General features: G+C 50.3%; 46 protein-coding genes and 1 other RNA gene (1 of these 47 running past the window's edge). 17 read left to right on the forward strand and 30 right to left on the reverse strand.

What is annotated here, in order from left to right; all coding sequences use genetic code 11:
- Nucleotides 1-117: 117 nt before the first annotated feature.
- The 3 genes from RBH76_07660 to RBH76_07670 form a co-directional block, all read right to left on the reverse strand.
- On the reverse strand, nucleotides 118-528 hold the full coding sequence (locus RBH76_07660; protein ID WMJ82617.1) for an ATP-binding protein: 411 nt from the start codon (nucleotides 526-528) through the stop codon (nucleotides 118-120).
- 82 nt (nucleotides 529-610) lie between these two features.
- Nucleotides 611-1,918 carry a glucose-6-phosphate isomerase gene (locus RBH76_07665; GenBank protein ID WMJ85217.1) on the reverse strand — a complete coding sequence of 436 codons (1,308 nt, stop codon included), beginning with the start codon at nucleotides 1,916-1,918 and terminating at the stop codon, nucleotides 611-613.
- Between the two features lie 272 nt (nucleotides 1,919-2,190).
- Nucleotides 2,191-3,387, reverse strand: coding sequence for a D-alanyl-D-alanine carboxypeptidase family protein (locus tag RBH76_07670; GenBank protein ID WMJ82618.1), 1,197 nt, complete (start codon nucleotides 3,385-3,387; stop codon nucleotides 2,191-2,193).
- Nucleotides 3,388-3,663: 276 nt separating this feature from the next.
- Between RBH76_07670 and mtaB the strand changes: the two genes are divergently transcribed.
- From mtaB to RBH76_07685, 3 genes are all read left to right on the forward strand, one after another.
- On the forward strand, nucleotides 3,664-4,947 hold the full coding sequence (gene mtaB / locus RBH76_07675) for a tRNA (N(6)-L-threonylcarbamoyladenosine(37)-C(2))-methylthiotransferase MtaB (protein ID WMJ82619.1): 1,284 nt from the start codon (nucleotides 3,664-3,666) through the stop codon (nucleotides 4,945-4,947).
- Between the two features lie 15 nt (nucleotides 4,948-4,962).
- On the forward strand, nucleotides 4,963-8,667 hold the full coding sequence (locus tag RBH76_07680; protein WMJ82620.1) for a phosphoribosylformylglycinamidine synthase: 3,705 nt from the start codon (nucleotides 4,963-4,965) through the stop codon (nucleotides 8,665-8,667).
- Between the two features lie 172 nt (nucleotides 8,668-8,839).
- Entirely contained in the window at nucleotides 8,840-9,166 is a 327-nt protein-coding gene (locus RBH76_07685) for a DUF4339 domain-containing protein (GenBank protein WMJ82621.1), read from the forward strand.
- A gap of 574 nt (nucleotides 9,167-9,740) precedes the next feature.
- Here the strand turns inward: RBH76_07685 and RBH76_07690 are convergent.
- Nucleotides 9,741-10,415, reverse strand: a complete 675-nt coding sequence (locus RBH76_07690) for a metallophosphoesterase (GenBank protein WMJ82622.1) — start codon at nucleotides 10,413-10,415, stop codon at nucleotides 9,741-9,743.
- Between the two features lie 20 nt (nucleotides 10,416-10,435).
- Entirely contained in the window at nucleotides 10,436-11,731 is a 1,296-nt protein-coding gene (locus RBH76_07695; GenBank protein WMJ82623.1) for an O-acetylhomoserine aminocarboxypropyltransferase/cysteine synthase, read from the reverse strand.
- A 92-nt stretch (nucleotides 11,732-11,823) separates the two neighbouring features.
- On the opposite strand from RBH76_07695, the gene RBH76_07700 reads away from it, so the two are divergent.
- The 4 genes from RBH76_07700 to RBH76_07715 all read left to right on the forward strand — a co-directional run bounded on the left by RBH76_07700 (nucleotide 11,824) and on the right by RBH76_07715 (nucleotide 15,921).
- Nucleotides 11,824-13,158, forward strand: coding sequence for a serine hydrolase (locus RBH76_07700; protein WMJ82624.1), 1,335 nt, complete (start codon nucleotides 11,824-11,826; stop codon nucleotides 13,156-13,158).
- A gap of 22 nt (nucleotides 13,159-13,180) precedes the next feature.
- Nucleotides 13,181-14,101: a 50S ribosomal protein L11 methyltransferase gene (gene prmA / locus RBH76_07705; GenBank protein WMJ82625.1), complete on the forward strand. Its 921-nt coding sequence runs from the start codon at nucleotides 13,181-13,183 to the stop codon at nucleotides 14,099-14,101.
- Between the two features lie 3 nt (nucleotides 14,102-14,104).
- A complete protein-coding gene (locus RBH76_07710; protein WMJ82626.1) occupies nucleotides 14,105-14,827 on the forward strand; it encodes a 16S rRNA (uracil(1498)-N(3))-methyltransferase in 723 nt (240 codons plus the stop codon).
- A gap of 101 nt (nucleotides 14,828-14,928) precedes the next feature.
- A complete protein-coding gene (locus tag RBH76_07715; GenBank protein ID WMJ82627.1) occupies nucleotides 14,929-15,921 on the forward strand; it encodes a polysaccharide deacetylase family protein in 993 nt (330 codons plus the stop codon).
- A gap of 59 nt (nucleotides 15,922-15,980) precedes the next feature.
- On the opposite strand, the gene RBH76_07720 is transcribed toward RBH76_07715, so the two are convergent.
- From RBH76_07720 to RBH76_07765, 10 genes are all read right to left on the reverse strand, one after another.
- Nucleotides 15,981-16,394 (reverse strand): hypothetical protein, encoded by a 414-nt coding sequence (locus RBH76_07720; protein ID WMJ82628.1) that lies wholly within the window; start codon nucleotides 16,392-16,394, stop codon nucleotides 15,981-15,983.
- Nucleotides 16,395-16,493: 99 nt separating this feature from the next.
- A complete protein-coding gene (locus RBH76_07725; GenBank protein ID WMJ82629.1) occupies nucleotides 16,494-17,357 on the reverse strand; it encodes a polysaccharide deacetylase family protein in 864 nt (287 codons plus the stop codon).
- A gap of 7 nt (nucleotides 17,358-17,364) precedes the next feature.
- Nucleotides 17,365-19,398 (reverse strand): catalase, encoded by a 2,034-nt coding sequence (locus tag RBH76_07730; protein ID WMJ82630.1) that lies wholly within the window; start codon nucleotides 19,396-19,398, stop codon nucleotides 17,365-17,367.
- Nucleotides 19,399-19,589: 191 nt separating this feature from the next.
- Nucleotides 19,590-20,354, reverse strand: a complete 765-nt coding sequence (locus RBH76_07735; protein WMJ82631.1) for a M23 family metallopeptidase — start codon at nucleotides 20,352-20,354, stop codon at nucleotides 19,590-19,592.
- A gap of 410 nt (nucleotides 20,355-20,764) precedes the next feature.
- Nucleotides 20,765-20,972: non-coding RNA, 6S RNA (gene ssrS, locus RBH76_07740), on the reverse strand.
- A gap of 30 nt (nucleotides 20,973-21,002) precedes the next feature.
- Nucleotides 21,003-21,356 (reverse strand): DUF1292 domain-containing protein, encoded by a 354-nt coding sequence (locus RBH76_07745; GenBank protein WMJ82632.1) that lies wholly within the window; start codon nucleotides 21,354-21,356, stop codon nucleotides 21,003-21,005.
- 595 nt (nucleotides 21,357-21,951) lie between these two features.
- A complete protein-coding gene (gene nrdG / locus RBH76_07750; GenBank protein WMJ82633.1) occupies nucleotides 21,952-22,476 on the reverse strand; it encodes an anaerobic ribonucleoside-triphosphate reductase activating protein in 525 nt (174 codons plus the stop codon).
- Nucleotides 22,473-22,646: an anaerobic ribonucleoside-triphosphate reductase gene (gene nrdD / locus RBH76_07755; GenBank protein WMJ82634.1), complete on the reverse strand. Its 174-nt coding sequence runs from the start codon at nucleotides 22,644-22,646 to the stop codon at nucleotides 22,473-22,475. Before nrdD ends, nrdG begins: the two co-directional genes overlap by 4 nt.
- Entirely contained in the window at nucleotides 22,636-24,978 is a 2,343-nt protein-coding gene (locus tag RBH76_07760) for an anaerobic ribonucleoside triphosphate reductase (GenBank protein ID WMJ82635.1), read from the reverse strand. The genes nrdD and RBH76_07760 overlap by 11 nt, the downstream gene beginning before the upstream one ends.
- 170 nt (nucleotides 24,979-25,148) lie before the next feature.
- A complete protein-coding gene (locus RBH76_07765) occupies nucleotides 25,149-26,357 on the reverse strand; it encodes an MFS transporter (protein ID WMJ82636.1) in 1,209 nt (402 codons plus the stop codon).
- Between the two features lie 128 nt (nucleotides 26,358-26,485).
- Here RBH76_07765 and RBH76_07770 point away from each other — a divergent pair, with 128 nt between their 5' ends.
- Both RBH76_07770 and RBH76_07775 read left to right on the forward strand, forming a co-directional pair.
- On the forward strand, nucleotides 26,486-26,812 hold the full coding sequence (locus tag RBH76_07770) for a metalloregulator ArsR/SmtB family transcription factor (protein ID WMJ82637.1): 327 nt from the start codon (nucleotides 26,486-26,488) through the stop codon (nucleotides 26,810-26,812).
- 4 nt (nucleotides 26,813-26,816) lie between these two features.
- Nucleotides 26,817-29,006, forward strand: a complete 2,190-nt coding sequence (locus RBH76_07775; protein WMJ82638.1) for a heavy metal translocating P-type ATPase — start codon at nucleotides 26,817-26,819, stop codon at nucleotides 29,004-29,006.
- 277 nt (nucleotides 29,007-29,283) lie between these two features.
- Here RBH76_07775 and RBH76_07780 read toward each other — a convergent pair whose 3' ends face one another.
- Together RBH76_07780 and rlmB are read right to left on the reverse strand one after the other, a co-directional pair.
- Nucleotides 29,284-31,734, reverse strand: a complete 2,451-nt coding sequence (locus RBH76_07780; protein WMJ82639.1) for a hypothetical protein — start codon at nucleotides 31,732-31,734, stop codon at nucleotides 29,284-29,286.
- An 11-nt stretch (nucleotides 31,735-31,745) separates the two neighbouring features.
- Nucleotides 31,746-32,501, reverse strand: coding sequence for a 23S rRNA (guanosine(2251)-2'-O)-methyltransferase RlmB (gene rlmB, locus RBH76_07785; protein WMJ82640.1), 756 nt, complete (start codon nucleotides 32,499-32,501; stop codon nucleotides 31,746-31,748).
- 523 nt (nucleotides 32,502-33,024) lie between these two features.
- On the opposite strand from rlmB, the gene RBH76_07790 reads away from it, so the two are divergent.
- On the forward strand, nucleotides 33,025-33,843 hold the full coding sequence (locus tag RBH76_07790) for a DNA glycosylase (GenBank protein ID WMJ82641.1): 819 nt from the start codon (nucleotides 33,025-33,027) through the stop codon (nucleotides 33,841-33,843).
- A gap of 276 nt (nucleotides 33,844-34,119) precedes the next feature.
- Here the strand turns inward: RBH76_07790 and carB are convergent, their stop codons facing one another.
- The 8 genes from carB to RBH76_07830 all read right to left on the reverse strand — a co-directional run bounded on the left by carB (nucleotide 34,120) and on the right by RBH76_07830 (nucleotide 45,014).
- Entirely contained in the window at nucleotides 34,120-37,320 is a 3,201-nt protein-coding gene (gene carB / locus RBH76_07795; protein WMJ82642.1) for a carbamoyl-phosphate synthase large subunit, read from the reverse strand.
- A gap of 2 nt (nucleotides 37,321-37,322) precedes the next feature.
- Complete coding sequence (locus tag RBH76_07800; protein ID WMJ82643.1) at nucleotides 37,323-38,438, reverse strand: carbamoyl phosphate synthase small subunit; 1,116 nt, start codon at nucleotides 38,436-38,438, stop codon at nucleotides 37,323-37,325.
- A 432-nt stretch (nucleotides 38,439-38,870) separates the two neighbouring features.
- Nucleotides 38,871-39,350, reverse strand: a complete 480-nt coding sequence (gene greA / locus RBH76_07805) for a transcription elongation factor GreA (protein ID WMJ82644.1) — start codon at nucleotides 39,348-39,350, stop codon at nucleotides 38,871-38,873.
- 265 nt (nucleotides 39,351-39,615) lie between these two features.
- Nucleotides 39,616-40,998: a S41 family peptidase gene (locus RBH76_07810; GenBank protein ID WMJ82645.1), complete on the reverse strand. Its 1,383-nt coding sequence runs from the start codon at nucleotides 40,996-40,998 to the stop codon at nucleotides 39,616-39,618.
- A gap of 69 nt (nucleotides 40,999-41,067) precedes the next feature.
- Nucleotides 41,068-42,252, reverse strand: a complete 1,185-nt coding sequence (locus RBH76_07815; GenBank protein ID WMJ82646.1) for a peptidoglycan DD-metalloendopeptidase family protein — start codon at nucleotides 42,250-42,252, stop codon at nucleotides 41,068-41,070.
- A 91-nt stretch (nucleotides 42,253-42,343) separates the two neighbouring features.
- Nucleotides 42,344-43,276, reverse strand: a complete 933-nt coding sequence (ftsX, locus tag RBH76_07820) for a permease-like cell division protein FtsX (GenBank protein ID WMJ82647.1) — start codon at nucleotides 43,274-43,276, stop codon at nucleotides 42,344-42,346.
- The gene (gene ftsE / locus RBH76_07825) at nucleotides 43,236-43,922 is read right to left on the reverse strand and encodes a cell division ATP-binding protein FtsE (protein WMJ82648.1); all 687 of its coding nucleotides are present in this window, start codon (nucleotides 43,920-43,922) and stop codon (nucleotides 43,236-43,238) included. The genes ftsX and ftsE overlap by 41 nt, the downstream gene beginning before the upstream one ends.
- Before the next feature lie 9 nt (nucleotides 43,923-43,931).
- Nucleotides 43,932-45,014: a helix-turn-helix domain-containing protein gene (locus RBH76_07830; GenBank protein WMJ82649.1), complete on the reverse strand. Its 1,083-nt coding sequence runs from the start codon at nucleotides 45,012-45,014 to the stop codon at nucleotides 43,932-43,934.
- 333 nt (nucleotides 45,015-45,347) lie between these two features.
- Between RBH76_07830 and metG the strand changes: the two genes are divergently transcribed.
- From metG to gdhA, 3 genes are all read left to right on the forward strand, one after another.
- Nucleotides 45,348-47,312, forward strand: a complete 1,965-nt coding sequence (metG, locus tag RBH76_07835; GenBank protein WMJ82650.1) for a methionine--tRNA ligase — start codon at nucleotides 45,348-45,350, stop codon at nucleotides 47,310-47,312.
- Nucleotides 47,313-48,095: a TatD family hydrolase gene (locus RBH76_07840; GenBank protein ID WMJ82651.1), complete on the forward strand. Its 783-nt coding sequence runs from the start codon at nucleotides 47,313-47,315 to the stop codon at nucleotides 48,093-48,095.
- Between the two features lie 444 nt (nucleotides 48,096-48,539).
- Entirely contained in the window at nucleotides 48,540-49,889 is a 1,350-nt protein-coding gene (gdhA, locus tag RBH76_07845) for an NADP-specific glutamate dehydrogenase (GenBank protein WMJ82652.1), read from the forward strand.
- A 156-nt stretch (nucleotides 49,890-50,045) separates the two neighbouring features.
- Here the strand turns inward: gdhA and RBH76_07850 are convergent, their stop codons facing one another.
- Entirely contained in the window at nucleotides 50,046-51,389 is a 1,344-nt protein-coding gene (locus RBH76_07850) for an HD domain-containing protein (GenBank protein WMJ82653.1), read from the reverse strand.
- 126 nt (nucleotides 51,390-51,515) lie between these two features.
- Between RBH76_07850 and RBH76_07855 the strand changes: the two genes are divergently transcribed.
- On the forward strand, nucleotides 51,516-52,346 hold the full coding sequence (locus RBH76_07855; GenBank protein ID WMJ82654.1) for an Mrp/NBP35 family ATP-binding protein: 831 nt from the start codon (nucleotides 51,516-51,518) through the stop codon (nucleotides 52,344-52,346).
- 133 nt (nucleotides 52,347-52,479) lie between these two features.
- Here the strand turns inward: RBH76_07855 and rpsT are convergent, their stop codons facing one another.
- Complete coding sequence (rpsT, locus tag RBH76_07860) at nucleotides 52,480-52,740, reverse strand: 30S ribosomal protein S20 (protein ID WMJ82655.1); 261 nt, start codon at nucleotides 52,738-52,740, stop codon at nucleotides 52,480-52,482.
- A 102-nt stretch (nucleotides 52,741-52,842) separates the two neighbouring features.
- Between rpsT and gpr the strand changes: the two genes are divergently transcribed.
- The 3 genes from gpr (at nucleotide 52,843) to RBH76_07875 (ending at nucleotide 55,339) form a co-directional block, all read left to right on the forward strand.
- On the forward strand, nucleotides 52,843-53,700 hold the full coding sequence (gene gpr / locus RBH76_07865) for a GPR endopeptidase (protein ID WMJ82656.1): 858 nt from the start codon (nucleotides 52,843-52,845) through the stop codon (nucleotides 53,698-53,700).
- Nucleotides 53,701-53,777: 77 nt separating this feature from the next.
- On the forward strand, nucleotides 53,778-54,953 hold the full coding sequence (locus RBH76_07870; protein WMJ82657.1) for a stage II sporulation protein P: 1,176 nt from the start codon (nucleotides 53,778-53,780) through the stop codon (nucleotides 54,951-54,953).
- Between the two features lie 11 nt (nucleotides 54,954-54,964).
- Nucleotides 54,965-55,339, forward strand: a complete 375-nt coding sequence (locus tag RBH76_07875; protein WMJ82658.1) for a hypothetical protein — start codon at nucleotides 54,965-54,967, stop codon at nucleotides 55,337-55,339.
- Here RBH76_07875 and RBH76_07880 read toward each other — a convergent pair.
- The 3 genes from RBH76_07880 to RBH76_07890 form a co-directional block, all read right to left on the reverse strand.
- Entirely contained in the window at nucleotides 55,336-55,818 is a 483-nt protein-coding gene (locus tag RBH76_07880; protein ID WMJ82659.1) for a SprT-like domain-containing protein, read from the reverse strand. The two genes, RBH76_07875 and RBH76_07880, sit on opposite strands and share 4 nt — an antisense overlap.
- A gap of 211 nt (nucleotides 55,819-56,029) precedes the next feature.
- Nucleotides 56,030-56,977 (reverse strand): transketolase family protein, encoded by a 948-nt coding sequence (locus tag RBH76_07885; protein WMJ82660.1) that lies wholly within the window; start codon nucleotides 56,975-56,977, stop codon nucleotides 56,030-56,032.
- A 4-nt stretch (nucleotides 56,978-56,981) separates the two neighbouring features.
- On the reverse strand, nucleotides 56,982-57,671 hold the 3' portion of the coding sequence (locus tag RBH76_07890) for a transketolase (protein ID WMJ82661.1). 153 nt of this gene lie beyond the right edge of the window; 690 of the gene's 843 nt are visible here — the last part of the coding sequence; the start codon falls outside the window, past its right edge; it ends in the stop codon at nucleotides 56,982-56,984.

Here is a 57,671-nt window from a genome sequence, read left to right on the forward strand (position 1 = left end):
CAAAAAATATAATTGTAACGCGGGCGTTACCTGATTATTATAGTGTCCAGATTTTTGTTTGTCAATAATTTTTGCGCCGAAAACCTTCGTTTCCGACGCAAAAATCGCACAAAGTGTTTAAATCTGGTATTGGCGGATTCTTTCGGCAAGCTCTTCCGGCTCGCAGGAAACTGTAAAGACAATGGTCAATCCGTTGGCGGAGGTCAATTTATACAGCTTATCAATCATGTCAGCGAACCGCTCCTGGTTCTTACCGCAGATCCTAAAGGTTGCGTCGCAGAAAATATCGGTAATGTCATAGTTGCCGGCCATCAGTCCGCAAAGGAAGCCATAAAGCGCATCATAATCGCTGATTCCGTACTGCTCAACATCCACCAGACGGACCTGATAGTTGAGGTCATAGGTCAGCTGAATACCCTTTTCTACGCAGACTACGTTTCCGTTTGAGGTTTTGACCGCATCGTTCGCCATCTGGATCATGGCCTTGGTTTTTCCGGAGCCTTTGTGTCCAACGATAAGCTTTATCATGATGTATTCCTCCCAGATTTTGGTTACTCATCCTTTTGGATCAGCTTCCACGTTTATTTTTGTAATGCCGGCTCACCGGTTTTTAATAGCCCGGCTTACCCAGCAACGCAAACATATTTTTTTTATAATCCTCAACCCCCGGCTGATTAAATGGGTTTACATTCAAAGTATAGCCGCTGACACCACATGCGTATTCAAAGAAGTAGAGCAACCAGCCATATTCATAGGGCGTTCTTGCGTCGAGCGACATCATAATCGAGGCAACGCCGCCTTTGTGGTGCGCCATGGCAACAGCTTGCCGTGCCTTCTCCTGAATTTCTGTCAGCGTCATGCCAGCAAGATAATTCAAGCCGTCTAAATCGCTCGCTTCACTTTGCATGGTGGCTGACGCGCTATCCTCTTTAAAGAACAGCACCGTTTCAAACAGATTGCGGCTGCCATCCTGGACGAACTGGCCCAATGAATGCAGGTCTGTGGTATAGGTTGCCGAGGCTGGAAATAGCCCTTTGTGATCTTTTCCTTCACTTTCACCAAAGAGCTGTTTAAGCCACTCAGCCGTCATGGTTAGGCAGGGGTCCCACCCGCAAAACAGCTCAATTGCACAGCCCTGACGATATAAAATGTTTCTGGCTGCCACATACTGCAGGCAGGGGTTTTGCCAAAAGTCTGAACCATTGCAGACCTGTCTTGCATCGGCAGCACCTTCGATCAGACGACTAATGGAAATGCCCGCCACCGCCGCAGGCAGCAACCCAACGGGCGTCAACACCGAGTATCTACCGCCTATGTTGTCGGGAATGACAAAAGTCTCAAACCCCTCTTGATCGGCCATGGTACGCAAGGCGCCATGTGCCTTATCGGTAATCGCTACTATGCGATGAGCCGCTTGCTCACCATAGCGCTTGAGCATTTCTTGCTTAATGAGGCGAAAAGCCACTGCCGACTCGGTCGTAGTGCCGGATTTTGAAATAACAATAACCGACAGCCGTTTGCCCTTACATATCCTTAACACCTCGACAATATGAGAGGCCGAAAGATCGTTGCCCAAAAACCAAATATTGGGGGATTCGTTAGGGAGGCTGTTGTATAACGGAGAAATCAGATATTCAATGGCGGCGCGTGCCCCGAGATAGGAGCCACCGATACCCACCACCAGCACAGCGTCACTGGTTTCACGCAGCCGCTCTGCGCAGCGAGTCAGCCGAAGTAGATCATCATCAGTGTTGATTGCCCGTGGATCCATCCAACCAAGAAAATCATTTCCAGCTCCGTTTTCTTGCCGCAGCGTCTGCTGTGCCGCTAAAATCTCGGGCGCTATTGCTTCAAAATTTTTTCGAGTCACAAAGGGCTCAATGAAATTAAAATTAAGTTCAATCGGCAATGCTGTCACCCCTTGTTGATTTTTAAACAACCGATCATTTAAATTAACACGTCTTAGTTAATTTAAGTTTATTTTACACGAAATCTCGCCCGTTTTCAACCGCAAATCTATTAAATTTATGATAATATTAAAAACCAGGACTATTTTTTAATTATATCCATTTGGAGGGATTATCGTATTTTCCAGGATGTTACCCGCAGGGACTATACGAGTAGCAAATGGCACCCTCTATGTAACACCAAGCGCTAAACCGCGAAAATATTTTCTTCAGAAAGTATGTTTTAACGCATGCGGGTCAGCTCCGTCCAAATTAACCCGAGCGCTGAACGCAGGTCCATTTTATCGACTGGTTCGGCTGTAACCACATCATATTCACAGATGATAACCCCGTCAAGCATCACCCGTATCGTTCCCGCATGGGTGCCCTCGGCAACAGGCGCTTCAAATTCTTCCACCATGCTCTGCTGCTGTGTCAGCGCAGTTCCGCGCCCTTTTTCGACCAGCATTTGTTTGGGCGCACAGCTTTTTAGGTTCACCTGCTGGCGCACACCCCCTCTGACCTTGAGTGGCGTAATAGGGGGTTCAGGTTCCGGCACAGGTTTCGCTTCATAATTGGCAAATCCGTATTCCAGCAGACCACGCGCCGAGCCAAAGCGCTGGTCGCTAGTGTCGGAGCCGAGCACCACTGCGATGAGCGAAAGATTATCCCGTGTGGCAGAGGCTGCCAGACAGGAACCTGCGCCATCGGTTGTGCCGGTCTTTAGTCCTGTTGCCCCCTTAAAAAAGCGCACAAGCTTGTTGGTGTTTACCAGCTGTGTCTCTCCGTTGCGCAAGCTGTCCATCCAGATGGTGGTATATTCGATAATTTTCGGGTGCTTTAAAAGCTCTGCGGACATGGCTGCAATGTCACGTGCTGTGGTTAGATGCCCGTCGGCATCTAGCCCTGTGGCGTTTTTAAAGGTGGAGTTGGTCATCCCTAGTTCCTGTGCTCGCGTATTCATCAGGTTGACAAAGGCTTCCTCACTGCCTGATACATGTTCGCCGAGCGCCACAGCAGCGTCGTTAGCACTGGCGATAGCCGTCGCTTTTAGAAGCTCGTGTACTGTCATCTGCTCACCCGGTTCAAACCAAATCTGTGTGCCACCCATCGAGCTGGCATGCGGTGAACAGGTCACGGTGTCGTCAAGGCTTATTTTGCCCGAGTCAATCGCCTCCATAACCAGCAGCATGGTCATTATTTTTGTAATAGACGCCGGTGGCATAAGGGTGTCCGGTTCCTTTTCAAACAAAATTTTACCGCTTTCTGGCTCGATTAATATCGCTGAGCGGCAAGGAATATTTGTGTTTACCAGCGCTGCCGCAGGCAGGGCCTCTTCTTCCTGTACGCCCATCGCGCCTAGTGGCAGGGCGAACAACAACATGGCAGCGCAAAGCAATACCGCCACCGCTTTCCTTTGTCTTTTTATTAGTAATTTCACCTTAAAAAGCACCTCACATCTCTTTCCGAACGGCTTATTTACGCACCTTTTGCTGTTTGGATTATATGCGTTTGAACGGGGCAAATATGCGGTGGGCCACCGCAAAGACGGCGTAAATCGCCTCTTGCCGCAAGAACAGGCAGTCGAAACAATTTCGGCCGCCTGTTTTTATTCCCAAATACGGTACAACGCCTTGCCTTTTGTGGTCATGTTGTATATAATGATTACGAATTATTTGTACGTTTTATTTGTATGTTGTGCGATTAGGAGGCCATGATGCGCGCTAGATTTATATCGCTCGGTTGCAAGGTCAATCAGTATGAAACACAGGCGCTTGAAGGACTTTTTGCGCAGCACGGTTTTTTTACTGAAACTGATGGAAAAGCCGATTTGGTAGTTATCAACTCCTGCACTGTGACATCATTGGCTGACCGTAAGACCCGCCAGATCGTCAGAAAGTTGCGGCGCGAGCTACCTGATGCCGTTTTAGTGCTGACCGGCTGCATGCCACAGACCTCGCCCGAAGACGCCGCCGCACTTGACGAGGCCGACATCATCACCGGTACCAAAGATCGCAGCCAGCTGGTGGCACTAGTGCTCGACTATTTTAAAACCCGCCGGCGAAAAGTGGAGATTGCACCATATGCGCCGGACGAGCTATTCGAACCTTTGAGCGCTGAAAAATTCGATGACAGTTTTCAGCGTGCCTACCTTAAAATTCAGGACGGCTGCGATCGCTTCTGTGCCTATTGTATTATCCCATATGCCCGGGGTGGCATACGCTCCCGCTCGCTGGAGCAGATTACAGCTGAAACGCAAAAACTAGCAGATGCGGGCTACCATGAGATCGTACTCACCGGCATTAATATTTCGCGCTACGGGTCCGATTTTGGCGCTTCGCTGCCCGAGGCTGTCCAAGCCGCCGCCTCGGCGCACGGCAATTTCAGACTGCGCTTAGGTTCGGTCGAACCCGACCTGCTAACCGAAGCGGACTGGCAGTTGCTATCAAAAATCCCCGCGCTCTGCCCACACTTTCATATTCCGCTGCAATCGGGCTGCGATGCCACACTGCGTCGCATGGACCGACACTATTCCGCCGATGACTTTATCGCAACCGTCGGTAAAATCCGGCAGCTGTTTCCAAATCCGTCGATCACCACCGACATTATCGTCGGCTTCCCCGGTGAGACTGACGAAGAATTTGAACAAACCTGCCGAACCGTCGAGCGCATTGGCCTTTTGCGCGCGCACATATTTGAATACTCCCCTCGAATCGGTACACCTGCAGCGGCGATGGAAAATCAGATTCCGCCGCCGGTTAAAAAGCAGCGAGCCAGAAAACTGGCTGATCTATGCACATTAAGCGGCGCGAACTTTGCTAGCGCCCAGATTGGGCGCAGAGCACGTGTGCTGTTGGAAGCGACCGGAGGCGGCTATAGCGACAACTATTTATATGTGAATGTTCCTGACCGAACCGGGGTTTTCGTTGGCGATTTTATAAACGTTTTGCTCACTGCGTCGGACGGCGCGGCCTGCACTGGCGTTTTAACATGTGATTAGATAGGAGTGGACATTATGGCAGTATTTCGGGTATTCATCGAGAAAAAGCAACCCTTTGCCGTAGAAGCACAGGGAGTACTGAGCGATTTGCATGCCGCGCTGGGCTTGGAGAGCCTTAAAGCCGTTCGCATCTTAAACCGCTACGACGCAGAGCATATCTCCCCGGAGGATTTTGCCGCCGCCAGAATGACGGTATTTGGCGAACCTCAGGTCGATATTGCACACGATACGCTCCCTGCCGCAGCAGGATGCGTGTTCGCCGTCGAATACCTGCCGGGGCAGTATGATCAGCGTGCCGATTCCGCCGCGCAGTGCATCCAGCTTCACACCCAAAAGGAGCGCCCCCTCATCCGCTGTGCCCGTGTGTTTATCTTGGAGGGAAACCTCTCTGAAGAAGAGTTTGCAGCTATCAAACAGTATCTCATCAACCCAGTAGAAAGCCGCGAGGCGTCGCTGGCGAAGCCCGACACGCTGGAGACCGACTACCCAACCCCACCGGACGTTACGATACTCACCGGCTTTTGCCGCGCATCCAATGAGGAGCTGGCTCAGATGGTCGCACAATACGGCCTTGCAATGGAATTGGATGACCTGCAGTGCTGCCGCGATTATTTCATTAGCGAAAAGCGAGACCCCACTTTTACTGAGTTGAAGCTCATTGATACCTATTGGTCGGATCATTGCCGCCACACCACTTTTTCAACCCAGTTCGACCATATTTCTTTTGAGTCGGATGTTGTTAAAAACGCTTTTAAGCGTTACCTTGACCTGCGCGTCAGCCTAGGGCGCGCCGATCGCCCCATCACACTGATGGATTTGGCTACCATTGGCGCAAAGGCTTTAAAAAAACGAGGCCTACTCCCCGACCTCGACGAGTCGGAGGAGATCAACGCCTGCTCGGTCAAGATCAAGGTGGATGTCGACGGTCAGGACGAAGACTGGCTCTTAATGTTTAAAAACGAGACCCACAATCACCCGACCGAAATTGAGCCGTTCGGCGGCGCGGCCACCTGTCTGGGCGGCGCAATTCGCGACCCGCTCTCGGGCAGGAGCTATGTCTATCAGGCTATGCGTGTTACGGGTGCCGCAAACCCGCTCAAACCGATTTCTGAGACAATGCCAGGCAAGTTGCCGCAGCGCAAAATCGTCACGCAGGCGGCGGCGGGCTACTCCTCTTATGGCAACCAGATTGGCCTTGCGACCGGTTTGGTTCACGAGATATATCACCCGGGCTACGTGGCAAAACGCATGGAGGTCGGCGCAGTCATCGCGGCCGCCCCGGCACAAAATGTGGTGCGATCCAGACCTGAGCCCGGCGACATTGTATTGCTGCTCGGCGGAAAAACGGGACGTGACGGCTGCGGCGGTGCAACAGGCTCTTCCAAAGCGCATTCGTCCGAAAGTCTCCTGACTTGCGGTGCCGAGGTGCAAAAGGGCAACGCCCCCGAAGAGCGTAAGCTCCAGCGCCTATTCCGAAACCCTGAAGCATCCAGAATGATCAAGCGTTGCAACGACTTTGGCGCGGGCGGTGTGTCTGTCGCCATCGGCGAATTGGCTGACAGTTTGGACATTGATCTTGATGCTGTACCAAAGAAATACGAGGGTCTGGATGGCACCGAGCTTGCCATTAGCGAATCGCAGGAGCGCATGGCCGTCGTACTCGACGCTAAAGATGTTGAACGCTTTTTAGAAATTGCCAAAACCGAAAATCTAAGCGGCGTGCCAGTAGCCAAGGTGACCGACACCGGCCGTATGACTATGACCTGGCGCGGAAAGACCATTGTCGATCTCTCCCGCGCGTTTTTGAACACCAACGGCGCGCAAAAACATGTCTGCGCCCGCGTGGCCGCCCCCGCTGCCGAAGTTGCTGCGGCGGAATATCTTTCGTTCACCGAACGGCTGCGCCGCATGGCAGTCGATTTAAACGTCTGCTCACAGAAGGGTCTGACTGAGCGCTTTGACGCCTCCATTGGTGCCGGCACCGTGCTTTTCCCCTTCGGTGGAAAATATCAAGAAACGCCCATTCAAGCGATGGCCGCGAAAATTCCGGTACTACACGGCGAAACAGACACCGCATCACTGATGGCCTACGCTTTTGACCCCTATATCTCGAAGCGCAACCCCTATGCTGGCGCGGTCACGGCCGTGTGCGAGTCGATCGCGAAGGTGGTCGCTGCCGGAGGCTCGAGAAAGCACTGCTGGCTTTCGTTCCAAGAGTATTTCGAGCGGCTGCGCCACGACGATATCCGCTGGGGCAAGCCGTTGTCCGCATTGCTCGGCGCACTGGACGCCCAGATGGCGCTGGAATGCGGTGCAATCGGTGGTAAGGACTCGATGTCCGGCAGCTTTGAGCATATTGATGTTCCGCCAACACTTATCTCTTTTGCCGTTTCGGTCTCAAAAGCTTCGCGCATTATCTCTCCGGAGTTTAAAAAGGCAGGTTCTAAAATTGGCTTGTTGCTGCCCGCGGTAGATAGCCACGGCGTGCCCGATTTGAACAGCATTCGTCAGATGCTCGATGGGCTTGAAGCGCTGATTGCTGCTGGCAAGGTACGTGCGGCATGGGTCTGCAGCATGGGCGGCGTTGCGGAGGGCCTTTTCAAAATGGCGCTGGGTAATCGAATCGGCGTCAAGCTCTGCGACGGTTTTTCGGACGATTTTTGGTTTAATCGCCAGACTTCAGCCATTATTATCGAGTGCGACGAAATTCCGGCCGGAGCCGTTAAAATCGGTGAGACCACCGCTGCGTTCTCGCTCTCTTGCAGCCATGGCAACATTGATTTGAACGAGATTTTCGCCAACTATTCCGAAAAGCTTGAGCCGGTATACCCCTATCGCCTACCCACGCCGAAAATCACATTGAACACCTATGCAGCCAAACCTGCCGACACGCGCACTGCACCCGCCATCAAAGTGGCAAGACCGCGCGTGCTGCTACCGGTTTTTGCGGGTACCAACTGTGAATATGATACCGCACGCGCCTTTGAGCGCGCAGGCGCCGTCACCGAAACCTTTATTGTACAGAATCTCTCGGCTGCAGACATTGAATATTCTGCCAAGGAGTTTGAACGCCTGATTCGGGAATGCAATATTCTCGCTGTGCCCGGCGGCTTCTCGGGGGGAGATGAACCGGACGGTTCAGGTAAGTTTATCACGGCCTTTTTCAGAAATCCGCGCATCGGAGAGGCAGTCACTGATCTTCTTTCTAATCGCGACGGCCTGATGATCGGTATTTGCAACGGTTTCCAAGCGCTTGTCAAGTTAGGGCTTGTACCCTTCGGCAAAATCATTGAGCCGGATGAAAACGCGCCCACCCTCACCTTTAACCGCATCGGACGCCATCAGTCCAAGTTGGTCACCACCCGCGTCTGTTCAAACCGCTCTCCCTGGATGATGTATAACGCCGTCGGCGATCTGCATACCATTCCGGTCTCACATGGAGAAGGGCGTTTTGTCGCCACACCAGAGCTGATTGCTCAGTTGGCTGAAAACGGACAGATCGCTACTCAATATGTCGACCTTTCTGGCGCACCGACGTTGGACACCGAGTATAACCCCAACTTCTCAGAGTGCGCTATCGAGGGCATTACCTCTCCGGACGGTAGAATTTTTGCCAAAATGGGCCATTCCGAACGCATGGGCGAGAATATCCATAAAAATGTGCCCGGTGCAAAAGATCAGAAGCTCTTTTTGGGTGCTGTGCATTACTTTACAAAATAATTTCTTAATACATGCCTTGAGCCGCAGGATGGTATACCATCCTGCGGCTACATTTCTTAATATTATACTTAAATAATTCGATGATTTTTTGTTATTGTTAAAATTATTTTAAAATATGATATAATTGGAAAAACACTTAAAATACATCGTTGTGTAGAAATGGAGTCCGACTATGTGGAGATGTACCTGCGGATATCAAAATTCAGATATCGGAAACTTCTGCGTTGCCTGCGGTACCCCTAAAACTGCGGCGATTTCAGCTCAGCTTGCAGATGATGTCGCTTGGTTTTACTACAAAGGCAACCATCGCTTTGGGCCCGCTTCTTCAAATGAGATTGTCGGATTACTGCAATCGGGTGAGCTTAACCGAAACACAATGGTTTGGAAAGCGGGAATGAACGACTGGGTTCCGTTACACCAGACGGCGCTAGACAAAAAACCGTTTGGGCGCTTGGATTTGGACTGTTTTCTTACTGACGCCGGTCTATCTTTTTATTAGATCCAGCGAAGTTGGGGGAAGATATGGTTATGCCATCGCCTGGTGCATTGTGTATGTCTTCTCTATTTTTATTTAAGCTGCTACCTTTTGAAAGCTAGAAATTGTCTGAAAAACACTGATATGGAAAGCCGGCATGGCCGACTGGGTCCCCTTAAATCATACCGCGCTCAACACGTGGCAACCGACGTCGTGCCACCTATTCCGCCGAAGGCAGTCAAAGTACAATATGCGTGGGCACTGGCGCCGGTTCCTTTCTTATGGTCCCTTCCTACCCCGTATCAATATAACAGGCTTATGCGTGACGCTAATTTTAAATTTAGCAATAAATTGTATTCTTAGTATCGAATATTGAAGAATTTAAAAGACAGGAAATGACCCCGGGAACTGGATATGGATTGGATTTGCCCTTGTTCCTGTTTATCTGTTTGTGCGAGCATCAAAAGTCAACCGAAAATATGGCTATCCATCACCGAAATTATACTTCTTTTCCTCAGTATCTTTATTGCTGCTGATTCGGCGCTTTAACAGGGTTACAAAAAAACACCGGGACGCACCCGGTGTTTTTTGCTATACTTCACTTTTTAGGCTCAAATTTGAGTATCTTTTCAAATACCGCTGTCATGCGGGGTGAAATGGCTCTGTCCACATGATCCATACCGAAATACCAGTGCTTGTAGTTGACGGTTTTCGCAACATCCGACAGAAAAACCCCCAGCGCGTTAATCGTCTGCCGCTGCGTATCAATGAGCCCCAGCTCAAGGCGCGGGTTGTGGTGGGTTATGATAATATCCACACCGCTTTTCACCTTTTCAACCGTGCGTCGAGCCGCTTCTATCTCGGAGGCCATGGGGAGCTCGCCACGCCACCAGTTGACGCCCTCTTCACGTTCGTCGGCATCACTGCTTTCGCCACCACCCATCCCAAAAACGGTAACGCCGTCAATTGTGAACAGTTCACCGCGCTGCATCCAAAACACGTTTTTGGCAATGCGGCGCACCTTTCCGCCGCAAAACTCCTCCAACGGATAGTCGGAAAGCAAATCAAGATTATCGTGTGTACCTTCAACAAACAGAATGTTGCAATCCAATTTCTCGAGCTTTCTCAACCGCTTTTTTTCCTGCTCCGAATTGTCCCAAACAAAACCAAAATCGCCGCACACCAAAATATGATGCCGGTATTTGGGGAAGATAGCCTTGAACTGCTTGAAGCGGGTGATGTCTCCGTGGGTGTCTCCCGTGATATAAATCATGTCTGTTCACACCTGTGTCATTATTTTTTGGCAGCTGCTATTGCAGCATCGAGATCTGCCAAAATATCCGCTGCATCCTCAAGTCCAACCGAGAGGCGAATGGTCTGCGGGCTGATGCCAGACCGTACGAGCTGCTCATCAGAAAGCTGGCTATGTGTGGTGGTGGCTGGGTGAATGACCATTGAGCGTGCATCGCCTACATTCGCCACGTTCATCAAAAGCTGGAGCGAGTCGATGAACTTCGCGCCGGTTTCACGGGTGCCCTTTAATCCGAAGGTCATGACGCCACCCGCACCGTTGGACAGATATTTCTGCGCCAGCGTATAATAGGGGCTGGTCTCCAACGCAGGGTAATTAACAAATTCGATATCGGGGTGCTGCGCCAAGTGCTGCGCGACCGCCAACGCATTATCAGAGTGCTTTTTCATACGCAATGAAAGCGTTTCCACTCCATTGAGGCATATAAAAGCGTTAAAGGGTGAGAGGCAGGCACCAATATCACGCAGAATCAGCGCGCGCAGGCGGGTGGCAAACGCCACGTTACCAAAATCTCTCGCAAACACCATCCCATGATAGCTTACATCGGGGGTGTTGTACTGCGGGAAGCGGGGATTGTCCTCAAACTTGAAGGTGCCGGCGTCCACCGCGATTCCGCACATCACCGTGCCGTTGCCGCTTAAAAACTTGGTGGCGGAGTGGATGACGATATCCGCGCCATGTTGGATGGGGCGGCAAAGCGCCGGCGTGGTGAAGGTGGAATCGACAATCATCGGGATTCCATGCCGGTGTGCGATAGCGGCAATCGCTTCAACATCCGCCACATTGGCATTAGGGTTGCCGACCACCTCGACAAAAAAGGCTTTGGTCTTGTCGGTGATGGCGTTTTCCCATTCCTCAAGCTTAGCAGGGTCGACAAACTTGGTCTTGATGCCAAGGTTTCCAAGCGTGACGCCCATCATATTGATAGCGCCGCCGTAGATACATATAGACGAGACGATTTCATCTCCGGCTTGCGCCAGGTTTAGAAACGTACTGAACATAACACCGTGCCCAGAGCTCATCGCCACCGCGGCAACACCGCCGTCGAGCGCAGCCACCCGCTTTTCAAGTACGTCCACTGTGGGGTTGGAAAGACGGGTATAGATATTACCCGCGGCCTTCAGTTCAAAAAGCTGCTTGGCGTATTCCACACTTTCAAACGCGTAGGCATTGGTCATATAAAGTGGTGGTGCCACCGAATGCTGGTCGCTGTCGGGCTGGTAGCCAGCGCGAACGGCAAGTGTGTCAAAACCAAAGTTCTTTTCTGCGTTCCCCATAAGAAAAACCTCCCGTATCGGTTTAAAAAAATATGGTTTTTTGCTATAATAGTTTAGTACATACCATCATATCACATTTGGAGGAGATTTTCATGAAAAAGTTTTCCGCTTTTTGCATCACGCTGCTCCTCTGTCTTGCAACACTATGCACACAGATATCCGCAGCGTCTTATAACCCGTCGTTTGACCCGGCTGCGCAGGCGGTTTATCTGATAAATTTGGACAGCGAGATGATCATTTATGAGAAGGACGCCGATAAAAAGATCGAGCCCTCGTCGCTGGCACAGTTGATGACCGTCGTGCTCACGCTTGAAAATGTCAAAAACCCCACAGAGGAAACGGTGACGATGAAGGGCTACATTCAGGATGAAATGAACCGCCAGTATATCAAGCTTGGCGGCATCCGACTGGCGGGCCTTTATAAAAACGAAGAGATATCAGTTGAAAAGCTGCTGTATGCCGTCATGCTGCGTGACGCTAACGAGGCGGCCATGATGCTGGCCGACTATATCGGGGACGGCTCGGTGCCCTATTTTGTGGAGCTGATGAACAAGCGCGCGACCGAGCTAGGCATGACGAACACCCATTTCACCAGCCCATACGGCCTGCCCGATCCGGAATCTTTCACCACTGCTCGCGATATAGCGTTGCTGGGGCGGCACGCCATGACGTTACCGGGCTTTTCAGAGCTGATATCGGTGACGGCCTATGACGGTGGCCCCACAAACATCAACGAACACCTTAACTGGAGTAGCACCAACCGTCTGCTGGTAAGCAGCTCGCCTTATTATAACCGCTTTGTCTCCGGCATCAAGAGCGGTTATCATCATACGCTTGGGTCTTACGCCGTCTCACTGGCCAAGCGCGACGGTTACAGCTACCTGCTGGTGGCACTGGCGAGTACCGGCGTGGATGAGTCCGGAAAAGATAATTCAATGTTTTCGGTATTTCAAGAATCAAACCGGCTTTACGGTTGGGCTTTTAATACCTTCAGGGTGAAAACGTTGCTAGAAAAGGGAAAGAATTTTGGTGAGGTGCCGCTCAAGCTTTCGTGGGGAAAAGATTTTCTGCGCATCATGAGTGCAGACAACTACACTGCGCTTATCCCTGATGCGATTGAATCCTCCAGCATTCAGTATACCCTTGATTTGCCCCCCTACGTCAACGCGCCAATCAAAAAAGGTGATCTGATCGGGCAGGTGCGTTTAATTCTAGCTGACGAGCAGATCGGCGTGGTCGGGGTGGTCGCTGCCGAGGATGCCGATGTCTCTCGCGCGCTGCTGCTGCTTGAAACGCTGCTGGGCGTCACAAGAACTTTCTGGTTTAAATTTATTGTTATTCTACTAATTGTTTTAATATTAATTTATATTGCATTGATGATTATTCGCAACCGAAACCGTCGGCGTTACCGCGGGATGGGGCGATAACACCGCATTAAAGGAGTTTATAATGGATTGGACCGAGCTGAGTATCACCGTCCCCACGGCACAAGCTGAAGATGCTTGTGCTATTGCACAGATGGTCGCGGGAGGCGGCATTTACCTTGAAGATTATTCCGATCTCGAAGAAAAAACGTTGGAGATTGCGCACATTGATTTAATCGATGAATCACTCATCAAAAAAGACCGCAGCAAAGCGGTCATTCACCTTTATTTATCGCCAGGACAATCCCCGGCCGAAGCACTTGCCTATATCGGCAGCCGATTGGACAACTGCGGTATACCTTTTAGCGTTGACACCACCGATGTGCGTGAGGAAGACTGGGCTAATGCATGGAAAACCTATTACCACGCCATCGCCCTTTCGGACAAGCTGGCCATCTGCCCTTCTTGGGAGCAGTATACTCCAGCACCCGGGCAAAAGGTGATCTGCCTAGATCCCGGCATGGCGTTCGGCACCGGCACGCACGAAACCACCCGGCTATGCCTGTCGCTTTTAGAGGATGCGCTGCAACCGGGTATGAGCATGCTCGATGTCGGCTGCGGTAGTGGCATACTTGCCATCTGTGCAAAGCTTTTGGGCAGCGGGCGAACCGTTGGTGTAGATATTGATGAGGTTGCGGTGCGGGTCGCCAAAGAAAATGCAGCGCTCAACAACTGCGGGGATATCGACATTTTGTGCGGCGATCTTGCCACCGACATCGAAGGTTCTTTTGATGTGATTTGCGCTAACATTGTGGCCGATGCCATTTTGCGCTTGGCAAAGGATCTCCCGGCGTTGATGCATGAAAAGAGTGTCTGCATCGTCTCAGGTATTATCGACACCCGCTGCGCTGAAGTGGAGCAGGGCTTAATGGCCGCTGGGCTGACCCCCGTGCGTAAAGCACTGCAAAATGGCTGGGCTGCCATCGCCTGCCAAAAGGCGGTGTAGCCTATGCCAAGATTTTTTGTAGACGGTCTTTCTGAAACGGTCGTCATAACCGGCGAGGACGCCCGCCATATTTCTAAATCGCTGCGTATGACAGCGGGCGAACCACTCACTCTTTGTGACGGCAAAGGGTTGGAGGCAAAGGGTGTGATTGTCAGTTTGTCGCCCGACGCCGTCTCGGTGCGCCTCGGCGAAGCTGCCACCTGCATCGCCGAGCCTCAAACACAGATTCGCCTTTATTTGGCTATGCCAAAGGGCGACAAACTCGAACTGGTTATTCAAAAGGCGGTCGAGCTTGGAGCCGCCGAAATCGTGCTGTTTCTTTCTTCACGCTGCATCTCCCGTCCTAAGGGAGACGATGTTGCCAAAAAGGTGCATCGTCTGCAAAAAATAGCCAACGAGGCCGCCAAACAGTGTGGCCGGGGTATTTTACCGTCGGTACGTGGAATCCTTTCTTTTGCTCAGGCGATAAAAGAAGCGCAGCAATTTGACAATTGCTTTGTACTATATGAAGGAATGTGCAAGCCATTGCGTGCACAGCTGCCAAAGCGCGGTGCGACACTTGCGTTGCTTGTCGGCAGTGAAGGCGGGTTTTCTGTTGAAGAAATTGCGCAGGCTACCGAATGCGGTGTACGCACTGCATCACTTGGAAAACGCATTTTGCGATGCGAAACAGCGCCTATTGCAGCACTGGCTGCCGTAATGTTTGCTCTTGGTGAAATGGATTAGTTTTATTTGCCAAAAGCTTCTATTTATATTACAAACTTTACAGGACAAACTTTTATAAGCGAGATTTTTCTCCCGCTAATGTTCCCAAACGGAGGGGTAAAATGAAACGGAATCTGTTTTTTCTAACGGCGATGATATTGTTGCTTTCAGCTACTCTTATCATCAGCGGCTGTGCGGCCTGTGGCCGGGATTTGACTGGATCTTCTATTCCACCCAGTTCAAGCATGGTCCCCAACCCTGTGCCGTCCACACCGCCCAGTACCTCGTCGGTCCCAAGCTCCCCTAGCACACCTAGCTCCCCGAGTTCGGGCAGTTCTACCGGATCATCTTCTGATTTGCCCGCGCTAGCGATGAGTGCCGATTTCTTACAAATCGGCACTCTGGACAATAAATCGGTGCTTTGGGGACCGGGCACCCATCAGGACGCTCTCGGGCGCTCTACTGCTTGTATAGGTCTGCAAGATCAATACGAGAAGTATGGCGCGTATTTTATTGCGCCAGAAACAGAAAACACCGTGACCCTTTCGTTTGACCAAGGGTATGAAAACGGTTATACCGCGCCAATTCTTGACACGCTTAAAGAAAAAGAGGTTCGGGCTATCTTTTTTTTAACCGGCCACTATGTCCGCAGCCAACCCGAGTTGGTACAGCGCATGATAGATGAAGGGCATATTTTGGGCAACCATTCTGACAGCCACAAGGTTTACTGTGAAGAGCTTAGCATTGAAGAATCATTTGAGGATGCCAAATGGATGCAGGACTACCTGAGAGATAATTTTGATTATGAGATGCGGCTATTTCGTTTCCCAGAAGGGAAGTTTTCTGAACAGGCGCTTGCTCTGATGCAGCAAATGGGCTATAAGAGCGTTTTCTGGAGCTTTGCCTACAGCGACTGGGACGTTAAAAACCAGCCGTCGCCCACCGCGGCGATGGAGAAAATTATGAAATATCTGCACCCCGGCGAAATTATGCTGCTGCACTCAGTTGGTTCGACCAACGCAGAAATTTTGCCCCAAGTCATTGATACTATACGCGACAAAGGCTATATTGTCGCGCCCTTTGCCTCCATCGACCAGCCTCCCCCCTTATCGTAATTTTAAAATTTAAATAAGGCCGCACCCTGTCGGGCGCGGCCTTAAATTTACGATTTTTATTATTCTTTATCGGCAGGTTCTTCCGGCGCGACTGGTTCTGTGGTTTCTTCAACCTCGACCTCTACAACCTCGACAACCGGAACGGTGTTATCCTCAGGAATGTCTGTCGCAACGCTGTACTCCGCAGTATCACGCTCGTTTTTATGTTGTTCAATCTCAAGATCTAGGTCGGCAATCTGCTGCATGAGCACATCAATGTCACGGCAGTAATCCAGCAATTCCTCCGGCATCGTTTCGCCGGCTTTGACCTTGCTGTAACAGTACCGCCCAATTGCAGCATAAACACCTTCTATCTGACGCTCAAGCCCAGCTCTGTCAATGCCCAGCTTTGCAATTTGAACCTGCTCGCCAGCCTTTTTAGCGGTGGTGGAAGCGATGTTGCCAATAATTTTACCGAATTTTTCAAATCCCATTCCAATATTCCTCCTTGTTGGTAGTCGAGCCGATAAAACCGATTTTGTTTGATTTTAAGTATAACATATTAGAATATAAAGTGCTACTACTTATTTTTATTATTCTACCTCCATTCGCTTCATGAACCGCTGCGTGGAAACACCATAAGGACGATTAAATCGGCCCAGCGATTGCAAAACCTCAGGATCGCCGGTGATGATGTTTACCTTTTCGCAGCAAGTTAGCATGGCGGTAAAGCCCATCTCCTGCAAAATCGGTATTGAATCTTTGCTGATATACCCAAAAGGATAAGTGAAGGTCGTGGGCACAATACCACAGTATTCTTCCAACAGCGATTGAGCTTTGCCCACATCGTTTATCAGTGCCACGTAATAATCGGCATCGCTTTCGCCAAGCTTTTTCTTAGCGCCCTTACGAATATCCTTTCGGTGCATATCGTAGGAGTGATTGCCTATTTCGACTCGACCGGTATTGGTTAACGCATCAATATCCTCCCAACACAGGTACGCATAGGCGGGGTTGGGATCCGGCTTCTGAGCATAGCACTCACAATAGCTGCCCACCACCGAGACGACTGCCTTCATATCGTATTTTTCTAAAAGAGGTAGCACGTAGGTCAAATTATTGAGATAGCCGTCGTCAAGCGTAATGATAATCGGTTTTTCCGGCAGCGCCTGACCCGTTAATACTGCATCGGCCAGTTCTGAAACAAACATGGTTGTATAGCCATGCGCCTTAATGTAAGCAAAATCGCTTTCGATAGTCTCGGGTGGCACGGTATAGGGACCAGCCAGAGACTTATCCTTGAGCACACTATGATACATAACAATTGGCAGCGCCACCCCATCTGCGCCCGCGGCCGCCGAAGCGGGCAGCGCCACCGACATATGCAGTAGCAATCCGGTCATCAGTAGGCAGTATATTGCCCGTGCGCGTACCGAAATGCAAAAAAATCTACGCATTCATGCTTCACCCGCCAAGAGCCAGCGTCACCGCCTGGCCAAACTCAAGATCGGCTCTCGAAAAGAGGATAAGCACCTGCTCAAGCAACAGCGGAGGCAACCTAAGAAGCTCTTCGGTTAGATTATCTATCAGCCTGTGCCGCGAAAATTCGCCCAGCGAACGCAAATATTGCTGCACTTGGGTAAAATCGTCGCCGCTCTTTTGAGCCGGAGCTGGCACATGCTCGATACCTGGAATGATATTTTCCGGTTGGAACCGCGCACAGTTAAGCTCGGTCTGCACATCATCCGGTAGCCTTTCCAGCGTCAGCAACCCGATGCGCTGAAGCTTAAACTGTTCTGTTGGCCAGATAGCTGTCGGATCAAAGGGGTCAAAAGATAATGAAGCAAACTGTTCTGGTTCAATAACCTGAATGCTCAGCTCATATTGTGGACGTTCACCCGCCTGAAGGCTGATAGACAAGTCGCGCGCCACCCCATCGGGGTCAGAGCCTGCCAGCTCTTCCGATTCAAACCGCGTCAGTGTTTGCGGGCGCTGCCGCGATAGCCAGCGCGGGCGTACCGCACGGCGCTCATTCTTGGCGTTCACCCAAATACAGGGCAGTCCGTAACCATCAATTGTGCGATAGCTGCCGATGGTACCCAGATCGGAATAAAGCCACATTGTACCGTGCAGCGCCTCCGGATGGGTCACAAGAAATTCCCAAAACGCCGCGCGGGTGCGCAAACCGGTTTTTGGGTTGGCTCGCGAAGCGGCACAGCATTCGGTCAACGTGTTTTCAGTCGTTCCCACCGAGACGGGCAGATGCATGCCAAACAGGTCATACTCTCCCTCACGGCAAAAGAACTTGACCGTAAAGCTGCGTCGACATCTTATCGCATCAGCGCTGCCCATTGGCACATCGGCAGCGAATCGCACCAGTGTTTGAACCGCCTCTCCCGGCGTCTGCATAAAAGAGGCAAGGGTATATTTGCCCATCCGCTCATAGGGGCGAAAAACGCCGTAAGCACCTGCGTCTTTTTCAAATTCGGTGTGCGCTATGCAACCGGGCTGTTGGGTTTTGACTGGCGCAAAAGCCCGATCATTTTTTATTGGTTCAGGCTGCTGCTCTGGCAGGACAATTGCCATGCTTGATGGCGGTGCGGTTGCTACGGACGGTGTCACAATAGCTTGAGGCTTTTTCTCAGCATTGCTGTCCGTAGCCAATTGTGGTGTAGGCGCAGGCGCTTGGGCAACATCCTCCTTTAGTTGCGGCAACATTTCGGAACTGTTTTGGGGTACATTTGGGAGCACAGATTGCGTCTCTGTTATGTTTTCTGTCATCATTACATTTGTCATGGGCGCGCTTTCTGAGGTTATGTCAACTGGTTGCGGCAACTGTAAAGCGAGCGGCTCCGGTGAGGTTGCATCAACTGGTTGCGGCAGCTGTAAAGCGGGCGACTCCGGTGAGGCTGCGTCAACTGGTTGCGATAGCTGCGAAGTGGGCGGCCCCGGTGAGGTTGCGTCAACTGGTTGCGATAGCTGCGAAGTGGGCGGCCCCGGTGAGGTTGCGTCAACTGGTTGCGGTAGCTGCAAAGTGGGCAGTTCCGGCAATGTGGGCGGCTCCGCCGGCTGCAACGGTTCAACAAATATTTGTAGTTCATCTTCCTCACCCTGTGTTGACGGTTCAATAGCCTGTTCCCCAATTTCAACTTGGGCATCGGGCCGGGGTATCTGGGCTGTTGGCAACAGCATAATAGGTGGTGTCTCAACCATAACTTTTTCGCGGCGGCCCTCAGGCTGCACTATAATTTTTTTGTTTTCTAATATAGTTTGTGTCGTCGGCTGTCTTACTTCTACCTTGGGCGGCGCGGCTTGCTTTTGCTCCGCCACTGCTGAAGTTCGATCCATTCTGCCTTTTTCAGAAGTTTCGAGATTTTGGGCCAGTGTTGGCTTGCCCGGCGGGGTTGCCCGCTGATAACGTAGCAGCTCTGCACGGTATCGTTCCATCATCGCTTCCAGCGATGCATGATCAAAGTCATTAGCAGTTGGTCTTTGCACGACGCCTCAGCCTCCTTTTTTGTTCTCTCAAAAGTATATGAGGCATCGCCGTGTAAATATTAACTCTTGTGTGACATTTCTGAGTCTTATTGCCAAGCCGTAAAAATTATCGTGTAATTAAAACTTTGAATTAGGGTTTTGGGCATGCAAAAAGGGCCGCATTTTTGCAGCCCTTTGCTTTTTAGGTCATCTTATTTCTTACTCATTACGGACATGGGGTCGATGAATTTGCCGTTTTGCTTGCATTCAAAGTGTAAATGCGACGGCATAAGGCTTTCAGCGGGGATATAGCCGACAAGCCCGACCACCTGACCCAACTTGACCGAATCGCCTTCTTTGACCGAAAGCTGTTTGGCTAGGCCACAGTAGTTGGTAACTACGCCGTTTGAATGCGTAATTTCTACCACATAGCCCCAAAGCGCATCTGAACGCACAGCCGTCACCTTGCCCTTGGCAGCTGCTTTGACCGCTGCACCCTGTTCAGCTGCAATATCAACCCCGTTGTGGGTGCGCCAGTCGCCCAGTGTCTCACTCTTAACCAGTTCGCCATTGGAGTAGGGTGTGAATACTTCCCCCTCAATCGGCATGGTCAAGGATAATTTGGCTGATGACGCCGGCACGCCGGACTGTCCTGAGCCGGTGGATCGCTCGGCAGGCTGACTCGAAGAGGATTGCACCTTTGAGGAAGAGGAGGACGGTTGCGATGATTCTATTTTGACGCCGTCTTGTTTTCCTGCCGCCTCCTCCAGCTGAGGGAAGTTCCATTCATCCGCTGCTGAATGTTGGCGCGTTATCGTACTCGACTGCGCCGGGGGTTGAACGGTTGCATCTCCTGTACTGGTTTCCATCGCGAGATAAGCCGCGGTTCCCGCGCCCGCCAGACAGAAAGCCAGCACAACATAAAAGCCTTTACCACTTAAAAACCCTGTAAATTTATTTTCGGAACGATCAGACATCTTTTGCACCTCCGACCTTATTTTGAGCGAAACATGTGCCGGTTATGCTTTGCTTTTTTAAAAAAGAGAATTATAGTTGCATTTATTTAGCAGACCATCTAATCTGATTTTATAATGCCCCAAAAATATTTAAACAGTAAGTGTGACAACCCATTTTTATAAACAAACTGCCGGCTGAGCATCTTGTGGTTGGCGCTATCGTTTGTCACACGCGCAGAAATCCCCGCTCGATCTTTAGAGCACCTTTCTGCTCACGAAAAGGCGGCACCCAAGATCAAATGATTCTCATGGCAACAACGCATAGCTCAGATAGGCATTTTCAGCCAAAAAAAGCGGAGCAGCGTTGACAAATGTCTCCGCTGCTCCGCGTAAACGCGATTTTTCATTTTTAGCGCGTTATCAGGATAAAATAACACCCCGCAATGCCGTTACCTTCCCCGTATAAAACCCCGTCCTAGACAGGTGGGTGAGCGCCCACAAACATCGCGCTCCCTTCTTCCACGCAACCCTCAGGGGGAAGGCGGGAGGTCTGCACTAGTCTGCTGGAGACACTTAAAGCCCTAAATTTATGCTTGTCGGATTATAAATGGAAAAGGATGTCGTACATCGCAGGGTATCGTAATGTTATCTTATGACCATAAGACGTAATTATTCTTCGTCAATAAAATCGTAGTCCTCGCCAAGGCGTTCCATAAACATAGCTGAAATGCGGTTGAATTCCGCTTCATCCTCGATGGCCTCAAGGAACTCCTCTACGCCCTCTGCAACAACCTTGAGCACCACAAGCTCGCCCGGGTCGGACAGCAGCTCGTCGGGATCCTCTATCACTGGAATAAGGGCAAGATACTGGACGCCGTCCTCCTCCATCATATCCACCACTTCAAACTCATGTTCAACGCCATCCTCGTCAACGAGGGTGAGGACGCCTTCGCCCGATTCGCAGCCGCAGCCGCAAGCGCAATCTTCTTCATGGTCGTGACCACAGTTGCAATGCTCGCTCATAATCTATTATGCTCCTCTCTTTTTCTAGCTATAGTTTACGCTATACGTAAACGAAAGTCAAGAAAAATGACCTTTGGGTATTTTATGCAAATTTATTTTATTTTGTTGAAAATAGTTGACTCTTTTGTCTTTGTATGCTATAGTAAAGATACAGAAAAGTCAAATGTAAAATCTAACAATAATGAAAGGGGGCGATTCCAATGTGCAGCAAAGAGCCGGTTTATCCCGTTGGCGCTGTTGCTGTCGGTTAAAGTATTGGGTCTGTAAGAACGTATCTGCTTTTTAGAATCTTCTTTAACGCCAACATACTATTTGTCATAGCATACCCGACAGCACCGCCTTATACCAACGCAAATTTACATAGATTAAGAGAGAGGATAATTTAAAAATTAATGTTTGATATTCCAAAGCGTTAAGCGCCGTTTTCAAAGTGAGAAAGCGGCGCTTAATTAATTTCCAATTTTACTTTTCTCGGGTTTTGCGTTCATTATAAATGTCCTTTGAAAATATTATGTATAAGTTTTTAACGGTATCACTCAATCTTATACTTAGTTTTTAAACGCCGCTTCCCGATAGAGGAAACGGCGTTTAATTTTCATAATTCCGAAAGCACAGGCTTCCCGCTTTTGAGCGACCTTTGAGGATCAATCAGGCGTTGATTGCGGCTACCGCGAAACCGAAGCGACAAATCGCGCTGTGCTTGAACAAACCGGCCATCCACCAGCAGGCAGCAAAGCGAGAGCAGTTCAATAATATCCGGCTCCTTTTTACCTCTTTCCAACAGTTCCTCAAATGTATAGCCCGAAAAGGCCACCACATCCTTACCACGGCGCCGTACAGCCTGTGCTAAGGGCAGTAGGCCGGCAGCTTGCTCAAACGGTTCACCGCCCGAAAGCGTAATGCCGCGCAGCAGCGGGTCAGCATCAAATGCATCAAGAATTTTTTGAAGCGTACAATCATAGCCGCCCAGTGGATCATGCGTATCAGGGTTGTGACAACCAGGGCAGTGATGCGGACAACCTTGAGTAAACACCGTCAAGCGGATGCCCGGCCCATCGACAATAGACTCGCGGACAATGCCCGCGAGTCTGATGCTGCCTGTTAATTCGGTGGCGCTCACAGGCGCTCCATTCCGCCGGAAAGGCTGTGCTTTACCCGGTCGTTAACCTCGGCATGTTTGGCGTTGTTAAAGCGATCAAGCGTGCCGACAAGATAACCTGTAATTCTGCGGATACGCTCAAAACCTATACCTGCGCCTACCATCTCAACTGATGTTATATCATTTTTCATTTGTTTCTCCTCCTTGATCGGTGATATTATTTGGAACGCGATCGGCTTCTTCGGCGATATCGCCACAGCAACCGAGCGTTGTTGAATTTAAGTGCTTATATACCCCAAGCTTTTTTAGTTTTTCTACCGAAATAGCCTCGCCCTCATGCCGTCCGCAGCGTGGGCAAACCTCGTCAATAATACCGGTGTAGCCACAGACCGGATCGCGGTCAACAGGGTGGTTAATTGAACCGTAACCAATGCCGCATTCCTTCATATAGCGAACAATCGACTCAAACGCATCAAGGTTCTTAACCGGGTCGCCATCAAGCTCGATATAAGAGATATGACCTGCGTTGGTCAGCCCATGATAAGGCGCCTCAAGTCTAATTTTGTCAAAAGCCGAAATAGGGAATCTGACTGGAATATGGAATGAGTTGGTGTAGTACTCTTTATCAGTGACCCCCGGAATAATGCCGTATTGCTTCTTATCCAGCCGCACAAACCTACCGGAAAGTCCTTCTGCCGGCGTGGCGATAACGGTGTAGTTCATCCCGGTCTTTTTGCTCTCTTCATCCATGCGCTTTCTCATGCAGCCGATAATCTCAAGGCCCAGATTCTGGGAAGCCTGAGATTCACCATGGTGCTTGCCAGTCAGCGCCGTTAGACACTCAGCTAAACCGATGAAGCCGACGGTAAGCGTGCCATGCTTGAGCACTTCGCCAACCGTGTCGTCGGTGCCAAGCTTATCCGAATCCATCCAGATGCCCTGCCCCATCAGGAACGGGAAGTTCTTGACTTTTTTGCTAGCCTGAATATGAAAGCGCTCGGTGAGCTGATTAATGACCAATTCGAGTTCGCGTTCAAGCTGATCAAAGAAGAAGTCCAGATTGTGGTTGGCTTTGATGGCCAGCCTCGGCAGATTGATGGACGTAAAGCTTAAATTCCCTCTGCCGGTGACGATCTCACGGGTGGGATCATAGGCGTTGCCGACCACACGGGTACGGCATCCCATGTAGGACACTTCGGTCTCAGGACGGCCAGACTTGTAATACTTGAGATTGAAGGGGGCATCAATAAATGAGAAGTTCGGGAAGAGTCGCTCAGCTGACACCTTGCAGGCCAGCTTGAACAGGTCATAGTTCGGATCGTCGGGGTTAAAATTGACCCCTTCCTTGACCTTGAAGATGTGGATCGGGAAAATCGCCGTTTCGCCGTTGCCCAAGCCCGCTTCGGTGGCAAGCAGCAGGTTGCGAGTGACGATTCGTCCCTCAGGCGAGGTATCGGTACCATAATTGAGTGACGAAAACGGAATTTGCGCGCCCGCGCGGGAGTGCATGGTGTTCAGGTTATGTACCAGTGCCTCCATAGCCTGATAGGTACTGCGATCTATCTCCTGATCGGCAAACCTACGGGCAAATTTATAGACCTTTTCGTAAACCGCCTTGCTCAGTGTAGGCTCTAAAATCTTTTTCTCCGCCTCGGCGTAACCGTTATTGGCATCCACCGCTGGCCACAGGCCGGTTTTCTCCTCAACCTTGGCAAGGGTATCGCGCACCAGTTTGTCGGCGTTGGCGATCTCCTCCATCTCAAGGGCCTTGATCAGGTTGTTGCGATATAGCGTACGATAGCTCTTTGCCACACCCTTTGCCATATCAAAATCGAAATTCGGAACACTCTGACCGCCGTGCTGATCGTTCTGATTGGATTGAATCGCAATACAGGCCAGCGCCGAATAGCTTTGAATCGAATTGGGTTCGCGCAAAAATCCGTGACCGGTCGAAAAGCCGTTTTCAAACAACTTGGTCAAATCGATCTGGCAACAGGTTGTGGTTAGCGCCAGAAAATCCAGATCATGAATATGAATATCGCCCACAATGTGTGCCTTGGAGTGCTCGGGCTTTAAGATAAACATCTCATAAAACTGCTTAGCGCCCTCCGAGCCATATTTGAGCATCGTACCCATAGCGGTGTCACCATCTATGTTGGCATTTTCACGCTTGATATCGTTTTCCTTGGCCTCGTGAAAGGTCAACCCTTCATAAATCTTCATCAGGCGGGTGTTCATCTCTCTCACGCGGGTGCGTGCCGAGCGATAAAGAATAAACTCCTTGGCAGTGCGCGCATGGCCGTTTTCGATAAGCGTATGCTCGACAGCGTCCTGAATCTGTTCGACGGTGGGGGTCTGGTTTCCCTTGGATTCCAAATAGGTCACCACCTGATTGGCCAACGTCTCTGCGGTTTCGTGATCGTTGCCGCCAAGCGCCTGCGCAGCCTTGTAGATCGCCTGCGTAATCTTATCAAGTTCAAATGAAACCATGCGGCCGTCCCGCTTGATGATAGAAGTAATCATTGGAGGTCCTCCACTATATATTGTATTTGACTATCTGATTCTACCACTATATAGGGTATGTGTCAATTGAATAAGCTCTATTTATCGTTAAAAGCTTCGTTAATATTTTTGTGCCTTTTGTCTTGATATTTAGAACAATTCACTATTTTTATAACGCTTTTTTACCCAGTTCAGTGATCTTCCTTATCCTTTATTCCGGGTGTTTTGCCCACCGCGGCAAATAGAAACCAACCAGCCATAAGACTTAAAACCGCACAGAGCAGCCACATATTGTGGTAACTACCGGTTCGATCGAATAAAAAACCCGCCAATGGAACGCCGCTTGCAGCCCCCGCCGAAGCCGCGAGGGTCAGCCGTGAGACAATACGGGCGTAGTCTTTTCTTCCGAACAATGTCGCCGCAAAGACATTGCCAGGGATGGCATTGGCGCAAGCACAACCCGCCAGCAGCACCGAGTATAAAAAGCCGAATTGATGGTATTGTACCAGTGCCAGCGCCATGAGCGAACCAGCCAGCAAGACCATACCCAGCGACAATGCGCCGACTTTAAGACCGAATTTATCCAACGCCACACCGTAGGCTGGCTTTGAAACCGACATCATCAGCGTGGCGGCTGAAGAAATCATCGCTGCCGCCATCGCACTAAAACCGATGTCGGTCAGATAGGGGATGGCGTGATTATACAATGACAGGTTGACAAAATTGGCGCAAAATAGTCCGGCAAACAACAGCCAAAACCCGGTTGTTTTAATTGCCTTTTCGCAGCACACGCCCCTTACCTCTTCTTTTTTCCGGTCGCTCAATCCACCTTTATCTTGCACCAAAAAAGAGACGGTTGGTAGCAGCACGGCAAATCCCACCGCGCTTTGCAGGCGGTACCCCCAGCGCCAGCCATAGTACTGAATGGTCAACTGAAGCAGCGGAATCATAATAGACGAAAAAATACCAACCCCAGCAAACGAAGCGCCTGTCGCCATGCCTCTGTCTGCAGATAGGTTTTTTTCTATCAGCACACCCACAGTCATCATTGTCATGCCGTTGACCGCTAAGCCGTTAACAAAGGCGCACAAATAAAACTGCCATAGCTTATCACAAAAGGAATATGCCAGTGGCACCGATGCACAGACAATCGCGCACACCATCAAAACTCGACGTATCGGCACAATTTGTAACAACCGGCCAAACAACAGCAGCACCATCATTGAGGAAAGAATTGAAATAGTGCCAATCAGCGTGAATCCACCGCGCGAAAATCCAAGCGCGCTACAGACAGGCGTTACAAAAACGCCCGTACAATTGCTGAAAACACCGATTCCAGTACCGGTGATCAGCGCACCAGTCAAGATTATTTTTCGCCGCGCTCTGCGTTCGTTGTTCATGCGATTCACTCCCAAAAGTTAGTCTACCCATTACGCGACAAAATCTTTCCTTAAAATCTTCAATGCATGCTTGACTGCTTATATGTTTATATGTTAATATGTAAATACATAAAAAGTGAGGTGAAACAATGGCTTGTATAAACACTCACGATCCTACCGTTGTTGCCATTCCCACCGATCGGGAGCTCGATCTGCTGACCCAGATATTTTCTATCTTTGCCGACTCAACCCGCATACGCATTATCTGTGCACTGCAGGACGATGAACTGAGTGTCAATGAGATATGCGCCGCCCTCGAGATGAGCCAGCCCGCCATTTCGCATCAGCTGCGCATTCTTAAAAACGCCCGGGTAGTAAAATGCCGGCGTGCCGGCCGCAGCAGTTTTTATTCCTTGGACGATTCTCATGTTGCTTTAATTTTAAAAATGGGCTTAGAACATGTAAGGGAGATTTGATTTTATGAACCATCAGCATCACGACGGACACTGTAATTGCCACAACCAAAAATGCAGCTGCCATGCGCAACCAGAATCCACTGTCAATATCGATACCGCAGGTGCGTGCGATTGTGGCGGCGGTCAGGAGCATCCGCCAGGAGACGACCCCGAGGACCCCGCCCAACGGCTTTCGCGCACGGACGACGATTTACACCAGCAGCATAATGCGGCGGATAAGTGCGATTATGCGCACCATGAGACCGGTGACATGCACCACCATGAACATGACCACGACAGCTGCTCTGCCTCCGGTCATTGTTCCTGCTGTGGGGATGACTGCGGCTGCGGCCACAGTCACGACGAAGCGCTCACTGCGCCTTACTCGCGTCCGCTGACGATTATAGGTGGCGTACTGGTCGCCGCCGCATTTCTGCCGACGTGGGGAACAATGGCCCCATGGCTTGTGGGCATCGGCACGCTACTAATCGGCTATCCGCTCTTCGTTTCGGGCATAAGGGCAATTATCAAATCGAAGGCGTTAGATGAGCTGAGCCTGATGACCATAGCAGTCGTTGCGTCGTTTGGTTTGGCTGCCACCTCGTCCGACCCGATGGAAAGCCTGTTTGAAGCATTTGCCGTAACAGCGCTGTTCCGTTTAGGCAATTACTTAGAGGCGCGCGCTATCGCCAAAAGCCAGCGCGATATTGAGGCGTTGACTAATATCCGACCAGACACCGCCTTGATCATCTCGCCTGACGGCCAAACCCGCCAGATAGCTGCCGAGCTGGTAACGGTCGGTAGTCTGATACAGCTCCGGGCCGGCGACCGTGTTCCCATTGACTGCGAAATTGTTTCGGGCGCGGGCTATATCGATCTCTCGGCCATCACCGGCGAGCCGATTCCGATTCAAGGCGAACCTAAAACCCGGTTACCCTCGGGTGCTATTAACCTCGATGGGCTGCTGACCTGCCGCACCACCACCTCCTTTGCCGATTCCGCTGCCTCGCGCATCATTCGCATGGTGCGAGAAGCGGCCGACAAAAAGGGCTCAGCCGAAAAGTTGATCTCGCGCTTTGCCAAGGTCTACACCCCGGCTGTAGTGGTTTTGGCCGTTCTACTGGCAACTCTCCCTCCGCTACTGGGTTTTGGTGCTTTTGGCATGTGGCTTTCTCGTGCGCTGGTGTTTCTGGTGGCCTCCTGCCCCTGCGCATTGGTCATTTCGGTACCGCTCACGTTTTTTGCGGGCATCGGCACTGCCTCCCGTGCGGGTATTTTGGTCAAGGGCTCCCGTTATCTTGAAACGCTGGCCAAAACCGACTGCATTGCGTTTGACAAAACCGGGACACTAACTCAGGGTGTTCCCATCGTCGAGGAAATGAAACTTGTCGAAGGTTTTGATCGAGAGACGCTACTCACTTTCGCAGCCGCCGCCGAGCAAAATTCCAATCATCCGGCCGCCAAAGCCGTCATGGCCTTTGCTGGGAAACAACCCGATTTTTTGGTGTCGGATTTTACTGAACATAGCGGCATGGGCGTTTCGCTTATGTACGATGGTAAACGCATTTTGTGCGGTTCGTTTCGTCTGATGGCACAAAACGGTGTGGATTATTCCCCACTGGAGCCCGCAAATATCTATCTGGCCGTGGATAACAGGCTGGCTTGTGCCTTTACTCTGACCGATCTTCCTCGCAAAGAAGTGCCTCAGGCACTGGAGATGCTGCGCGACTTGGGTATTACGGATTTTGCCATGTTGACCGGCGATGCACAAAATGCCTCTGCAAAGATTGCAGCCTCGCTTGGCATCACCAATGTGTTCGCCCAACTTTTGCCGGAACAGAAGTCTGAGCGTCTCGCCACTTTGCGCAATACCCATCGCACCACTTTATTCGTGGGTGACGGCATCAACGACGCGCCGGTATTAGCCGGTGCAGATGTCGGCATCGCAATGGGGCTGGGCACCGATACCGCGATTGAAGCAGCCGACGTCGTGCTAGTCAACGAACAGCTCACCGCCATTCCCCGCGCAATAAAAATAGCGCGCAAAACCGTAGCAAAAGCTAATCAGAATATTGCATTCGCCCTCACGATCAAAATCTCTGTGTTGCTGCTTGGCGCACTTGGATTTGCCACGATGTGGATGGCCGTTTTTGCAGATGTTGGCGTAACCATTTTGGCGGTGCTCAATTCTTTGACACTGTTATCAGAGAAGTAATCTTTTAAAAAATGACGCGTGGCTTCCTGCTAAGCTGCGCGTCGTTTTGCTTCCGATTACTGCAACAATAAAAAAGTTACCAGGTACAGATTCGGCTTCAAACATAGCTTTATTATTCAGATACATGGCGTAAATTCGAGAGGAAGTATTTGCTGAGTAACTCTCTCATAGGCGGTCTTTTTGTTTACCCAATGCTTACCCTTTTTATATAATTCTAAAACAATTGATTCTTTATAGGCAAACAGGGCACCCTTATCAGGGCGCCCTGTTGAACGTTTTATTTATATCTTTTCAGGTTTGGGATCAACACAATCGCAATAGCCCAGAAAAGCTGGTAGATGGCAAGCTGTCCAAACCCAATTGCTGACATTGCGCCGGTAAAGGCCAAAAATGCAACCAACGCATAGCCTAGCACCAGGCCTGCCATTTGCAGCACTGTTCCAATGACCATCGCCTGCTTGAGGGTATGGATAGCCGCCAATGCCCGCAAGCGCACAGCTGCGCCTGACAGCGACATGATATAAGCCTCGGCCCGCTCTTTCGGTGCAGTCAGTTCGAGATACTGCTCGCGCAAGTCGGACGGAATGACCTGTATAAATTCCTCGGGATAGTGGTAATCCGTCGCTATTTTGCGAGGCGTAATATTGGGGTCGGTAGCGTGCACGATAAGGCTTAGTTCTTTTTTCGCCAGTACTCGCAACCATTTTGCCACCTCGGGATTTGGGCGGTAACTGAGCACAAACATGGCTGTCACCTCACCCGAATTGGCAAGATAAAGAATCTCACGGTCACCCTTGACATATTTTTTCTCATAATCGTGGGACGGCATTTCGACACCGTGAGCACTCATCAAAGCGCGGTTGCCGATCAGCACCGTTTTGCCGTCTACCTGCGCGCTCAAGCCCTTGCCATCTTTATAAACAACATCGGTGACCGGCTTTAAAATATCGCTCTTGTTACCGATCATCTCCATAAAAATGTTCTTCAACAGGCCGTCCACCTGACACATCAGGCTGGCAGCATCCAAAATCGCCTCGTCAATTCGGCTCTGCGCAAAAGCCTTAATACCGTGCATTTCCACCGCACCTTCGGGATAAAGCCCACCGGAATCGACCGCAACACAGTTCATATCCTCAAAGGCTTCAACCGCGTCATAGCCTGAGATAAATGCCCCCTCGCCCGAAAGGCTTTTGGCAGCCCGCAACAACGGCAGGTTGCCAAGGATAGTGGGCGTCAACGGGGAGGCCATGCAAAGCACGACGCTAAAGATAGTAAATGCCTCAAGCGGCGACCGGTCAAACACCAACCAGCAGACCAGCGATAGCCCCACAGCAAACAACAAAAATATTGGCGCTATATAGCGGCTGAAATTTTCTGAGTAATCGTCACTATATGAAAGCTTCAAAAACTTCTCAGGGAAGTTGACCTTAACTGGGTAAGCGATCGCAGGCTCCGAAAAGCCCTGCCCCTCCGCTAGTTTATCCGCCAGCTTATCGCCGGAAAGTAAATACTCACCTGTGCGTTGCGCGTCCACCGATGCTACAGCAAAATTGCGCTCAATACGCAAAATAATCATGCGCTTGCCGATGGTATTCGCAAACAACGTCAGCCCTGCAATGACAAAATAAAAGCTGCTCTCGCCGGTATGAATCTGATCGGGATTCAAAATCAGGGCAACCCCATGTGCAATAACAGCCAACGTACAAAGCGCCGCAGGCGTATCATGATCCGCCTTTAAGGTGAACAGCGATACCAGTCCCCCGCCTATCACGGCATTGGCGGCTAGCGCGCTGATGACAAACACAACCAGGTTGACCATCATGAATACTCGCATATCCACTTCTGGGCAGATCGGGTTAAAAAGAGGCAGCGGATAGAGATTGCACAGTGCAAGATAGAGCAGCAACAACACACAGCCGCCTGTAACGAGCAACCGGGTCGAAAGGCTGCGCTTAATACCTAAAATATCATAGCGCACATCGCGGGCATCGGCTGGGTTGAGATATTCGCCCTCGTCGTCTTCCTCCACCAACGGCGCCTTTTTAGCTTTGGTGCTGGCGCGCGGTGAAGGCGCTTCCTCGCGCACCTTCTTTACCTTTTTGATCGATTTTTGCTTTACACCGGTAGTGGCCTTTTTCTCTTCCGGTGCCGGTGCAGCTACTGTCCTGCCGTGGCGAAGGCCCCCAAAATATTGGCTAAGACCCTCAATGTGGTCCGAATCGCCATCGTCATCTCCAGCTGCGGTGGCATCCGGTGCAAATTGTGCCGCTTGCTGTTCTTTTTCAATTGCAGAAAAAGAACTCTGCATAAATTTTTGTATCTTTTCCTGTCTCCTCAACTGTAAGCCGTCATCATCCTGAGAGCGAACGGCTGGTATCACCCGCGTTTTATCATTCAATGCGCCAGCAGACGCAGCCCGATTGGTTGGCAAATCTGTGCGCGTCACCACCGCAGAGCGCTCTGTCGGCTTTGCAGTAGACGTAGGGCTCTTGGCAAATGGAGAACCCTCGGCTGGCTTTTCAAAATTACTTTTTGTCCGTTTAGGTACATCAAACTCACCGGTCATGCCTTTGAGCTGAAACGGTGCTGTGCTGCCCTGCTTTTCCTTGGCGGACGGCTTTGAGCGCTCGGGTGTCGGCTCTGAATAGAGCGACGCCTTTTTGACAGAATCCTTTTTGCGCTGCACCTCCGCTAAAATATCGTCCACATTGTAGTTATTGGCCATCATCCCCGCCCCTTCTACTTTGCTTTGATTCCTTTTCTCTGCCGCGTGATCTCATACAACAGAATACCTGCCGCCACTGAAGCGTTGAGCGAATTGACCTTGCCACACATCGGCAGGCTGACCACCACGTCGCTTCGTTCTTTCAACAGGCGAGAAACGCCACTGCCCTCAGAGCCTATCACCAGCGCAACCGCACCAGAATAATCCACTGTGCACCAGCTTTCACCGTCCATGTCGGCGGCATAAACCCACACGTTTTTCTTCTTGAGCTCTTCGACTGTTGCCGCCAGGTTAGAAACCCGCGCAACCGGCAGGTGCTCGGCCGCACCGGCCGAGGCCTTCATCACTGCGGCGGTTAACCCTGCACCGTGCCGCTTGGGTACAATCACACCATGTGCCCCCGCAGCATCGGCCGATCGAATAATCGCGCCTAGGTTGTGAGGGTCCTCGATGCCATCGGCAATGACCACAAAAAGCGGCTCACTACCGGCTCGGGTGAAAATGTCATCCACCGTTGCATAATCACAGGCCGCCGCAAAGGCAATAACGCCCTGGTGATTCACCCCAGGAGAAAGCGCATCAAGTTTTTCACGCGCAACATCCTTGACAGGGACGCCCCGTTCCTTCGCCATGGCGATAACTCTTTTAAGGCTGCCGCTCTCTGTTTTAAGCATCAATATCTTATTCACCGGTCGCTCTGACCGAAGCAATTCAATAACGGGATTACGTCCCGCCACCATCTCGTCAGATGAATCCCTTATATCCTGCATGTATTTCTCCTAATTATTAAGCTTGTTAAAGGAATAGCTATACAATTTATATTATAGCAGATTATGTCACTAAAACAAGCACACGGCACAAAATATGGGGTTTGTTGGCTGATTTAACTGCTGGTTCGTAATAAGCACCCATTCAGCTTTCATTAAATTTGATCTTAGAACTTTTTTCGCCAGTATTCATTCCTATTTTAACCATTGCTCAAATTTAATATACCATTTAAAATAATTTTGCGATGTATACACGGGTTATTTTTACCCTTAGTAATTTTCAGCATTCCACAAGGGCAAGTGCATATGTTGAAAACTCTGTTGAAAGTGTGGAATTCTTCCTGTAATATAAGGCCTTTTACCTGTTAGAACAAAAAGTCAAACAATTTTGTGGAAAAAAACTTTGTTACCAACAGTTTACAAGCCTTGTCGGGCTAGGTCACATTATGTCGAAAGCTTGAATTTTTTCCACCCGATGTTATACTAATAGCTGTGCATAAAAGCACATGAAAGAAAGGTGAGCAACTTGCGAACCCCTATACTACAAAAAAAAGACACCTTCGTTCTGCACATCCCTGAATTTGACCTTGAACAAACGCTGAACTGTGGGCAGAGTTTTCGGTGGAAGCGCGAGACGGATGGCTCTTTTATCGGCGTAGCAGGAATCTACCCAGCACGCATACGTCAGCAGGGCGACGTGGTCACCATCGTCTCCGTCGCAGGCGAAGCCTTTTGGCGGCATTATTTTGATACAGAGACCGACTATTGCGCTTTAAAGCGCTTGTTTTGCAATACCCAACAGCTGGTGGCCCCCTGTGAGTGTGCAGGCGGCATTCGAATTTTACGCCAGGATGGCTGGGAAGCGCTCGCAAGCTTTATCATCAGTCAGAACAACAATATTAAGCGCATTTCAGGCATTATCGAGCGCTTGTGTGAACATTTCGGCGACCCCATCGGCGAAGGGCTCCATGCTTTTCCGCCTCCCGAAAGGCTGGCCAGTTGCACCGTCGAAGACCTTGCCCCGCTGCGCAGTGGCTTTCGGGCGCGTTATCTCATCGACGCCGCACAGAAGGTATGCGACGGCACAGTACGGCTTGATGCGCTGGCTACGCTCCCATTAGATGATGCTCGCACAATGCTGATGCAGATTGTTGGCGTGGGCCGCAAGGTGGCTGACTGCGCATTGCTGTTCGGGTTTTACCGGCTGGAATGCTTCCCGGTGGACGTGTGGATCGGCCGCGCGCTCAAAGAGCTGTTCGCTGATGGCTTTCCAGAGGAGCTAGCCCCCTATGCTGGCATCGCACAACAGATGCTGTTCCACTATATGCGCACGCGACCAAAATAAGAAAAAGCCGATACATAAAGGAGATAGCGGCGACGACTCACCGCTATGATATTCCACAGGAGAGGCCATGCCCGTCGAGGCATCTAGTCATCCGTCTTTTAGGCGAGGGTCCTTTACGGGGAAATTTTCACGGAAGCCTCTCTTTCCCACTCCTATTTTTTTAACCCTAGAAATGGATATGGGACACCGCCTCTTGCCGCCAAGCTAAAAATTCAACCAGAACTTTATAAAAAACAGCACCTTCCCCAATTGGAGAAAGCGCTGTTTTTATTTATTTTATAGATCGGTGATACTCACAAGGTCGATATCAGCCATCCGCTTTTTAGAGAGCAGGCAGTCGGCCAGTGCATTGGCGGTGTCTAACGCTGTCAGGCAGACGATAGAATGGTCTACTGCGCGGCGGCGCAACTGCACCGACTGGCTCGTCTTGGGGTTCGCGCCTCCCTTTGAAGTGGAGATCACATATTGAACCTTACCGGAGTCGATTAAATCTATGACGTTTGGTGACGCATCCTGCATGGGGCGCACTGAGTTGGTAGCGACCATCTCTCTGTTGAGCGCCAGTGCCGTGCCCGGCGTTGCGTAAAGCTCAAAACCGAGCTTTTCAAACTTCCCCGCAATCTTGGTGATTTCGGGCTTGTCGGTATCACGCACCGAGATCAACACACCGCCGCGCTCCTCAAGCTTGTAACCCGCGGCGACAAGACCCTTTAACAGCGCCTCCTCAAAGGTTTTTGCGATGCCAAGTACCTCGCCGGTGGACTTCATCTCCGGGCCGAGCTGTACATCGACGCCGCGCAGTTTTTCAAAACTAAACACGGGTACCTTGACCGCTACGTATGGGGCGTCTGGGTAGAGCCCGGTGCCAAAGCCCAAATCCTTGAGTTTTGCGCCCAGCATGATCTTGGTGGCAAGGTCAACCATCGGCACGCCGGTAACCTTGCTGATATAGGGTACCGTACGCGACGAACGCGGGTTAACCTCAATGACGTAAACCTCGTCGTTATATACCACATACTGTACGTTGACCATGCCGATAACTTTAAGTGCACGTGCCAACCTGCCGGTATAGTCGATGATGATGTCCTTGATGCGGGGCGAGAGTGTGCGGCAGGGGTAGACCGAAATTGAGTCGCCCGAGTGGACGCCAGCGCGTTCAACATGCTCCATGATGCCCGGAATCAGATAATCTTCACCGTCGCAGATGGCGTCGACTTCAACCTCAGTACCCATCATATACTTATCGACCAGCACCGGGTTTTCCAGCATGGTAGCGGTGATAATGCCCATATATTCGATGACCCGCTCGGTGTTATGGGCGATAACCATATTCTGGCCGCCCAACACATAGGAGGGACGCAACAACACCGGATAGCCAAGAGCTTCCGCAGCTTTAACCGCCTCTTCGGTCGTCATGACAGTGTCGCCCTTGGGGCGCGGAATCTGGCAAGCTTCCAGAATCTCGTCAAAGCGCTCGCGATCCTCGGCGGCGTCCACCGAGTCGGCGCCGGTACCCAGAATGCGCACGCCTTTTTTCGCTAGATAACTGGTTAGTTTGATGGCGGTCTGTCCGCCGAACTGCACCACGACACCGTAAGGCTTTTCGGTCTCCAAGATACTGTCAACACTTTCAGGTGTCAGCGGGTCAAAATAGAGCCGGTCGCCCGTGTCAAAGTCGGTGGAAACCGTCTCGGGATTGTTATTGACGATAATAGCCTCGCAGCCTTCTTCTTTAAGCGCCCAGACGCAGTGCACCGAGCAATAGTCAAACTCAATGCCCTGACCAATCCGGATGGGCCCAGAACCGAACACAATCACCTTTTTCTTGTCGCTAGCGTGGTGTGCAATAAACTCCGCCGCTTCATTCTGCTCGTCGTAAGTCGAGTAGAAATAGGGCGTTTCAGCCGGAAACTCAGCCGCACAGGTGTCAACCATTTTATAGCTGGCAAAGCGGTGGAAGGGCGCGGGGTCAATACCGGTCATTTTTTGGATGGTGCTATCTAAAAAGCCAAACTTCTTGGCCCGCATATAGATGGTCTCGTCCAGCTTGCCCCGTTCAAGAATTTGCTGCATTTGGGCGAGGTTCAAGAATTTATATAAGAACCATCGATCGATGCGCGTGATTCGGAAAATTTCCTCAACGCCCTCGATACCACGATAAAGCGCTTCATAGACGGCAAACAGACGCATGTCGTCGCAGGTTTGCACGCGGGACATGACCTGATCGTCACTCTCATTGGCCAGTAGCGGCGAACGCATCGAGTCAAGCTTTAGCTCTACCGACTGCGCAGCCTTCATCATCGCCTGTTCAAAGCTGGTGCCGATGCTCATGACCTCGCCAGTCGCTTTCATCTGGGTTCCAAGCTTCTTTTCGCCGTAAACAAACTTGTCAAACGGCCAGCGCGGGTATTTAACGACGATGTAATCGAGTGCCGGTTCAAAGCAGGCATAGGTGCAACCGGTAACAGCGTTGACAATCTCATCAAGAGTATAGCCGATCGCAATTTTGGTCGCCACCTTGGCGATGGGATAGCCGGTCGCCTTGGAGGCAAGCGCTGACGAACGGGACACACGGGGGTTGACCTCGATAACCGTGTATTCAAAGCTATCGGGGTTCAGCGCAAACTGGCAGTTGCAGCCACCTTCAACGCCGAGTGAATCAACAATTTGCAGCGAAGCGGTTCGCAGCATCTGATATTCCTTGTCGGCCAACGTCACCGCCGGCGCAATAACAACCGAGTCGCCGGTGTGTACACCAACCGGGTCGACGTTTTCCATCGAGCAGACGGTGATGAGGTTGCCCTTGGAGTCTCGAATAACCTCAAACTCAATCTCCTTCCAACCTGCAACGCAACGCTCAACGAGAATCTGCTGAATTGGCGAATGACGTAGGCCATTTGTGGCAATCTCACGTAGATCGGCGATGTCACTGGCAATGCCGCCGCCTGTGCCGCCAAGGGTGAACGCTGGGCGCACAATGACCGGGTAGCCAATTTCGTCGGCAAAGGCCAGCGCGTCATCGAGGTTGGTGACGACCTTTGAGGGGATGCAGGGCTGGCCAATGGACTGCATCGTATCCTTAAACAGCTGGCGATCCTCTGCCTTGTCAATTGTCTCGGGTCTCGCACCAAGCAACTTGACATTATGCGCCTCTAAAAAGCCATCCTTGGCAAGCTGCATCGAAAGGGTCAGGCCGGTCTGTCCTCCCAACGTGGAAAGTACGCTGTCTGGCTTTTCAATTTCGATGATGCGTTTGATAGTCTCAAGGGTGAGCGGTTCAATATAGATGCGGTCAGCCATCCGCTTGTCAGTCATAATGGTTGCGGGGTTTGAGTTGATAAGCACCACCTCAAGCCCTTCTTCTTTGAGTGCACGGCATGCCTGGGTACCCGCGTAATCAAACTCGGCAGCCTGTCCAATCACGATAGGGCCCGAGCCAATCATCAAAACTTTCTTTATATCCTTGCGCAACGGCATAATTACTTGCCCTCCTTGCTCTTATCGATCATGGCAATGAAGTTATCAAACAGATAGGCGGTGTCGGCTGGTCCAGCGCAGGCCTCGGGGTGGAACTGTACTGTGAAAACCGGTGACTGAAGGTAAATAACACCTTCGCAGGTGCGGTCATTGGCGTTGATGTGGCTAACCTTTCCAACCTTGGGGTCAAGAGAATCGGCCAGTACCTCATAACCATGGTTCTGAGTCGTAACATAGGTGCGGTCACTCGCTAAATCAATGACCGGTTGGTTGCCACCGCGGTGGCCATAGCCCATTTTGACGGTTTTGCCGCCCATAGCCAGGGCCATTAGCTGATGCCCAAGGCAGACACCCATCACCGGCAGTCCCACCGCAACGATGGCGCGCAAATTTTCAATGACCTCGGCGTTTTCTTGGGGATCCCCAGGGCCATTTGAAAGCATAATGCCATCCAAGTTCATCTCTTTGAGTTGGGCGGCCGTGGTGCGCGCCGGCACAACCGCAACGTCACAGCCGCGCGCGCGTAGACTTTCTCTAATGTTACGCTTATAACCAAAATCAAACAGCGCAACGCGGTATTTTCTATGACCGTGCGCCGGATAAATCTTAACAGTAGTGGCAGTGACTGAATCGACTGCCTTGGTGACCGTATATTTTTCAATCTCAGCCAACAGCTTGTCTTTACCTTGCTCTTCAATTGGCACCGTTGTAATCACGCCGTTCATAACACCGTGCTCACGTAGGCGGCGGGTGAGTGCGCGGGTGTCGATATCAAATAATCCGATGGTGTTGTGTTTTTTCAAAAAGAGATCAATGCGCTCCTTGGCGCGGAAGTTGGAGGGGGAGTCACACCATTCGCGTACAATATAGCCCTTCATATAAATACCGTCCGACTCGACATCATCGTCGTTGGTTCCGTAGTTGCCGATCAGCGGAAAGGTTTGTACGATAATCTGCCCATAATAGCTCGGGTCGGTCAGCGTTTCCTGACATCCCGTCATACCGGTGGTAAAAACCACCTCACCAATGGCCGTTCCGGTTGCGCCAAACGACCTGCCCTCAAAAACCGTCCCATCGGCCAACATCAGCCACGCCCGATCTGCGTTATAAATTGACATGCGGCTCCTCCTATTCAAGTAGGGTGTTTGTATTCATATCTTCTGCATTAGATGTATAAAACGAATAAATTTAATTGATGCTTTCTTAGCATTATAACCTAACCAAAGAACATTGTAAAGTAGATTAAAGTATTTCCAAAAGGGTTTTATCGCTTTCATATCACGCCATGCCGCGAAATTTTACACAATTTTTTATACTAAAAAAGGAACGACAAAATCGCTCCTTTTTATGAATAAATATTCAAATTATTGAAACAGCAATACATAGCCCCTGAAAAAGAAGCTTGAAATTGCAATAAAAAAACGTCAAAACACGTGGTTTTTACCCCGTGCACAAGCCGCTGTTTAATAGATGATTGTCTGAAAAGTGCGCCTGCCATGAATTTTCTTCCCCTTTCTTTAAAAAAATGCGGGTATAACACCCGCATTTTCCTATTTGCTAATGCTGATAATTTTCATCTGATAGATTTTTTTGCTGGGCGTATCGATATCAACAACATCTTCTACCCGCTTGCCGATAATAGCGCGCCCGACGGGAGAATCAACGGTAATGACATCCTCACCGCTGCTAGCAGCACTGCTGCCAATGCGGTATTCAGCCTCGTCGCCAAATTCCATATCCAACAATACTACCTTGGTACCAATGGTAACAAAATCAGTATTAACCGTCTCTACGATCGTTACGTTTTTAAGCTGTTCCTCCAACCGGCTGATACGCGCTTCTAAACGGGCCTGGTCGTTCTTTGCCTCATCATATTCGCTATTTTCAGAAAGATCGCCAAAACCACGGGCAATTCGGATCTTTTCCGAAATCTCGTTGCGCTCAACCGTTTTTAAGTTTTCGAGCTCTTCACGCAGCGACTGGTATTCCTCCCTGGTCATCTCACTAACCGGGGTCTTTTCCTTTGCCATGAATGTTATCCTCCTTTTAAAGGATTGCAATAGATGTATTATATTAAAAAGCATCCCATTGTGTCAAGCTGAATTTTACCTGAAAAAGTTCAGGATTTCAAGCGTCTATTTGCTCAATCTATATGCTTTGTATACTGTGCTGATTACGATTTATGCGGTCTAAAAGCGGCTGTGGCATAAACACAGCCGCTTTTTATAACATTTTCACGCCTTCTTCTAAGGATAATCGGCGATAGTCTAAGGGCTTAACGGGGCACATTTCGCCTTACTCGGAGTCCACATCCTCAGATGTGCTTTCGTCTTCACTGCCCTCTCCAGACGATTCTTCGCTCTCATCTTCACCCACGTCGTCATCTTCGCCGGTGTAGATATATTCCTCTTCGCCTTCGTCGCTGACGTCCTCAGAGCTGCTATCATCGGGATTGGTTACATCGGTTCCAGGCTCGGTCTGGTCCTTTATGATGGCCGTCACGACCTCAAGTGCCTTTTTCAACTGCAGGTCGCTGTTTTCATCTAAATTCTCAAGCTCTTTTTCCAAATCGGGCGACAGTTTGACATCATAATCCGGCTTGACACCGAGACCTTCAAAGTTGGGCGACTTCGGCGGATTGTACCGCGCCACGGTAAAATCGAGCGCTGAGCCGTCTGAAAGTTTGTGTATCTCCTGCATCGAGCCCTTGCCGTAGGTTGTCACACCAATCGCCTTGGCCTTGTTATAATCCTTGAGCGCCTGTGCAAACAGTTCGGCTGCCGAGGCCGATTTTGAATTGATCAGTACCGCCATCGGTAGCTTAACCTCTTCCGCATCACTGGTGATCAACACCTGCGGTGTGGTGCTGTTTCGGTAAGTGGCCGAAATGATCGGCCCCTCGGGCAGCAGCTTATCAAGCATTTTACCTACCGATTCAATCGTACCGCCGGGATTGCCACGCACATCAAAGACCAACGCCTGAGCGCCGTTATCCATGAGCTGGGCCATCACCTTGAAGAACTGGTCAGGTGTGTTATCGTTAAACTGCGAAATGCGGATATACCCAATGTTGCCGATCATGCGGCCCTCCGCAGTGGGCACCTCAACCTTGCGCCGAGTGATGGTATAGCTTTTTTCAAGGCTTCCGCGGCGTACCAGTACGGTTACCGTCGTTCCTGGCTCACCTTTAAGCGCATCGACAGCTGCCTCATAGCTTTCCGCAGTGACGGCCAATTCATCCACCTTGATAATTAAATCGCCTCTGGCAAGTTCTGACACCGCTGCCGGCGAATCGGCATAGACCTTGTCAATCAAAATATAACCGCCGGGATCCGGCGTGCAGACAATGCCGATATCCACCATTCTACCATCATAATCACTCTGCGTTTCGGCATACTGCTCGGCAGTCAAGTAGATGCCGTACTCATCCTCTATGCCCGCAATATAGCCGCGAACCAGATTTTCGCCCAGTGTCTTTTCATCGATGGGGTTAAAATATTTTTGTCGCACCAGACGGTCGACCTCCGCCAGTTTCGCATACATAGTCTCTCGCTCTTTAATGTTAAAAACACGACTGTCAAAGGTCTTCTGGGCATAAATCATCGTCATGATAAATGTGACGGTGGAAAACATTATGGCCAGCGTCACGGCGCCGCCCAGTGTTATTTTTCTATTCATTGGGCTCTCCTTCTCAGGTGGTTTTATACTATTCTCGCATTAAAAGTTGAACAGTATTAAAAGGCAGGGCTATTTCAGATAAGGCCAAGGATTGGTGTATTTACCCTTGACGCGCACTTCAAAGTGCAGATGCGGCCCGGTCGACCAACCGGTCGATCCGACATAAGCCACCGTTTGCCCACGGGAGACTTTATCGCCAACCTTCACCTTTAAACCGCTTGTGTGGCCGTAAAGGGTTGAGATACCGCCGCCGTGGTCAATAATCAGGTAGATACCATAGCCGCGACCCGCAATATAAGTGGTTTGTGTAAACACAACCTTGCCGTCGGCAGCTGCTAATATCGGCTTGCCGTAGATGCCCTGACCCGCCGAATTGGTGCGCGCAATATCAATACCAGTATGGAAATCGGTGCCGCCAAAACGCCAGCCGTAGTTTGAAGTGACGGTTTTGTAGCCCGCAACGGGCCACAGCATAATGCCGCCATCGTAGGTTCCGGTGGAATCAATCTTGGCATAGATGGCGTCCACCTCGGCCTGAACTTCCTTCATCTGCTGCGTCAGCTTTGCCTGATTCGCCTTATAGTCCTTTTCAAGCGCTTCAATATCCTGTATTTGATCCTGCGTCTGTAAGAGCTGCTGCGCAAGCTGGGTCTGTTTTTCGGCCTGTTGACCCTTCGAGGTTTCAAGCTCTGTCTTGTCGGCTTCAATAGCCTCCTTGACTTCTTTGATCTGCGCCAGCTCTTTTTGCATATTTTCAATTAATTCGCGGTCATGCTGAGCCACTCGAGCCGTCACCTGCGTACGGGACAAGAACTCGGTGAAATCCTCCGCGCCGAGCACCAAGCCCAACACGCTGGCGTTGCCGGTCTTATACATCACCCGTAGCCGCTTCTTAAGTAACTCAAAGTTGTCCTCGATGCGCAGCTGCTGCTCTTGCAATTCCTCTTCCTTTTTACTGATGCCCTGCTCAAGCAGCGTAATTTTATCGCTTAAAACCGTAATTTGCTGGCGAACACCATAAATTTGATTATCAAGCTGTTTTTTTTGCGCAAGATGCTTGTCTTTTTCTGTTTTAGCCTTATCAATTTGAGACTGAATTGCCTTTTGCTGCTTTTCAAGCTCATCATATTTTGAAGAAAGTGAGTCGAGCTGATCCTTATAGTCGTCCGCATCAACGCCTAAAATAACCGGCGATGCTGAAACGAGCATAAGCACAACAGCAAGATACACCGCCGCCCGCCTTATAGCTTTCAAAATACCACCTCTCCACAAACAATGCATGACAGAAATGTAAAAAAACTGTAAGCGTGTATTTGTATAACTCTTAGTTTAATTTGATCTAAAATTACACTTTTATATATTTACCTACAAAGAAGACACTTCCCAGCGCGCCAATTCCCACACCGGCCGCCAGAAAATAAAGGTAGAGCTTGAGTGCAACCGTCTTAAAAGCAACCAACTGGCCCACGACAAGTGACGCCCAGTAAAACGTGCTTCGACTGACCCAATGTCCAAAGGCGATATAACCGCCCCATAACATAAAAAACGCAAGGGTTGCAGAAATAAAGCCCAGCAGCATACCCTCGGACAAGAACGGCAACCTGATAAAAGCGTCAGTGGCACCGACGTATTTCATAATACTGATTTCTTTTCTGCGATTAAAAACCGTAAGCTTAATGGTGTTTGATACAATGCTTAATGACACAGCTACCAACAACGCAATAACCGCGAGCCCACCAACTGATACCGCCTGTTTAAGACCTGTTACAGCCTGAGCCACCTCGTTGGAAGCGCTGATGGTGTCAATGCCATCTATGTAACCGACCAACTCTATTGTCTCCTGCATTTTGGAGAGATCTTTGACGACTAGGCGGTATGCATTTTGCAAAGGATTATCCTCAATAAGCCACTCGAGCAGCGTGCCGTCGTCACCAAGCTCTTCCATCCATGATTTCAGTCCATCCTCGCGACTGATGAAAGTTACCGACGCCACATTGCTGATGCTTCGGATTTCGGAGTCGATATCCGTCAGTTCGTCACCGACGACATCGTCGGACAAAAACACCATAATCTCGTTTTGTGACTCAAAATAGCCAACCATATTATTAACATTTATAGTGAATAGCATCGAAATTCCTACCAAAAGCAAACAGGCCATCAGCACGCCGATGGCCGCAATCGAAATTGCCCTGTTTTGATAAATATTTCGAAAACCCTCTTTGATTAGGTAACGAAAACTACTGCCGCGCACGTTTGCCTCCCAGATGACCGTCGGCAACAATGTGCCCACCATTGATAACTATGGTGCGATGACGGAATTTGTTTACTAAATTGTGCTCGTGTGTCACCATCATCACTGTCGTGCCGCATTTATTGATTTCACTCAACAGCTCTACAATCTCAAAAGACATGGCGGGGTCGATGTTTCCGGTCGGCTCGTCCGCAATAATCAGCGATGGGTTGTTCACAAGGGCACGCGCCAAGGCGACGCGCTGCTGCTCGCCACCCGAAAGCTGTTCAGGAAAGCGTTTAACCTTGGGCAGCAGCCCGACCAGATCGAGAACATAGGGCACCCTGCGCTTAATCTCACGGGTTGCCACGTTTGTAACCCGCATGGCGAACGCCACATTATCATAGACGTTCATCTGCGGGATAAGCCGGAAATCCTGGAACACCACCCCGATACCTCTGCGGTAATAGGGCAGCTCGCTGCGGCGCAGCTTGCCCACGTCACATCCGTCCACATAAACCTTGCCGGAGGAAGTAGCCTCCTCCCGGGTAATAAGCTTAAGCATCGTGCTTTTACCCGATCCGGATGACCCCACCACAAACAAAAACTCGCCCTTTTCAACCGAAAAGGAAACATCACTCAAAGCAAGCTGCGGCCCGCCGTAGCTTTTGCTTACATTTTGAAATTCAATCATGATAACACATCAATACTTAACTGGATTTGCAGTCAGGTATTTTTTAACCATCAATGCCACCTTAAAAACGATGGCATGATCAAACTCACGCAGATCAAGGCCCGTAAGCTTTTTAATCTTCTCCAGACGGTAGACTAGCGTGTTGCGGTGAACAAACAGCTTTCTTGAAGTTTCGGAAACATTCAGGTTGTTCTCAAAGAACTTCTGAATGGTAAAGAGCGTCTCTTTATCAAGGCTGTCAATTGAACCCTTGATAAACACCTCCCGCAGGAACATCTCACACAGTGTGGTAGGCAGTTGATAAATCAAACGGGCAATGCCAAGATTATCATACCGCACAATGGTCTTTTCGGTGTCAAACACCTTTCCAACTTCAAGAGATACCTGCGCCTCTTTAAAGGAACGGGCTAAATCCTTGACACCTACAACAACGGTGCCGATACCAACGACGATACGAGTGTAAAACTCACCCGCGAGCGTGTCGACGATGGAGCGTGCCAACTTTTCAAGATCCTTTGATTCAATTCCGGGTTTAATTTCTTTGACAATAACAATGTCATTTTCAGAGATGCTGAAAACGAAATCCTTTTGCTTGTCCGGAAACAGGTTCTGAATGACGTCGAACGCCGATACGCCAGAAGCTGAAACAATACGCACCAAAAACACAACGCGTGAAACATCAGTATTGAAGTGCAGCTCACGCGCCTTGATATAGACGTCACCAGGCAGAATATTGTCTAGCATGACGTTTTTGATAAAGTTGCCCCGGTCATACTTTTCATCATAATACTGCTTGATGCCCGACACCGCGACCGCCAGAATGCCAGCGTAACGCGAAGCCATATCGTCGGTGCCTTCTACAAACACCGCAAAATCGGGGCGCTGCCCGGTACCAAACGGCTTATAGGTGCAGCCGTCGCGCACAAAGGTACGACCTTCTCCAAGGTCAAGAGCAAGATACTCCCGTGAGCTGTCCAGCTTGGACAAATCGGAACACGCAACAATGTGAGCGGTGTCATCAATCACACCGATCACGCGATCGATCGAATCTCGCATTTGATGGATGATGCCCTGAAACAGCCGGTTAGACATACAAATCCCCTCTCAATTGTCAAGAATAACAGTACGCATAGTTTATTAGTATTCATTTTACATAAAATGTTCCGCATTTGCAACATAAAATCGAACTTTTCTTGTAAATAATTGTGGAAATTATGAGTTCGCATAGTATTTCAGCTATTTTTAGTGTGCAAAATCAAGGTTGAATACCGTATTTAATTGGCTGGCCGATGCGCTTTGCATCCCGTTATGTCCGATATGTACAATGTCCTTTCATTTACTGGCGCATAGTTGTTTTTTACTAGCGTTGATGCTATACTTATTTAATAAAATATGTCAAATCCAAATCCTAATGGAGGACCTGCTATGAAAAAGAAACCTTTTTATATCACAACGCCCATTTACTATCCTTCTGATAAGCTGCACATCGGACACAGCTATTGTACCGTTGCCACCGATGTGATGGCAAGATATAAGCGAATGCGCGGATTTGACGTGATGTTCCTAACCGGTACCGATGAGCACGGACAAAAAATTGAAGAGAAGGCCGCTGCCGCCTCTGTAACGCCTCAAGAATATGTCGATAATGTTGTTGCGGGCATCAAAAAGCTTTGGAAGCTGATGAATATTTCTAACGATCGTTTTATCCGCACTACTGACGACTACCATGTAGAATCGGTTCAAAAGATTTTTAAAGACCTTTATGATCGCGGAGACATCTATAAAAGCGCCTATAAAGGCAAGTACTGCACCCCCTGTGAATCGTTCTGGACTGAAAGCCAGTTGGTCGACGGCAAATGTCCCGACTGCGGCCGAGAAGTCAAGGACGCCGAGGAGGAGGCATATTTTTTCCGCCTTTCTAAATACGCAGACCGTCTGATGACTTATTATTATGAAGAGAATCCCACCTTTATAGAGCCGGTTTCTCGCCTCAACGAGATGGTCAATAATTTCATTAAACCCGGCCTTGAGGATCTGTGCGTCTCCCGCACTTCATTTACTTGGGGCATTCCGGTCACCTTCGACCCCGGCCACATTGTATATGTATGGGTCGACGCGCTCTCAAACTATATCACCGCGCTGGGCTACGGCAACGACCAGTATCACGACTATGAGAGATACTGGCCGGCTGATGTGCATTTTGTCGGCAAAGAAATCACCCGTTTCCACACCATCATCTGGCCCGCCATGCTTATGGCGCTGGACCTGCCTCTGCCTAAAAAAGTGTTCGGCCACGGCTGGTTGCTGCTCGAGGGCGGCAAAATGTCAAAATCCAAGGGCAACGTTGTTGACCCCGTCGTGCTTTGTGAGCGCTATAGCGTAGACGCCATCCGTTATTTCCTACTACGCGAGTTCCCGTTTGGATCTGACGGCGTTTTTTCTAACCAGGCACTGATCACTCGCATCAACGCCGATTTGGCCAACGATTTGGGCAATCTGGTCTCGCGCACCCTCGCGATGGGAGAGCGCTATTTTGGCCAGACCCTCCCACAGGATCGCCGTTTTGTCACACCCGACGAACAGCTCATTGCCATGCTGGATGTTTTGCGTGAGCGATATTCTGACCTGATGGAGAGCTTCACCTTCCAGTCGGCGCTAGCCGAGGTGTTCAAGGTGATTTCTCGCGCCAACAAATATATCGATGAGACCACACCGTGGATATTGGGTAAAAATCCAGACGAGACCGACCGTCTTGCCGCTGTTATTTACAACCTTCTCGAAACCATCCGTATCTGCACAACGTTGCTGGTTCCGTTCATGCCGGATACCTGCAATAAAATATTTACGCAGCTGGGTTGCCCTGAAGACGATCGCACCTTTGAAAAAGCGCTCTATTACGCCAACACCGGCTACTGTATAGACAAATTGGATAATCTTTTCCCACGCATCGACCTGAAAAAGGAGCTTGCGCTCTTGGAACAGCAGGAGACCGAAAAAGCGGCCAAAACTGCGCCAAATGCCAAAACTGGCTGCAATAAAAGTTCGGAGGGCTCCAAGGTTGAGGGCATCATCTCAATAGACGATTTTATGAACGTTAAATTACTGGTTGCCAAAATAATTAGCTGTGAACCGGTGCCCAAGTCCGATAAACTGCTGCAACTGAACTTGGATGACGGGTCGGGCACGCCCCGCCAGGTTGTCAGCGGCATCCACCCCTGGTATGAGCCAGAAGCACTTATCGGCAAAAAGGTTGCAGTTGTAGCCAACCTGAAACCCGCCAAGCTACGTGGCGTAATGAGCCAAGGCATGATTCTAGCCGCCGATGTCGGCGACGCCGCCCGCGTGCTGTTTATTGACGACGCCGTTCCTTGCGGCGCGAGGATTCGATAAATGGTATATTTCTTCGATTCTCACGCACACTATGATCAAAAGCGTTTCGATGACGACCGTGAGGCCGTCATCGCGTCTTTACGGCCCAATGGTGTCGGGGCGGTGCTCAATTCCGCCAGTGATATCGCCTCGAGCGAGGCAGCACTTTCGCTGGCCCAAAAGCATCTCTTTTTTCGTGCTTCCGCCGGAGTTCATCCGCATTCGGCAGCTGAGCTTGACGACAATACCCTGCTTAGAATTGAGCAGCTTTGCCGCGAACCTGAAGTGGTTGCCATCGGTGAGATAGGACTTGACTACTATTATAATTACGCCCCAAAAGAAGTGCAGCAGGCCGCCTTTCGCCGCCAGCTGGAGCTGGCACATGAGCTGGATTATCCGGTGATCATTCACAGCCGAGATGCTGCACAGGATACTTTTGATCTTGTAAAGAAATTTCGCCCTCGCGGCGTGGTACACTGTTTTTCGGGGTCTGCTGAACTGGCACGCGAATATGCCGCCATGGGACTATATCTGGGTTTTACAGGCGTGATCACCTTTCAAAATGCTAAAAAGCCCTTCTCGGCTGCGGCAGCTGTGCCGCGTTCTCAGCTTTTGATTGAGACCGACTGCCCTTATATGGCGCCCGTACCCTTTCGGGGTCGGCGATGTGACTCCACCATGTTGTCCACAACGGCAGCCGCACTTGCGACTGCTCAGAACTGCGATGTTGAAACGCTTGCACGGGACACCTGGCAAAACACAATTAACTGTTTTTCGCTGGAAAACTGGCAGCCGCAGCCCTGATTTCCCGGCCGAACACAGGTATTTTTAACGCATATGCAGGAGTATTTGTTTTGCCGTCATTAAAAGGCAAGTGCACCTCAAAAACAGAGGGATATTTGCCTTTTGCTTTTTTAAAAAAGACTCACGGCGCAAGTTTTAATTCATTTTGTTCATTTTTTGTGTTTGCTTTTAGCTTATTTATTTGCAGGATTCTATATCTCAAACTTTTCCATTTTAGCACTGCAAAGCAATAATTGATTTAACAATTTGTTTATGATCACTAGTTTTCGTCTTGTTTAATTCTAGATTTTCTACGTTTAAAAATATTTTGCAAGAATAATGTCTTGAATTACTTCAAGGAACGTGCTAATATGTGCTTGTAGACAAAAACTATTTTGCAAGTTTTCTGTCAAAGTTGAGTGTCAATGAATAGAACAGTGATTTATTGATTGGGAGGATTTTAAGATGAACGCGTATGTCGAAAGTGTAATCGAAAAAGTCAAGAAAAAGTACCACTATGAACCCGAGTTTGTACAGTGTGTTGAAGAAGTACTCAGCACCCTGTCCCCCGTCGTGGACGCGCACCCTGAGTATGAGAAAGCTGACCTGCTCGGCAGAATGGTTGAGCCTGAGAGAATGATCTCTTTCCGCGTGACTTGGGTGGACGATAACGGCCTTGCCCAGACCAACACCGGTTACCGTTGCCAGTTCAACGGCGCCATCGGCCCATACAAGGGTGGCCTGCGCTTTGCTCCCAACGTTTATTCCGGCATCATTAAGTTCCTTGGTTTTGAGCAGACTTTTAAGGATTCCCTGACCTCCCTGCCTATGGGTGGTGCTAAGGGCGGCGCTGACTTCGACCCCACCGGCAAATCCGACGCCGAAATCATGCGTTTCTGCCAGTCCTTCATGAGCGAGCTTTATCGCCACATCGGCCCCGATGTTGACGTTCCCGCTGGCGACCTTGGCGTTGGCGCACGCGAGGTTGGTTATCTTTACGGCCAATACAGAAGACTGCGTGGCGCATTTGAAAATGGCACCATCACCGGCAAGGGCATGTCCTTCGGCGGTTCTCTGATCCGCCCTGAAGCGACCGGATTTGGCGCTGTTTATTATCTTGTTGAAGTGCTCAAGCACGAAAACGACTCCATCAAGGGCAAGACTGTTGCACTGTCTGGCTTCGGCAATGTTTGCTGGGGCGTCGCTAAGAAGCTCGCAGAGCTCGGCGCTAAGCCTGTAACCCTCTCTGGTCCTGATGGCTATATCTATGATCCCGATGGCATCATCACCGAAGAGAAGATCAGCTACATGCTTGAAATGCGTACTTCCAACCGCAATAAGGTCAAGGATTACGCTGACAAGTTCGGCTGCAAGTTTGTCCCCAACGCAAAGCCCTGGGGCGAGAAGGTTGACATCATCATGCCTTGCGCTATGCAGAACGACGTTGATCTCACAGCTGCTAAGAAGCTTGTTGAAAACGGTGTTAAGTATTACATCGAAGTTGCCAACATGCCCACCACCAACGAGGCGCTCCTTTACCTGATGGATCAGAAGAACGTTATCGTTGCACCCTGCAAGGCTGTCAACGCCGGCGGTGTTTCGGTTTCCGGTCTTGAGATGAGCCAGAACTCCATGAGATACAACTGGACTGCTGAAGAAGTCGACGCCAAGCTCAAGCAGATTATGAAGCAGATTCACGACAATTCTGTCGAGTGCGCAGAGCGCTATGGTCTGGGTTATAACCTGGTTGCTGGTGCTAATATCGTTGGTTTCCAGAAAGTTGCCGACGCCATGATAGCACAGGGCATTTTCTAATAGTTGCTATACTCCTCTTCCACCCAACACATGCGGGGCCGTTTTATCGGCTCCGCATGTATTATTTTTTATAAGCCAAACGTCAAAGGCCCGGCGGTACCTGACGGTACAGCCGGGCACCTTATACTGTGCTTCCAATAATAAATCACAGTATTATCATATCTCATCAGGCCGATTCAAACGAACATATTCGAGCAGCGCTTCGGCTTCGTTGGGCAGCGTTTCATCAAGCACCTTTTGCAGCAGCAAATCAAGCAGTACACCGAGCTGTGGCCCCTGTGAAACACCTGCCGCAATGATATCTCTTCCGGACACAACAAGCTCAGACCGGTTTAAGGGTAGTCGCTGTGCTGCAATACTTTGCATCAGACATTCCACCCTTTCAAGACCCGCCAGCCTCTCTTGGCGCATATCCGGTCGCTGCGCCATAATATCGGCTTTTTGTACTAACAGCAATCGACGCATTGCCGCAAAGCCATACTTTGAAAGCAATTTTTTGATTTTAATCTTATCTGCATCGCACAGCGAAAGGTCATGCCGTTGCACGAGAAATAGAATCTGTTCTCGCGCAGTATTACCAAATTTCAGACGTCTAAGAACCACTTCGGCCAACTTGGCACTTTGTGCTGCGTGTCCATAAAAATGCCCGTGGCCGTCGGCGCAAAGTGGTTTTCCAATATCGTGTAGCAACAGGGCAACCTTCAGGACAGATTCCGGCGGTGCAAACCCCACTGCATGCGCAGTATGGGCATATACATCGTAGCAGTGGTAATCCTTTCGCTGCTCCAACCCCAACGTGGGTTTTAGTTCGGGAAAAACGGCGAAAATTATTTCGTGGTATTCCATCAATACTCGCGCACAATCCGGTGCACAAAGCAGCTTTTCAAGTTCGGCGCGTATCCGTTCGGCTGAAAGTGCCGCAAGCTGGCCGGTATGCTGTAGCATGCTACCCGCCGTCTGAGGTTCTATAACAAACCCCAACACAGCAGCAAAACGCAACGCCCGCAAAATCCGCAAAGCATCTTCGCCAAAGCGGCGCTCAGGTGCCCCAATTGCACGTATGATGCCTTTTTGTAAATCTTGCTGACCACCAAACAGATCTATAATGCTATCGTCTTCGCCTAAGCACATCGCGTTGATTGTAAAGTCTCTGCGTGCAAGATCGGTTTCAATCGCGCGCGAAAAACAAACACTATCCGGCCTTCTGCTGTCGGAATAGGTTCCATCCTGCCTAAAGGTTGTCACCTCGATTGGTGTATGGTCAATAACAACGGTTATCGTTCCATGCTTTGCGGCACCCTGACCGATCTTGAGCATTCTAAAACCAGAGAACACTGCCAACATTTCCGTCGGTGTAGCCGAGGTGGTAATATCCCAGTCATGCGGCGTGTTGCCTAACAACAGGTCGCGCACACAGCCGCCCACCGGCACCGCGCGAAAACCCGCCCTGCGCAGACATTCCAGCACCGTTTGAATATTTTCCGGAATATCAAATCGCACCTTTTCCCCTCTTTTCAGGCAATAATAATATTATCAGTATAACACATCGGTCAAGCAATACTCTTGACAGCCACGCCAAATAGTCCTATATTTATGCAGGAGATTATTTTAAAGGAGTTTTAATTAATGAGCACAGAATGCAACCACAATTGTGGCAGCTGCTCCGCAAACTGCAGCGAACGCCAGAATACACAAAGTCTGCTCGAAGCGCTTAACCCCCAAAGTAGCGTTAAGAAAGTCATCGCTGTTGTCAGCGGTAAGGGTGGCGTTGGCAAAAGCCTTGTAACGGCACTGATGGCCTGTGAAATGAATCGGCGCGGCGCCCACGTCGGTGTGCTGGATGCCGACATCACCGGCCCCTCGGCCCCGCGAGCATTCGGCATTGCCCAAAAGGCCGCCACCGATGGGAACGTGATACTACCGGTAAAGTCGGCGGGGGGCATCGATGTGATGAGCGTCAACCTGCTGCTTGAAAATGACGCGGATCCTGTCGTCTGGCGCGGTCCTGTCATAGCCAATGCGGTCAAACAGTTTTGGAGCGACGTGCTCTGGGAAGATATCGACTATATGTTTATTGACATGCCCCCCGGAACCGGCGACGTACCACTGACGGTGTTTCAATCCATCCCAGTCAATGGCATCATTGTCGTCACCTCTCCACAGGATCTTGTTTCGATGATCGTAGAAAAAGCGATGCGCATGGCTGAGATGATGAACATACCGGTGCTTGGCCTGGTGGAAAATATGAGCTATGTTGAGTGCCCCGACTGCGGCAAAAAGTTTTCGATCTTTGGCGAAAGCAAACTGGGCGAGATTGCCGAACAGCACAAAACACGCGTGCTGGGCCGACTGCCAATCAAACCCGAAATTGCCGCTGCGGTGGATGCTGGCGCAATTGAGAGTATCCCTGGCGGTGACTGGCTGGCGTTAGCGGCCAACGCCGTAGCCGTATTGTAAGAAAAATAAATGTGCATCTAATAGCAAAAAGGCTGCAATCGCAGCCTTTTTTTAATACATCTGGTTTTTATGTTATTAAAAGGTCAAAACCAGCGCAAACTAAAAACGAACGGTGAAACCGTTCGTTTTTTGTTTAGCCTATTTTATTCAGCTTGTTAGCCAGAGCAGACTTCTTACGGGAAGCTGTATTCTTGTGAATAACTCCCTTAGCGGCGGCCTGATCGACAAGCTTGATGGCATTGCGAACAACCTCAGCGCTGTTTTCAGCACCCTCTGCGAGAGAAAGCTCCGCCTTCTTCACGGTGGATCTCAGACGGGATTTCTGAGCCTTGTTGAGCTCGGTTTTCGTTGCAATAACCTTAACTCTCTTTTTCGCGGATTTGATGTTGGGCATTGTTACACCTCCTTACTATCGCAGTACAGTACAAGTTATATTATCATTATTTGCGTAAAAAAGCAACTGTTTTCACAATTTTTTTGATGGGAAGAATTATTTATGCAAAAATCAACGGAATTTCGCACCGACCTAGCACTTGAAGCAGCCGATACCGGCGACGGAAAGCTGCCTTCTGGCGTATCTGTTTCAGAAAAGGTAATTCAAGACATTAAAGTTACCACTGTCTGCATTGAGACTCCGCAGGCCGTCGAGCGGCTTGGCCGGCCAATCGGGACATACCTGACCTTTGAGGGCGCATTGACAAACGATCAGGCATTTATCGACCTTTTGACTCATTCGCTACAGGAATTGCTGCCTGAAGGGCCTGTGTTGGTGGTGGGGCTGGGTAACCGAGACATTACACCCGATTCGTTGGGCCCTGACGTGGCACAGCAGGTAATTGCCACCTACCACTTTTTGCCCGAACAGCTTGAAAGCATCGGTCTGCAAAATCTGCGTAAGGTTTGTTCGCTGGCGCCCGGCGTCATGGGACAAACTGGTTTTGAGGCAGCAAGTCTTGTCTTCGCTGCACTTAAAACGTTACCATTCTCTGCTGTGATTGCAGTAGATGCCCTTGCGGCCCGCTCAGCCTCGCGTCTAGGCAATACAATACAGCTTTCAACCTCCGGTATTTCGCCCGGCTCCGGTGTCTTAAATGCCCGCGCAGAGCTTTCGAGTCAGTCTTTGGGCGTACCGGTATTTTCGTTTGGCATACCAACCGTAGTGGATGCCGCAACGTTATTAAATGACCTCTGCCCCTCCTGCAGTAACAGCAACGAAGCTGCGTTGTCCATGATGGTAACCCCCCGCGACATTGATCAGGTTATCACACAAGGGGCACGTATTATGGCCGTGGCTATCAACCGGGCGCTTCAACCACAGCTGAGCCAGCAAGATATCACCGCACTGATGAGCTGAATCCATAGCATGTCATTTTGCATACTTCTCCGACTCGCCGAATAAGATGGAATGATGATTATACGGAGGGCATGCAGGTGAAAAAGACGGAATATAAAATGCTGCGCCGCTTAAAAGTGGCCATTGCTGCTGCGATCACGCTTATCGCTCTTTGGAGCGTTCTTGCTATAATTTTGCCCGCGCTTTCGCCGCTTCTGGTTCGCACGGCACTTTTTTCGGCTGCATTGACTATGCCAGAGGGCACCGTTAACCAGCTCAAAGAGCGTTTTGGCACTGCATCCGCCCCGGCGAGCGTCTCCGAAGCCCCCGCTTCGGAATCGACTTCCGTTCCCACCTCTTCGGCCGAGGTGGTTTCGCAGCCACTCAGCGATGAATCGGCATCGGAATCCGAACCTCCCGTGATTGATTCCTTTTCGTCAGCTCAGCCTGAAATACCAAAAAAATATCAAGGCGAGGTGCTGGCGGAAAATATGTCGGGTAAAAAAGGCGGACTTGCCTTTCCAATAAGCCATTTTTGGCTGAGGAATTACACGTCTTTTTCAGAGCAGGATATCAAGAATGTGTTGAAACAGCCGATGAACATCGCGTTGGAAAACACGAAGGAACCGCAGGTTTTAATATATCACACCCACGCCACCGAAAGCTTTTGTCCCTATGACAGCGAGATCTACGACACGCGGTATAACTGGCGCAGCACCGACAACAATAACAATATGGTAGCGGTGGGGGCTGTCATGGCACAAACGCTGCGAGAACACGGTATCGTCGTTTTGCAGGACACTAGCCAGCACGATTACCCCTCTTATGACGGCTCCTATGCCAATAGCTATCGCGCTATTAAGGACTATCTGGTGCGCTACCCCACAATTAAGGTTGTGCTTGACCTGCACCGCGATGCCATAGAGCGGGACGGCAAAGTCATTGTAAAACCCACACTGGAGGTAAACGGCAAAAAATACGCCCAGCTGATGGTTATTGCAAACTGTGATGACGGCAGCGGACTTATTCCGAACTGGCACGAAAATTTCCGCTTTGCCGCTGCTTTTTCTGATAGGCTTGAGCTTAATACCCCCGGCATTACCCGACCGTTGATGTTTTCTTATCGCAAGTATAATCAGCAGCTTTCTACCGGTGCGTTGCTGATTGAATTTGGTTCGCATGCCAACACGTTAGATGAAGCTAAAAACACCGCTGTGCTTGCCGGAGAAGCGCTGGCGCAGGTGCTGCTTGAAACGCAAAAGAAGGGAAGTTAAAACATAATATCATGCAAAGAAAAGAGCTGTTGCGCATCTTCTTCACGTCCTTTGTCATAACCCTAATCGCTTTTTGTTTTATTATGAGCTTTATATGGGTAGACCTCAAGGCCGACCGAAATGGTTTTCCGGGCTTTTTACCTTCGCTGCACTTGGAACAAGTTGAACCACTCATCTACGAACTAGATACCCCCGCCAAGCAGTACCGGCTGGATTTCACGGCTGCCGAAAAGCTTGCCGAGACACTTCAACACACCGAGGCGTGGGTTCTGCCCGAAGATTGGCGAATTTTCACCCGCACGTCGCTGTATATCCGCGAGCGGCTAGAAGCGCACAAAAAATATCGGCAAGAGCAAGAATTCTATAAAAACGCCGGCCTGGTTTAAAGGTGAAGCAATTGCCCCCCACAGCGACACCGGTAACGTTCCGGATGTAGCACAAGGGCGCTTTTTTTCATTCGTGTCAACACCGCCCCACAGCGCTGGCACTGCAACCGGTAACGGCAGGGCTTATCATTTAATATTCCGAGCACCTCCGGGCTGTGGGTGCGCTGAATGTCGTAGCCGTAGGCCGCATTCATACGTTCGGCAAAACTCTTCCACCGCACCTGATGATTACGACACCCCTTACAGCTATGTAATATTTCATGCGCCAGCACCGTTTTGCAGGCATGCTCCCCCGCAGCGACCACCCGCCCCGCTAGCTCAATCTGGCAGCTGCCGTCCGCTAAAACGACGCAACGGCCAAACCGCGTTTTAGCGCGGGTATTAATCTGCACATTTGGTAGAATATCCGGCGAGACAGGGATGCCCAGCGCCTTTGCCTCGGCGATCACCACTTTGAGCAGCTCGTCTGCGTCACACATAGCGTTTACTCCTTTGTCCACAATAAGTTTTGTATTTAAGTCGGCGATATGGCGTATAAGCTCCCACACAATACTGCCATCTTTAGTTTTCAATTCCGTCAATCAACTGTGGCGACGTGGTTTTCCTCTCAAATCCTTTTCTCTAAAACTAAGTGGAGGCACGGCAGCCGATCTATTCATCCGCTGCCGTGCCCCCTTTTATTACGTTTACCTATTTTTTCTTAGATATAGCCAGCTTGGCCTTGGCGGCAATCTCCTCGGCTGTCAGCTTATAAGCTTTGAGAACCAGCTGAGCCTTGCCCGAGCGGCCAAACTCATCCTGTACGCCGTGGCGAACAACCGGCACCGGATAATTTTCGCTCAGGAATTCGGCCACCGCCGCGCCGAGGCCGCCCAGCACGTTATGCTCTTCACTGGTGACGATTGCACCGGTCTCTTTGGCGGCTTTGAGCAAAAGGTCGGTGTCCAGCGGCTTGATGGTATGCATATCGAGGACGCGGGCCGAAATGCCCTCTGAGGCCAGCAGCTCGGCGGCTTTGAGCGCCTCCTGCACCATCATGCCCACCGCGACAATCGTCACATCGGCCCCATCCTTGAGCGCAATTCCCTTGCCCAGTTCAAAGTGATAGCCTTCAATCGTATCGGTCACCGTTTCGACCGCCAGACGGCCCAAACGCATATAGGCAGGGCCGTTGTATTCAACCAGCGCCTTGACAGCCTGCTCCATCTCATAGCCGTCGCAAGGGCAAAGCACCATCATGCCCGGAATGGCACGCATCAGCGCAAAATCCTCGATGCACTGGTGGGTTGCGCCGTCCTCACCGACAGAAAGACCTCCGTGCGAACCGACAACCTTAACATTCAAACGGGGATAGCAAATAGAGTTTCGAATCTGCTCCCAAGCGCGACCGGCTGTAAACATTGCAAAGGAGTTAATAAACGGTTTTTTGCCGCAAGCCGCAAGCCCCGCTGCCACACCGGCCATATCGGCCTCGGCGATGCCCATGTTGAAAAAACGTTCCGGGCAAGCCTTGGCAAATCCATTGGTCATCGTCGCACCCGAAAGATCGGCATCCAGCACTAGCAACTCAGGATGGTTTTCCGCCAGCTTGATAATCGCCTTACCGTAGGCGGCACGTGTTGCAATCACTTCACCCATCGTCTTAACCCTCCAGTCCTTTCAAAAACGCTTCCAGCTCGGCCTTACCTTGCTCATACAGCTCGTCATTGGGTGCCTTGCCGTGCCAGGCATAGTTGTTTTCCATATAAGAAACGCCCTTGCCCTTAACGGTGTTCGCCAGAATCATAACCGGCTGGCCCTTGACGGTTTTAGCCTCGTCAAGCACCGCTTTAATGGCAGCATAATCATGTCCGTCTACTTTAAATACCTTCCAGCCAAAGGCTTCCCACTTCTTATCAAGCGGTTCAGAGGGCATAACGTCCTTGGTTGCACCATCAATCTGGAGACCGTTGACATCGATAATACCACAGAGGTTATCAAGCTCGTATTTTGAGGCGGCCATCCCAGCCTCCCAAATCTGGCCCTCTGCAATTTCACCATCGCCCATCATGGCGTAGACACGGTAATCCTTTTGGTCGATTTTGCCGGCCAGCGCCATACCGACCGCAGCCGAAAGCCCCTGCCCCAAGGAGCCTGTGGACATATCAACACCGTTGACGTGATGCATCTCAGCGTGGCCAGACATGTGCCCCTCTACCGAACGGAAGAGGTCAAGGTCAGAAGCGGGGAAGAAGCCACGCAGTGCCAGCACCGAATAAAGTGCCGGGGTGCAATGCCCCTTAGAAAGCACAAAACGGTCGCGATTGGGGTTCTTGGAATTAGCGGGGTCCAC

The sequence above is a fragment of the Oscillospiraceae bacterium MB24-C1 genome (genome assembly GCA_030913685.1).
In the GTDB taxonomy this organism is placed as follows: Bacteria; Bacillota; Clostridia; order Oscillospirales; family Ruminococcaceae; genus Yanshouia.

Excerpts from the sequence above, each read along its gene's own strand:
- RBH76_07660 (WMJ82617.1), bottom strand. The coding sequence starts at position 528 with ATGATAAAGCTTATCGTTGGACACAAAGGCTCCGGAAAAACCAAGGCC.
- mtaB (WMJ82619.1), top strand. The coding sequence starts at position 3,664 with ATGCGCGCTAGATTTATATCGCTCGGTTGCAAGGTCAATCAGTATGAA.
- RBH76_07680 (WMJ82620.1), top strand. The coding sequence starts at position 4,963 with ATGGCAGTATTTCGGGTATTCATCGAGAAAAAGCAACCCTTTGCCGTA.
- RBH76_07685 (WMJ82621.1), top strand. The coding sequence starts at position 8,840 with ATGTGGAGATGTACCTGCGGATATCAAAATTCAGATATCGGAAACTTC.
- RBH76_07690 (WMJ82622.1), bottom strand. The coding sequence starts at position 10,415 with ATGATTTATATCACGGGAGACACCCACGGAGACATCACCCGCTTCAAG.
- RBH76_07695 (WMJ82623.1), bottom strand. The coding sequence starts at position 11,731 with ATGGGGAACGCAGAAAAGAACTTTGGTTTTGACACACTTGCCGTTCGC.
- RBH76_07700 (WMJ82624.1), top strand. The coding sequence starts at position 11,824 with ATGAAAAAGTTTTCCGCTTTTTGCATCACGCTGCTCCTCTGTCTTGCA.
- prmA (WMJ82625.1), top strand. The coding sequence starts at position 13,181 with ATGGATTGGACCGAGCTGAGTATCACCGTCCCCACGGCACAAGCTGAA.
- RBH76_07710 (WMJ82626.1), top strand. The coding sequence starts at position 14,105 with ATGCCAAGATTTTTTGTAGACGGTCTTTCTGAAACGGTCGTCATAACC.
- RBH76_07715 (WMJ82627.1), top strand. The coding sequence starts at position 14,929 with ATGAAACGGAATCTGTTTTTTCTAACGGCGATGATATTGTTGCTTTCA.
- RBH76_07720 (WMJ82628.1), bottom strand. The coding sequence starts at position 16,394 with ATGGGATTTGAAAAATTCGGTAAAATTATTGGCAACATCGCTTCCACC.
- RBH76_07725 (WMJ82629.1), bottom strand. The coding sequence starts at position 17,357 with ATGCGTAGATTTTTTTGCATTTCGGTACGCGCACGGGCAATATACTGC.
- RBH76_07735 (WMJ82631.1), bottom strand. The coding sequence starts at position 20,354 with ATGTCTGATCGTTCCGAAAATAAATTTACAGGGTTTTTAAGTGGTAAA.
- RBH76_07745 (WMJ82632.1), bottom strand. The coding sequence starts at position 21,356 with ATGAGCGAGCATTGCAACTGTGGTCACGACCATGAAGAAGATTGCGCT.
- nrdD (WMJ82634.1), bottom strand. The coding sequence starts at position 22,646 with ATGAAAAATGATATAACATCAGTTGAGATGGTAGGCGCAGGTATAGGT.
- RBH76_07760 (WMJ82635.1), bottom strand. The coding sequence starts at position 24,978 with ATGATTACTTCTATCATCAAGCGGGACGGCCGCATGGTTTCATTTGAA.
- RBH76_07765 (WMJ82636.1), bottom strand. The coding sequence starts at position 26,357 with ATGAACAACGAACGCAGAGCGCGGCGAAAAATAATCTTGACTGGTGCG.
- RBH76_07770 (WMJ82637.1), top strand. The coding sequence starts at position 26,486 with ATGGCTTGTATAAACACTCACGATCCTACCGTTGTTGCCATTCCCACC.
- RBH76_07775 (WMJ82638.1), top strand. The coding sequence starts at position 26,817 with ATGAACCATCAGCATCACGACGGACACTGTAATTGCCACAACCAAAAA.
- RBH76_07780 (WMJ82639.1), bottom strand. The coding sequence starts at position 31,734 with ATGATGGCCAATAACTACAATGTGGACGATATTTTAGCGGAGGTGCAG.
- rlmB (WMJ82640.1), bottom strand. The coding sequence starts at position 32,501 with ATGCAGGATATAAGGGATTCATCTGACGAGATGGTGGCGGGACGTAAT.
- carB (WMJ82642.1), bottom strand. The coding sequence starts at position 37,320 with ATGCCGTTGCGCAAGGATATAAAGAAAGTTTTGATGATTGGCTCGGGC.
- RBH76_07800 (WMJ82643.1), bottom strand. The coding sequence starts at position 38,438 with ATGTCAATTTATAACGCAGATCGGGCGTGGCTGATGTTGGCCGATGGG.
- greA (WMJ82644.1), bottom strand. The coding sequence starts at position 39,350 with ATGGCAAAGGAAAAGACCCCGGTTAGTGAGATGACCAGGGAGGAATAC.
- RBH76_07810 (WMJ82645.1), bottom strand. The coding sequence starts at position 40,998 with ATGAATAGAAAAATAACACTGGGCGGCGCCGTGACGCTGGCCATAATG.
- ftsE (WMJ82648.1), bottom strand. The coding sequence starts at position 43,922 with ATGATTGAATTTCAAAATGTAAGCAAAAGCTACGGCGGGCCGCAGCTT.
- RBH76_07830 (WMJ82649.1), bottom strand. The coding sequence starts at position 45,014 with ATGTCTAACCGGCTGTTTCAGGGCATCATCCATCAAATGCGAGATTCG.
- metG (WMJ82650.1), top strand. The coding sequence starts at position 45,348 with ATGAAAAAGAAACCTTTTTATATCACAACGCCCATTTACTATCCTTCT.
- RBH76_07840 (WMJ82651.1), top strand. The coding sequence starts at position 47,313 with ATGGTATATTTCTTCGATTCTCACGCACACTATGATCAAAAGCGTTTC.
- gdhA (WMJ82652.1), top strand. The coding sequence starts at position 48,540 with ATGAACGCGTATGTCGAAAGTGTAATCGAAAAAGTCAAGAAAAAGTAC.
- RBH76_07855 (WMJ82654.1), top strand. The coding sequence starts at position 51,516 with ATGAGCACAGAATGCAACCACAATTGTGGCAGCTGCTCCGCAAACTGC.
- rpsT (WMJ82655.1), bottom strand. The coding sequence starts at position 52,740 with ATGCCCAACATCAAATCCGCGAAAAAGAGAGTTAAGGTTATTGCAACG.
- gpr (WMJ82656.1), top strand. The coding sequence starts at position 52,843 with ATGCAAAAATCAACGGAATTTCGCACCGACCTAGCACTTGAAGCAGCC.
- RBH76_07875 (WMJ82658.1), top strand. The coding sequence starts at position 54,965 with ATGCAAAGAAAAGAGCTGTTGCGCATCTTCTTCACGTCCTTTGTCATA.
- RBH76_07880 (WMJ82659.1), bottom strand. The coding sequence starts at position 55,818 with ATGTGTGACGCAGACGAGCTGCTCAAAGTGGTGATCGCCGAGGCAAAG.
- RBH76_07885 (WMJ82660.1), bottom strand. The coding sequence starts at position 56,977 with ATGGGTGAAGTGATTGCAACACGTGCCGCCTACGGTAAGGCGATTATC.